The organism is Affinirhizobium straminoryzae (assembly GCF_007004135.1).
GTDB lineage: Bacteria > Pseudomonadota > Alphaproteobacteria > Rhizobiales > Rhizobiaceae > Neorhizobium > Neorhizobium straminoryzae.
Map to the genome: position 1 here is coordinate 55230 of NZ_VJMG01000021.1, position 55931 is coordinate 111160.

At 64.6% G+C, this 55931-nt stretch carries 51 protein-coding genes (2 of these 51 cut by a window edge); 31 read left to right on the plus strand and 20 right to left on the minus strand.

The window, feature by feature from the left end; all coding sequences use genetic code 11:
- Both FNA46_RS09220 and FNA46_RS09225 read left to right on the plus strand, forming a co-directional pair.
- On the plus strand, positions 1-221 hold the 3' portion of the coding sequence (locus tag FNA46_RS09220; protein WP_143124898.1) for a type II toxin-antitoxin system RelE/ParE family toxin. Its footprint begins 79 nt before the window's first position; 221 of the gene's 300 nt are visible here — the last part of the coding sequence; its start codon lies off the left edge, out of view; it ends in the stop codon at positions 219-221.
- Entirely contained in the window at positions 218-709 is a 492-nt protein-coding gene (locus tag FNA46_RS09225) for a 2-thiouracil desulfurase family protein (protein ID WP_425468696.1), read from the plus strand. The genes FNA46_RS09220 and FNA46_RS09225 overlap by 4 nt, the downstream gene beginning before the upstream one ends.
- Positions 710-772: 63 nt before the next feature.
- Here the strand turns inward: FNA46_RS09225 and FNA46_RS09230 are convergent, their stop codons facing one another.
- The 4 genes from FNA46_RS09230 to FNA46_RS09245 form a co-directional block, all read right to left on the minus strand.
- Entirely contained in the window at positions 773-2596 is a 1824-nt protein-coding gene (locus FNA46_RS09230) for a methyl-accepting chemotaxis protein (protein WP_143124900.1), read from the minus strand.
- A gap of 341 nt (positions 2597-2937) precedes the next feature.
- The gene (locus FNA46_RS09235) at positions 2938-3426 is read right to left on the minus strand and encodes a plant virulence effector HPE1-like domain-containing protein (protein WP_143124901.1); all 489 of its coding nucleotides are present in this window, start codon (positions 3424-3426) and stop codon (positions 2938-2940) included.
- 113 nt (positions 3427-3539) lie between these two features.
- A complete protein-coding gene (gene purD / locus FNA46_RS09240) occupies positions 3540-4808 on the minus strand; it encodes a phosphoribosylamine--glycine ligase (protein ID WP_143124902.1) in 1269 nt (422 codons plus the stop codon).
- 63 nt (positions 4809-4871) lie between these two features.
- Positions 4872-5369 carry a VOC family protein gene (locus FNA46_RS09245; protein ID WP_143124903.1) on the minus strand — a complete coding sequence of 166 codons (498 nt, stop codon included), beginning with the start codon at positions 5367-5369 and terminating at the stop codon, positions 4872-4874.
- Positions 5370-5564: 195 nt separating this feature from the next.
- Here FNA46_RS09245 and FNA46_RS09250 point away from each other — a divergent pair, with 195 nt between their 5' ends.
- From FNA46_RS09250 to ubiA, 4 genes are all read left to right on the plus strand, one after another.
- Positions 5565-7883: a Tex family protein gene (locus FNA46_RS09250; protein WP_143124904.1), complete on the plus strand. Its 2319-nt coding sequence runs from the start codon at positions 5565-5567 to the stop codon at positions 7881-7883.
- A 158-nt stretch (positions 7884-8041) separates the two neighbouring features.
- The gene (locus tag FNA46_RS09255; protein ID WP_143124905.1) at positions 8042-9316 is read left to right on the plus strand and encodes a cyclopropane fatty acid synthase; all 1275 of its coding nucleotides are present in this window, start codon (positions 8042-8044) and stop codon (positions 9314-9316) included.
- A gap of 81 nt (positions 9317-9397) precedes the next feature.
- The gene (locus tag FNA46_RS09260; protein WP_143124906.1) at positions 9398-10207 is read left to right on the plus strand and encodes a MipA/OmpV family protein; all 810 of its coding nucleotides are present in this window, start codon (positions 9398-9400) and stop codon (positions 10205-10207) included.
- 307 nt (positions 10208-10514) lie between these two features.
- Positions 10515-11477 carry a 4-hydroxybenzoate octaprenyltransferase gene (gene ubiA / locus FNA46_RS09265; RefSeq protein WP_143124907.1) on the plus strand — a complete coding sequence of 321 codons (963 nt, stop codon included), beginning with the start codon at positions 10515-10517 and terminating at the stop codon, positions 11475-11477.
- A 113-nt stretch (positions 11478-11590) separates the two neighbouring features.
- Here ubiA and FNA46_RS09270 read toward each other — a convergent pair whose 3' ends face one another.
- Entirely contained in the window at positions 11591-12157 is a 567-nt protein-coding gene (locus tag FNA46_RS09270; protein ID WP_143124908.1) for a DUF6101 family protein, read from the minus strand.
- A 338-nt stretch (positions 12158-12495) separates the two neighbouring features.
- On the opposite strand from FNA46_RS09270, the gene FNA46_RS09275 reads away from it, so the two are divergent.
- Positions 12496-14799 (plus strand): DUF1217 domain-containing protein, encoded by a 2304-nt coding sequence (locus tag FNA46_RS09275; RefSeq protein WP_143124909.1) that lies wholly within the window; start codon positions 12496-12498, stop codon positions 14797-14799.
- Between the two features lie 9 nt (positions 14800-14808).
- Here the strand turns inward: FNA46_RS09275 and FNA46_RS09280 are convergent, their stop codons facing one another.
- The 3 genes from FNA46_RS09280 to FNA46_RS09290 all read right to left on the minus strand — a co-directional run bounded on the left by FNA46_RS09280 (position 14809) and on the right by FNA46_RS09290 (position 17943).
- On the minus strand, positions 14809-16239 hold the full coding sequence (locus FNA46_RS09280; protein ID WP_143124910.1) for an FAD-binding oxidoreductase: 1431 nt from the start codon (positions 16237-16239) through the stop codon (positions 14809-14811).
- 68 nt (positions 16240-16307) lie between these two features.
- Positions 16308-17288 carry an L-threonylcarbamoyladenylate synthase gene (locus FNA46_RS09285; protein WP_143124911.1) on the minus strand — a complete coding sequence of 327 codons (981 nt, stop codon included), beginning with the start codon at positions 17286-17288 and terminating at the stop codon, positions 16308-16310.
- A gap of 43 nt (positions 17289-17331) precedes the next feature.
- Positions 17332-17943, minus strand: a complete 612-nt coding sequence (locus tag FNA46_RS09290; protein WP_425468697.1) for a DUF6656 family protein — start codon at positions 17941-17943, stop codon at positions 17332-17334.
- A gap of 453 nt (positions 17944-18396) precedes the next feature.
- Here FNA46_RS09290 and FNA46_RS09295 point away from each other — a divergent pair, with 453 nt between their 5' ends.
- The 4 genes from FNA46_RS09295 (at position 18397) to FNA46_RS09310 (ending at position 22077) form a co-directional block, all read left to right on the plus strand.
- Positions 18397-19641, plus strand: a complete 1245-nt coding sequence (locus tag FNA46_RS09295; protein ID WP_143124912.1) for an aromatic ring-hydroxylating oxygenase subunit alpha — start codon at positions 18397-18399, stop codon at positions 19639-19641.
- Positions 19642-19689: 48 nt separating this feature from the next.
- Positions 19690-20769 carry an FAD-binding oxidoreductase gene (locus FNA46_RS09300; protein WP_185969783.1) on the plus strand — a complete coding sequence of 360 codons (1080 nt, stop codon included), beginning with the start codon at positions 19690-19692 and terminating at the stop codon, positions 20767-20769.
- 124 nt (positions 20770-20893) lie between these two features.
- Positions 20894-21412 (plus strand): BA14K family protein, encoded by a 519-nt coding sequence (locus FNA46_RS09305; RefSeq protein WP_244617857.1) that lies wholly within the window; start codon positions 20894-20896, stop codon positions 21410-21412.
- 173 nt (positions 21413-21585) lie between these two features.
- Positions 21586-22077: a BA14K family protein gene (locus FNA46_RS09310; protein ID WP_143124913.1), complete on the plus strand. Its 492-nt coding sequence runs from the start codon at positions 21586-21588 to the stop codon at positions 22075-22077.
- Between the two features lie 73 nt (positions 22078-22150).
- On the opposite strand, the gene FNA46_RS09315 is transcribed toward FNA46_RS09310, so the two are convergent.
- Positions 22151-23149, minus strand: a complete 999-nt coding sequence (locus FNA46_RS09315; protein WP_143124914.1) for a transporter — start codon at positions 23147-23149, stop codon at positions 22151-22153.
- A 325-nt stretch (positions 23150-23474) separates the two neighbouring features.
- Here FNA46_RS09315 and FNA46_RS09320 point away from each other — a divergent pair, with 325 nt between their 5' ends.
- From FNA46_RS09320 to FNA46_RS09330, 3 genes are all read left to right on the plus strand, one after another.
- On the plus strand, positions 23475-25277 hold the full coding sequence (locus FNA46_RS09320) for an acyl-CoA dehydrogenase family protein (RefSeq protein ID WP_143124915.1): 1803 nt from the start codon (positions 23475-23477) through the stop codon (positions 25275-25277).
- Between the two features lie 192 nt (positions 25278-25469).
- Positions 25470-26225 carry a crotonase/enoyl-CoA hydratase family protein gene (locus FNA46_RS09325; protein WP_143124916.1) on the plus strand — a complete coding sequence of 252 codons (756 nt, stop codon included), beginning with the start codon at positions 25470-25472 and terminating at the stop codon, positions 26223-26225.
- 73 nt (positions 26226-26298) lie between these two features.
- Positions 26299-26556 (plus strand): hypothetical protein, encoded by a 258-nt coding sequence (locus FNA46_RS09330; protein ID WP_143124917.1) that lies wholly within the window; start codon positions 26299-26301, stop codon positions 26554-26556.
- A 143-nt stretch (positions 26557-26699) separates the two neighbouring features.
- On the opposite strand, the gene FNA46_RS09335 is transcribed toward FNA46_RS09330, so the two are convergent.
- On the minus strand, positions 26700-27944 hold the full coding sequence (locus FNA46_RS09335; RefSeq protein ID WP_143124918.1) for a class I SAM-dependent RNA methyltransferase: 1245 nt from the start codon (positions 27942-27944) through the stop codon (positions 26700-26702).
- On the minus strand, positions 27941-28690 hold the full coding sequence (locus FNA46_RS09340) for a TlyA family RNA methyltransferase (RefSeq protein WP_143124919.1): 750 nt from the start codon (positions 28688-28690) through the stop codon (positions 27941-27943). Before FNA46_RS09340 ends, FNA46_RS09335 begins: the two co-directional genes overlap by 4 nt.
- A gap of 197 nt (positions 28691-28887) precedes the next feature.
- On the opposite strand from FNA46_RS09340, the gene FNA46_RS09345 reads away from it, so the two are divergent.
- Positions 28888-30945 (plus strand): methyl-accepting chemotaxis protein, encoded by a 2058-nt coding sequence (locus FNA46_RS09345; protein WP_143124920.1) that lies wholly within the window; start codon positions 28888-28890, stop codon positions 30943-30945.
- 203 nt (positions 30946-31148) lie between these two features.
- Positions 31149-32279, plus strand: a complete 1131-nt coding sequence (locus FNA46_RS09350) for an esterase-like activity of phytase family protein (protein WP_143124921.1) — start codon at positions 31149-31151, stop codon at positions 32277-32279.
- 255 nt (positions 32280-32534) lie between these two features.
- Here the strand turns inward: FNA46_RS09350 and dxs are convergent, their stop codons facing one another.
- On the minus strand, positions 32535-34451 hold the full coding sequence (gene dxs / locus FNA46_RS09355) for a 1-deoxy-D-xylulose-5-phosphate synthase (RefSeq protein WP_143124922.1): 1917 nt from the start codon (positions 34449-34451) through the stop codon (positions 32535-32537).
- 109 nt (positions 34452-34560) lie between these two features.
- A complete protein-coding gene (locus FNA46_RS09360; protein WP_143124923.1) occupies positions 34561-35478 on the minus strand; it encodes a pirin family protein in 918 nt (305 codons plus the stop codon).
- Positions 35479-35714: 236 nt separating this feature from the next.
- Between FNA46_RS09360 and FNA46_RS09365 the strand changes: the two genes are divergently transcribed.
- The 7 genes from FNA46_RS09365 (at position 35715) to FNA46_RS09395 (ending at position 41732) form a co-directional block, all read left to right on the plus strand.
- Positions 35715-37829 carry a DEAD/DEAH box helicase gene (locus FNA46_RS09365; protein ID WP_143124924.1) on the plus strand — a complete coding sequence of 705 codons (2115 nt, stop codon included), beginning with the start codon at positions 35715-35717 and terminating at the stop codon, positions 37827-37829.
- A 197-nt stretch (positions 37830-38026) separates the two neighbouring features.
- Positions 38027-38935, plus strand: coding sequence for a homocysteine S-methyltransferase family protein (locus FNA46_RS09370; protein ID WP_143124925.1), 909 nt, complete (start codon positions 38027-38029; stop codon positions 38933-38935).
- Positions 38936-38967: 32 nt separating this feature from the next.
- Positions 38968-39648: an energy-coupling factor ABC transporter ATP-binding protein gene (locus FNA46_RS09375; RefSeq protein ID WP_143124926.1), complete on the plus strand. Its 681-nt coding sequence runs from the start codon at positions 38968-38970 to the stop codon at positions 39646-39648.
- Positions 39642-40247: a CbiQ family ECF transporter T component gene (locus tag FNA46_RS09380; protein WP_143124927.1), complete on the plus strand. Its 606-nt coding sequence runs from the start codon at positions 39642-39644 to the stop codon at positions 40245-40247. The genes FNA46_RS09375 and FNA46_RS09380 overlap by 7 nt, the downstream gene beginning before the upstream one ends.
- 125 nt (positions 40248-40372) lie before the next feature.
- Positions 40373-40936, plus strand: coding sequence for a biotin transporter BioY (locus FNA46_RS09385; protein ID WP_143124928.1), 564 nt, complete (start codon positions 40373-40375; stop codon positions 40934-40936).
- Between the two features lie 63 nt (positions 40937-40999).
- The gene (locus tag FNA46_RS09390; RefSeq protein ID WP_143124929.1) at positions 41000-41305 is read left to right on the plus strand and encodes a type II toxin-antitoxin system MqsR family toxin; all 306 of its coding nucleotides are present in this window, start codon (positions 41000-41002) and stop codon (positions 41303-41305) included.
- Between the two features lies 1 nt (position 41306).
- Complete coding sequence (locus FNA46_RS09395) at positions 41307-41732, plus strand: type II toxin-antitoxin system MqsA family antitoxin (RefSeq protein WP_244617856.1); 426 nt, start codon at positions 41307-41309, stop codon at positions 41730-41732.
- Positions 41733-41739: 7 nt separating this feature from the next.
- Here the strand turns inward: FNA46_RS09395 and FNA46_RS09400 are convergent, their stop codons facing one another.
- Positions 41740-42132: an acyl-CoA thioesterase gene (locus FNA46_RS09400; RefSeq protein WP_244617855.1), complete on the minus strand. Its 393-nt coding sequence runs from the start codon at positions 42130-42132 to the stop codon at positions 41740-41742.
- A 153-nt stretch (positions 42133-42285) separates the two neighbouring features.
- Between FNA46_RS09400 and FNA46_RS09405 the strand changes: the two genes are divergently transcribed.
- The 3 genes from FNA46_RS09405 to FNA46_RS26525 are packed head-to-tail and all read left to right on the plus strand — an operon-like array spanning position 42286 to position 43650.
- Positions 42286-43221, plus strand: coding sequence for a histone deacetylase family protein (locus tag FNA46_RS09405; RefSeq protein WP_143124930.1), 936 nt, complete (start codon positions 42286-42288; stop codon positions 43219-43221).
- A 2-nt stretch (positions 43222-43223) separates the two neighbouring features.
- The gene (locus FNA46_RS09410; protein WP_143124931.1) at positions 43224-43478 is read left to right on the plus strand and encodes an exodeoxyribonuclease VII small subunit; all 255 of its coding nucleotides are present in this window, start codon (positions 43224-43226) and stop codon (positions 43476-43478) included.
- 46 nt (positions 43479-43524) lie between these two features.
- A complete protein-coding gene (locus FNA46_RS26525; protein ID WP_280177821.1) occupies positions 43525-43650 on the plus strand; it encodes a hypothetical protein in 126 nt (41 codons plus the stop codon).
- Positions 43651-43717: 67 nt separating this feature from the next.
- Here the strand turns inward: FNA46_RS26525 and FNA46_RS09415 are convergent, their stop codons facing one another.
- From FNA46_RS09415 to xylF, 3 genes are all read right to left on the minus strand, one after another.
- Positions 43718-44503 (minus strand): ATP-binding cassette domain-containing protein, encoded by a 786-nt coding sequence (locus FNA46_RS09415; RefSeq protein ID WP_143124932.1) that lies wholly within the window; start codon positions 44501-44503, stop codon positions 43718-43720.
- Positions 44504-44517: 14 nt separating this feature from the next.
- Positions 44518-45843, minus strand: coding sequence for a sugar ABC transporter permease (locus FNA46_RS09420; protein ID WP_143124933.1), 1326 nt, complete (start codon positions 45841-45843; stop codon positions 44518-44520).
- A 213-nt stretch (positions 45844-46056) separates the two neighbouring features.
- On the minus strand, positions 46057-47097 hold the full coding sequence (gene xylF, locus FNA46_RS09425) for a D-xylose ABC transporter substrate-binding protein (protein WP_143124934.1): 1041 nt from the start codon (positions 47095-47097) through the stop codon (positions 46057-46059).
- 187 nt (positions 47098-47284) lie between these two features.
- Between xylF and FNA46_RS09430 the strand changes: the two genes are divergently transcribed.
- The 4 genes from FNA46_RS09430 (at position 47285) to FNA46_RS09445 (ending at position 50909) form a co-directional block, all read left to right on the plus strand.
- Positions 47285-48535 (plus strand): ROK family transcriptional regulator, encoded by a 1251-nt coding sequence (locus FNA46_RS09430; RefSeq protein WP_143124935.1) that lies wholly within the window; start codon positions 47285-47287, stop codon positions 48533-48535.
- A 69-nt stretch (positions 48536-48604) separates the two neighbouring features.
- On the plus strand, positions 48605-49792 hold the full coding sequence (locus FNA46_RS09435; RefSeq protein ID WP_143124936.1) for a winged helix-turn-helix domain-containing protein: 1188 nt from the start codon (positions 48605-48607) through the stop codon (positions 49790-49792).
- Positions 49793-49905: 113 nt separating this feature from the next.
- Entirely contained in the window at positions 49906-50325 is a 420-nt protein-coding gene (locus FNA46_RS09440) for a GNAT family N-acetyltransferase (RefSeq protein WP_143124937.1), read from the plus strand.
- A gap of 128 nt (positions 50326-50453) precedes the next feature.
- The gene (locus tag FNA46_RS09445; RefSeq protein WP_143124938.1) at positions 50454-50909 is read left to right on the plus strand and encodes a DUF5680 domain-containing protein; all 456 of its coding nucleotides are present in this window, start codon (positions 50454-50456) and stop codon (positions 50907-50909) included.
- A gap of 46 nt (positions 50910-50955) precedes the next feature.
- Here the strand turns inward: FNA46_RS09445 and aroC are convergent, their stop codons facing one another.
- A complete protein-coding gene (aroC, locus tag FNA46_RS09450) occupies positions 50956-52053 on the minus strand; it encodes a chorismate synthase (protein ID WP_143124939.1) in 1098 nt (365 codons plus the stop codon).
- Between the two features lie 104 nt (positions 52054-52157).
- Positions 52158-55337 carry a bifunctional diguanylate cyclase/phosphodiesterase gene (locus tag FNA46_RS09455; RefSeq protein ID WP_246102972.1) on the minus strand — a complete coding sequence of 1060 codons (3180 nt, stop codon included), beginning with the start codon at positions 55335-55337 and terminating at the stop codon, positions 52158-52160.
- A gap of 264 nt (positions 55338-55601) precedes the next feature.
- Between FNA46_RS09455 and FNA46_RS09460 the strand changes: the two genes are divergently transcribed.
- Entirely contained in the window at positions 55602-55862 is a 261-nt protein-coding gene (locus tag FNA46_RS09460; RefSeq protein WP_143124940.1) for a DUF1344 domain-containing protein, read from the plus strand.
- A 36-nt stretch (positions 55863-55898) separates the two neighbouring features.
- Here the strand turns inward: FNA46_RS09460 and FNA46_RS09465 are convergent, their stop codons facing one another.
- Positions 55899-55931: the end of a histidine phosphatase family protein gene (locus FNA46_RS09465; RefSeq protein ID WP_143124941.1), read on the minus strand. Its footprint extends 558 nt past the window's final position; 33 of the gene's 591 nt are visible here — the last part of the coding sequence; the start codon falls outside the window, past its right edge — the gene reads right to left on this strand; the stop codon is at positions 55899-55901.

Consider the following 55931-nt stretch of genomic DNA (forward strand, 5'->3'; position numbering starts at 1 on the left):
AAGCCCAGGCCGAGCGTTATCTGAACCAGATCCTGGAAACGATCGCGGAGATTGGCCGCCATCCCCTTGCAGGCGCAGAGGTCAGCTGGGTTCGTGCCGGTTACCGTCGGCGACGGACGGGCTCCCATCTGATCTTCTATGTCATCCGCGGGGACGACTTCATCGACGTGGTTCGTATCCTGCACGAACGCTCCGACGTGCCGCGCCAACTGGATGTGTGACCATCATGCGCGCCAACATCCTCATCAGCGCCTGCCTGCTCGGCCAGCCTGTCCGCTATGACGGGCGCGGTAAGCTTCTGTCGCATCCGGCGCTTGGCCGCTGGCAGGGGGAGGGGCGGCTGGTGTCCTTCTGCCCGGAACTGGCCGGCGGCATGGCCGTGCCGCGTCCGCCGGCGGAAATCGAGGCGGGCGGAACGGGCGAGGATGTGCTGGCCGGGCGTGCCCGCGTGCTGGAGGTGACCGGCGGCGACGTGACCGGGGTCTTCCTGGCGGGCGCCGAGAAGGCGCTCTCCTTTGCCCGCGAAAAAGAATGCGCCTATGCGCTGCTGATCGACGGCAGTCCGTCCTGCGGTTCGCTGGCGATCTATGATGGCAGCTTCTCCGGTGTGAAGCATGCGGGCCAGGGCGTTACCGCTGCTCTGTTGATGAGGGCCGGCATCGCCGTGTTTTCCGATCGGGAGATCGAGGCGCTGGCCGCCCTGACCTGACGATGTCGCAACAAAAAACGCCGGATTGCTCCGGCGTTTCTGATCCAAACGGAGAGGGCTTGTTTAGCCGGCCATCCGCATGCGCTGGCCCTGATGACCGCTCTGCTGGCTGGTGCGAAAACCGCGGATCAGCTCCAGCAGGTCGCCGGTGTCGTTGGCCAGCACTTCCGCCGAGGCGGTGGTTTCCTCCGCCATGGCGGCATTCTGCTGCGTCGCCTGATCCAGCTGGTTGAGGGAGGAGGAGATGGACCGCAGCGTCGTATCCTGCTCCTGCGCGCTGTGGGCGATGCGCGAGACTACCGTGTTGGCGCCCTCGATCTGGCTGGAGATCCGCTTCAGCGCCTCGCCGGCCTGGGCCACCAGCTGCACGCCCTGTTCCACCTGGCCGGAGGAGCGGGAGATCTGGTCCTTGATCTCCTTGGCGGCGGCGGCGGAGCGCTGGGCAAGTTCGCGCACTTCCTGCGCCACCACTGCAAAGCCCTTGCCGCTCTCGCCGGCACGTGCGGCCTCGACACCGGCATTCAGGGCCAGCAGGTTGGTCTGGAAGGCAATCTCGTCGATCACCCCGATGATCTTCGTGATCTCGGACGAAGACTGCTCGATGCCGCTCATGGCGCTGATGGCCTGCTCGACGATCGAGTCGCTCTGTCGGGCTTCCGAACTGATCGTCTGCACGCGCTGGGCTGCCTCTTTGGCCCCGTCGGCGGTCTGTCGCACTGCCACCGTCAGTTCGTCCAGCGCCGCGGAGGTTTCCTCCAGATTGGCCGCCTGGCGCTCGGTGCGCTGGGCAAGCTCGCTCGAGGCACGGCGGATCTCTTCCTTGGAAACGCCGATGTCATTGCCCTTCAGGTTGACGCGGGCCATGGCCTGCTCGAGGCGCGACAGCGCGTCGTCGAAATTGTGGCGCAGGCCTTCATACTTGGCTCCCAGGTCTCCGCAGCGCACCGTCAGGTCGCCCTGCGCCAGACGCTCGAGCGCCGAACCGATGGTGGCCACCACATGCGCCTGGGCGCGGGCTTCCTCGCGCTGCATGTCGATGCCGCGCTCGCGTTCGCTCTGCAACTCCTGCTCCTGCTGCTTCTGGCGTTCGGCCAGCGCATGGCGCTCGCGGATCTTTTCCTGAAGAGACTGCGTGGCCTTGGCCATCATGCCCACTTCATTGCTCATGTCGGTGTGAGGAATGGCGACCGAAACATTTTCGTCCGCAACCGCATTCAGCGCGTTGTGAATGGAGTTCAGCGGGCGGGTGATGCCGCGAATGATGTAATAGGCGCCTGCCAGTGCCATCAGGAACAGAACTGCGGATACGCCGACGATCCGGATGATCGTATCCCTGATATCGGCACGCAGGTCATCGGTATAAAGCCCGGTGATCAGCACGATCTGCCAGGGCTGGAATACCTTGGCATAGACGGCCTTCGGATAGCTGTAGTCATTGGGGTCCTTGCCGGGCTTCGGGCCGATGAACTCCACATAGCCGCCGCCAGCGCGACCCAGCTTGACGATTTCGTCACGATACATGAACCCGTTGGCATCCGGCTTTCCCTTGGCCGAGGTTCCGACGATCTTGGGGTTCGGGTGGAAAACGATGGTCACGTCGAAGTCATAGGCGGTGAAATAGCCATCCGGTTCGAAGCGCAGCGAGACCAGCTGTTCGTAGGCCCGCTTCTTTGCCTCTTCCAGCGTGAACTCGCCCTTGGTGGCCCGCTCGTTGTACCCCTGAAGGATGGAGAGCCCCGTCTCCACCTGGGTTCGCAGCATCTCGTAACGCTCATGATAGATGGCGTTGGTGGAGGAGCGAATCTGGACGAAGGTGATGACCGCGAAGGTCGCCAGCATGGCTCCGACCAGGATGAAGAGCTGATGCGAGATTCTGAGGTTTTTCATGAGTGTACCGTCGTTGATGCCACCCCGAAACAGTCACGGGTTCTGACGTCGTTGCAGGAAAGGGAAACGCGCGGCGCGTCCTGCGCCCGACGGATACTGCACCGTACCCCACGATATTATGGCCCGGAATGCTAAACGTTTTTATAATGGGCTAACCTGTTGTTTGTGATGGACTGACAGAACGACTGGCGTACGCACTTGGTATAAGTTCGTCTGCCTGTCGACAGAATGCCCAAGGCAGGTCGTGGTATTACACTTCAGCCTGTCAGCCCTTTTCCACGCAACGGGTTATCGAACGACGGTGGCGGTGCCTGTGTCTGCGCGGTGCAACAGGTCTTCGTTCACCGGCCGGGTCGCAGCCTGTAGGTGGAAAAATCCGGCGCGAGTTCTGTCGTCGTCGCTTTTGCGGGGTGAGCGCCCGCACCCCCGTCGCTGAGGGCGGCCGTGGTTCCGGCATCGACACCATCGCCGTTTACGGGGAGGGCTGGCGCCTTGCGCAGCGCCATCAGCCGTTCCTCCTCATGGATGAACAACGGGTTGAGGCTGACGAAGGTGACGGGCGAGCCGCCCATCCAGGCCTCGGTCCGCTCCAGCGCCTTTTGCCCCTGTCGATCGGTGATGCGCAGGATCTGCCCGTTTCGCGGCAGGCCGAGGCGTTCGATCGAGGGGCTCGGCGGGTTGGTCTCGACGGGTCCGGTGCAGCCGGTGCAGCCAAGCGCGACAAGGCTCGGCGGATTGCCGGGCGGTTTCGTGGCCAACCTCTCGATGGACGAGGCGAGCGCCGGTTCCGTGACGAGCACGGACAAAAACAGCAGGGCATTGCGAAGCATGGCAGCACCTCTCCTCGGATGAGGAGGGCAAGGCTAGCCGCCTTTCCTTTCCAGCCTGTCAGGAAAGGCGGTTAAGCGCGGGTTAACGCGCCGCCGCCTGAGCCCGCAGCGGCTTATGCCTCGCGCTCGATGGCACGCCAGCCGATGTCGCGACGGCAGAAGCCGTTCTCCCATGAGACCCGGTCCACCAGGCCATAAGCGCGCGCCTGCGCCTCTGCCACCGTCCGGCCCATGGCGGTCAGGTTCAGCACGCGGCCGCCGGTCGCGACCAGCTGGCCGTCCTTCAGCGCCGTGCCGGCATGGAACACCTTGGCGCCCTCTTCGGCCTCGGGCAGGGCAGTGATCGGTGTGCCCTTCTCGTAGGCGCCGGGATAGCCCTTCGAGGCCATCACCACCGTCAGTGCCGTCTCGTCGTGCCATTCGGCCGTCACCTGGTCCAGCGTGCCGGTGGCGGCGGCAAAGAGGATCGGCAGCAGATCGCTCTTCAGCCGCATCATCAGCACCTGGGTTTCCGGATCGCCGAAGCGCACATTGTATTCGATGAGTTCCGGCCCCTTGGCAGTGATCATCAGACCGGCGAAGAAGACGCCGGTGAACGGATGGCCGCTGTCGGCCATGCCGCGAATGGTCGGCTCGATGATCTCCGCCATCGTCCGCGCCACCATGGAAGACGTCATCACGGGGGCGGGGGAATAGGCGCCCATGCCGCCGGTGTTCGGGCCCGTATCACCATCGCCGACGCGCTTGTGGTCCTGCGCGGTGGCGAGCGCCAGCGCCGTTTTGCCGTCGGACAGGCAGAAGAAGCTCGCCTCCTCGCCGTCCAGATAGGCTTCGACAACCACCTCGGCACCGGCCGCACCAAAGGCGCCGGCAAAGCAGTCGTCGACGGCAAACAGCGCCTCGTCCAGCGTCATCGCCACCGTCACGCCCTTGCCGGCGGCAAGGCCGTCGGCCTTGACGACGATCGGTGCGCCCTGTTCTCGGATATAGGCCTTGGCGGGCTCGGCCTCGGTGAAGCGCTGGTAGGCGCCGGTCGGAATGCCGTAGCGGGCGCAGATGTCCTTGGTGAACCCCTTGGACCCTTCCAGCTGGGCGGCGGCCTTTGACGGACCGAACACCACGAAGCCTTCAGCCCGCAGATCGTCGGCAATGCCCGCCACCAGCGGCGCTTCCGGCCCGACGACCACGAAATCGATTGCCGTGTCGCGGCAGAAGGCGATGACGGCTGCATGATCCTCGACATTGAGGGCAACGCATTCTGCCACCTCTGCGATGCCGGGATTGCCGGGGGCGGCGTAGAACCTGGTCAGCTTGGGCGACTGCGCCAGCTTCCAGGCCAGAGCATGCTCGCGTCCCCCGGACCCAATCAGAAGAACCTTCACGTCTTTCCCCTTTTGCCATCGCCACCGGATGTCCTGCGCGGTTAAGGGGAGGAGGGCAAAAGGTCAAGCAGCCTTTCCGTCCGTATTGCGACGATGTGCCCTCCAGGCCGAAAGCGGGCCGATTCCGAAGCCCTTGTCGGGTGACTCGTCGAGCATGTGGATCAACTCCAGCGAATGCCCGTCCGGGTCCTTGAAGTAAACCGACAAAGAAGGTGCCCAGCCGATGACGACCGGCTCCTCGGCGGGATTGCCGTGGAAGTCGAGCGGTTCGATCCCGCTGCTTCGCAGTGTTTCGCATGCCGTCATCACGGCCTCTTGTTCCATGCGGAAGGCGAAGTGAAGTCGCATCTGTAAAGGACCGGTTCCAACCTGCCACAGCCCCAACATTCCCATCTCCCTTCGTCCGACCCAGAAGAAAGCAATCTGGCGTTCGGAGATCTCGGTTGCCAGCTCGAGGCCCAGCCGGTCGCGATAGAAGGCGATCGAGCGGCCGAGATCCCTCACCGGCAGATGGGTTTCATAGACGCCGGTGATGCTCGTGGCGATGGGTTCGGATTGCATGTCTGTCTCCCAGAATAATGTCTGCGAGCATCTTGATAGAACCTCAACCATGGTTGAGATCAACACCTTTTTTACATGTCCTCACGCTCCATCGACCCACCGCCGCAACGCGCAGATGTGGATGGCGGGTCGTGGCCATTGCCTTGACATCATCGATGAGTACAGTCGCGTACCCTTCAAGGACCAGGAATGAAAATGGCCGCCGACATCAAATCCATCGCCGCAACCATTGCCGCCGAGATCAATGCCCGCCCGGACCAGGCGGTCGCTGCCATCGGCCTTCTGGACGAGGGGGCCACGGTGCCCTTCATCGCCCGCTACCGCAAGGAAGTGACGGGCGGGCTGGACGATACGCAGCTGCGCAATCTTGCCGAGCGGCTCGTCTATCTGCGCGAACTGGAGGCGCGCCGGACCTCGATCGTCGAGAGCATCAACAGCCAGGGCAAGATGACCGACGAACTGGCGGTGAAGCTTCAGCGCGCCGCCACCAAGGCGGAGCTGGAAGACCTCTACCTGCCCTACAAGCCGAAGCGCCGGACCAAGGCGGAGATTGCCCGCGAGCGGGGGCTCGGGCCGCTCGCCGATGCGATCTGGGCTGACCGCGCCGCCGATCCGCAGGCGCTTGCCTCTGCCTATCTCTCGGCGGAGGTTGCCGATGTGAAGGCGGCGCTCGAGGGCGCACGCGACATCGTGGCCGAAACCATCACCGAGAATGCCGATCTTCTGGGCCGCCTGCGCCAGTACATGCGCGACACTTCCACACTTCGGGCCAGGGTGGTGGATGGCAAGCAGGACGCAGGCGCCAAGTTTGCCGACTATTTCGATCATTCCGAACGCTGGGCAACGACGCCCGGCCACCGCGCGCTTGCCATGCTGCGCGGCTGGAACGAGGAAGTGCTGACGCTGACCATCGAGGTGGATCAGGACGATCCGTCGCCGATCAAGCCGACCCAGCGCATGATCGCCGCCGCTTTCCAGATCGGCGACAAGGGACCGGCCGACCGCTGGCTGATGGAGGTCGCCGGCTGGACCTGGCGCGTCAAGCTCTCCATGTCGCTGTCGCTCGATCTGATGCGCGAATTGCGCGAACGCTCGGAGGAGGAGGCGATCCGGGTTTTTGCCCGCAATCTCAAGGATCTGCTGCTGGCGGCACCTGCCGGCTCGCGCGCCACCATGGGGCTCGATCCCGGCATCCGCACCGGCGTCAAGGTGGCGGTGGTCGATGGCACCGGCAAGCTGGTGGAGACGACGACCGTCTATCCCTTCCCGCCGAAGAACGACGTGCGCGGCACGCAGGCGGAACTTGCCAGCCTCATCCGCAAGCACAAGGTGGACCTGATCGCCATCGGCAACGGCACCGGCAGCCGCGAGACGGAAAAACTGGTGGCGGACATGCTGGCACAGCTGCCCGCAGGACCGAAGCCCACCAAGGTCATCGTGTCGGAAGCGGGCGCGTCCGTCTATTCCGCCTCCGAACTGGCGGCGGCGGAATTCCCGAATCTCGATGTCTCGCTGCGCGGCGCCGTCTCCATCGCGCGCCGCCTGCAGGACCCGCTGGCGGAACTCGTCAAGATCGAGCCGAAATCCATCGGCGTTGGCCAGTACCAGCACGATGTCGATCAGGGCAAACTGTCCCGCTCGCTGGATGCGGTGGTGGAAGATGCGGTGAACGCGGTCGGCGTCGATCTCAACACCGCCTCCTCGCCGCTTCTGGCGCGCGTTGCCGGCCTCAGCCGCTCGATTGCCGATGCCATCGTCATTCACCGCGACCAGAACGGCCCGTTCGAAAGCCGGAAAGAGCTGCTCAAGGTGTCCCGCCTCGGCGCCCGCACCTTCGAACAGTGCGCCGGTTTCCTGCGTATTCCGAACGGCAAGGAGCCGCTCGATGCCTCGGCCGTCCACCCGGAAGCCTATGGCGTGGCGAAGAAGATCGTGGCTGCCTGCGGCCGCGACCTGCGTTCCCTGATGGGCGACAGCGCCGCGCTGAAGAAGCTCGATCCGCGTCAGTTCGTTGATGAGCAGTTCGGCCTGCCGACGGTGAAGGATATTCTTTCCGAACTCGAAAAGCCGGGCCGCGACCCGCGCCCCAGCTTCAAGACGGCCACCTTTGCGGAGGGCGTCAACGAGATCGAGGATCTGAAGCCCGGCATGCTTTTGGAAGGCACAGTGACAAACGTCGCAGCCTTCGGCGCCTTCGTCGATATCGGCGTGCATCAGGATGGGCTTGTCCACGTCTCCCAGCTTGCCGACCGCTTCGTCAAGGACCCGCATGAGGTGGTCAAGGCCGGCGATGTGGTGAAGGTGCGCGTGGTCGAGGTGGATGTAAAGCGCAAGCGCATCGGGCTCACCATGCGCAAGGATGGCGGCGAGGCCGCGCCCGCGTCGATGCGCGAAAACCGGGCCCCGGGCGGCGGCAATCCCATGCGTCATGCGCAGGCAAAACCGCAAAAGAGCGAGGGCAGCCAGCTCGGCGGGCTCGGCGCGGCTCTGGCCGAGGCCATGAAGAAGCGCTGATCAATCCGGCCTCGTCACGGGAGAGGGAGGCTGCCGGCGTCGGTTCGGCAGCCTTTTTCAACGCGGCCATTCCGTGGCAAAATTGTGCTTGTCTCCTGCGCGCAAGGGACTAGTTTCTTCCGGAATAGTAAGGGTGCCTTAGTATCTCGGAGGTAATGATGGCCTCATCCTTGCGTCTTCTGGTGGCAAAAATCATCAAGATCGGAACGCTCACCGTCCGGGGACCGGCGGGCGAGCAACGGTTCGGAGGCGGAGGAGGGCGCAGCGTCACGCTGCGCTTCACCGATGATGCGGCCGAGGCGGAACTGGCCGCCGATCCAGCCCTGAAGCTCGGCGAGCTTTACATGGATGGCCGCCTGATCGTCGAAGAGGGCGACATCTACGATTTCCTGGCGCTTGTGAAGGAAAACACGCTGAGCGAAGGGCTGACCTTCGGCATGCTGTGGCGGGGGCTCGCGCGCATCGCCGTCTCGCTGTTCCGCAACCGGGTTCCCATCAACCACAATCGCCGCAACGTCGCCCATCACTATGATCTGGACGAGCACCTGTTCGCGCTCTTTCTCGATCCGGACTGGCAGTATTCCTGCGCCTATTTCCATCCGCCGGGCATCTCGCTCGAAGAGGCGCAGCTTGCCAAGAAGCGCCATATTGCCGCGAAACTGCTGCTTCGGCCCAGCCAGCGGGTGCTGGAAATCGGCTCTGGCTGGGGCGGCATGGCGATGTATCTGTCCGAGGCCGCCGGCGTCGATGTCACCGGTATCACGCTCAGTCAGGAGCAGCTGAAGATTTCGAGAGAGCGGGCGCAACAGCGCAATCTCGCCGAAAAGGTGCGCTTCCAGCTGCAGGATTATCGCACCTACCGGCCGGCGGAGCGTTTCGACCGCATCGTCTCGGTCGGCATGTTCGAGCATGTCGGGCGCACCAATTATCGCAACTTCTTCCGCAAGGTGAACCAGTTTCTGGCCGATGACGGGGTGATGGTGCTGCACTCGATCGGCCAGCCGAGCGTCAGCTACGTCACCAATCCCTTCATCGAGAAATATATCTTCCCCGGCGGCTACATTCCGGCCCTGTCGGAAGTGTTGCCGCACATCGAGCGCGCCGGCCTCCTGATCTCCGACATCGAGATCCTGCCGATGCATTATGCGCATACGCTGCACCACTGGCGGCAGCGGTTTCTGGCGCGCAAGGCGGATGCCGTAGCGCTTTATGATGAACGCTTCTTCCGCATGTGGGATTTCTATCTGGCGGGCTCCGAAATGGCCTTTACGCACGAGAATTTCTTCATTTTCCAGATCCAGCTGAAGAAATCGCGTGATGCCGTGCCGCATCAGCGTGATTATATTGCAATGCGAGAGGAAGAGCTGAAGAAGTTTGAGGCGAAAAGGCGCGCGCTGGAGCCTGTAGAGCTTATGCAGGGCTTAACAGTGTAGTTAACATTTCGGTAACGCGATCGAGTCTACTGTCCGGAATTGACTCATCCCGGTCAGTGTCTTGCGTTTCCGGAGTTTTTCATGTTCTTTTCCCGCGCGGCTTTCGTCGCTGTTTTTGCTTCTGTTTCCATGGCGGTGCCGGCGCGGGCCCAGGAGGGCCACTGGTGGAAGGACTGGTATCTGACGCTGGGCGGCATGGGGTTCCAGGCGCCAAAATATCAGGGCGACGACCGGAGGGGCCTCAGTTTCTCACCCGTGGTGGCGCTCGGGCGCGGCGAACGCCCGGCCTTCGTGTCGCGCAATGACAGTCCCTCGATGATGCTGCTCGGCGCCGGCGGTTTCCATGCGGGCGTCGTCGGGCGCTTCGTGCCCTCGCGGCGTGAAAGCCGCAGCGAGGATCTGCAGGGTCTCGGCTCGGTCAAGTGGGGGCTGGAAGCCGGTGGTTTTGCCGAGCTTTATCCGGTGGAGGGCGTCCGCGTGCGCGGCGAGGTGCGCCAGGGTATCCGCGCCCATGACGGCGTGGTGGCGGATCTGGCGCTCGACGGCTATTCGGATCTGGTGCCCGGCCTGCAGGTTTCCGGCGGTCCGCGGATCACCTTGGCGAGCAAGGGTTACCAGAAGACCTATTTCGGCGTCAGCGATGCCCAGTCGCTGGCCTCGGGCCTTGCGCCCGATGATCCGCAGGGCGGTCTGCATGCCATGGGGGTTGGCGCGGCCATATCGTGGAAAAGCACCGACCGGCTGACCATCGGTTCCTTTGCCGAATACCGGCGCCTGATGGGCGACGCGGCCGACAGCAGTCTGGTGCAGGAGCGTGGCTCGCGCAACCAGATCATGGTCGGCGTCTCCGCCACCTACACCTTCGGTTATGTGCCGGGGGCGGCCCCGTAAGGACCCGCCTGTCGGTTGCGGACCGTCCCGGACGTGGCGCTGATAAATGAAAGGGACGAAACCGCTCCCTGTTTTCTCGCCATAGAGCGGACGACAGCCTTTGCCCGCTTTCGCTGGACGTGCTCTGGCAGCACGACATAATCCGATCGTCGACATCTGTCATGGCTCATCGGAACGGGGGGAGGGGCATGACCTGCCATCACCTTCCGAAGGGCCGTGTGGCAAGGCCCAGCGCGGGCCGCCACTGGCGCCTGCTTGGTGCTTGCGACCGATTGCTTTTGACATCAAACCGCTTAGAACTTCGCCCATGAGCACATCGCACGATTTTCCGGGCCGCGTGGCCGACGCACCTTCCGACAACTTCGTCTACCGCGCCCTGCCGCGCGCGCTGTGGCCCTATGCACAGCTGGCGCGCTGGGACCGGCCGATCGGCTGGCAATTGCTGATGTGGCCGTGCTTCTGGTCCTCGGCGCTGGCGGCCAATGCCGATATGGGGCCGGATGGGGTCTTTTCGCTCAAGGTGAAGCTGTTTCACCTGTTCCTGTTCTTCCTCGGCGCGGTCGCCATGCGCGGCGCCGGCTGCACCTATAATGATATCGTCGATCACCGCATCGACATGGAAGTGGCGCGCACCCGATCGAGGCCGCTGCCCTCCGGCCGGGTCACGCGGCTGCAGGCGAAAATCTTCATGGTGCTGCAGGCGCTGGTCGGGCTTTTTGTGCTGCTGCAGTTCAACGGCTTCACCATCGGGCTTGGTCTTGCCTCGCTGCTCGTGGTCGCGATCTATCCCTTTGCCAAGCGCTTTACCGACTGGCCGCAGTTTTTTCTCGGTCTTGCCTTTTCCTGGGGGGCGCTGATGGGCTGGGCGGGCGTGTTCGGCAGCCTTTCCTTCGCACCGGTCTGGCTCTATGCCGCTGCGATCGCCTGGACCATCGGCTATGACACGATCTATGCGATGCAGGACCGCGAAGATGATGCGCTCGTCGGCGTGCGCTCTACCGCGCTTTTGTTCGGAGAGCATGCCAAGGCCTGGCTATCCGGCCTCTACGCGCTGACAGTGCTGTTCCTGCTGTTTGCCTTCATTGCCGGCCATGTTGCCTTCCTTGGCTATGTCGGCCTTCTCATCGTGGCGCTGATGCTCGCCTGGCAGGTACTGATCCTCGATATCGACAATCCGGACCAGTGTCTGAAGCTCTTCAAGTTCAATCACCCGGTTGGCGCGATGATCTTCCTTGTCCTCGTCGTGTCGCTCGTCACCCACAGCCGCTGACGGCCCCCCGTCTGAAACGCAAGAAGCCCGGGCAGGGATGCCGGGCTTCTTGGAATGGAGGTCGGTTCCCTTGGGGAGCCTCTCGGATGCGTGGCCAGTCGGCGGCCGGAGGATCAGCGACGCGCGATGATCTCCTTGCCTTCGATGCGCATCGCAACACCCAGGCTGCCGGTGGATCGGCGAACCAGGAAGCGCGGGCGGCGGGCTGCGAAATAGGAGTGGCGGCGGCGCGGCTTGGTGTCCTGCATGCGCACATCGCCGAGATGGTTTTCCAGCGGACGGGCAACGCCATCGGCTTCCACCATCAGCATGGGAATGTTGAAGGCATCGGACCAGCTGCGCCAGTCGGCTGCGATGTCGCACAGGTCGTGCGCCACCAGCAGCGGGATGCACAGGTCAGGATCGTCATGGTGCAGTTCGAGCGTCACGGTGACGTCGCCATTGCCATGGTCGATGGCGCGCGCCGCGACGCCCTTGAAGGCGCGGGCCGGAAGGGCAAAGGACAGCGGCAGGCCGCTGCCGGGGAGGATCTTGCGCAGGACTGCGCCCCGTTCGTCGATGGTGATGGTGACATCGCCGGCGGCGTCATGCAGCCCGTACGTGATCTGCTGGGGGAAACGCGTCGGGTCCAGTCGAAGCGTTGCACCTGCCCAAGAGGGTTTCAGAACCGTATTTGTCATCTCGAATGCTACCCTTGTTTTACCTGAGAGCCGTTTTCGATCTCTCGCGGGACTTTTGTCCTCTGATGGGCTGGAGCATAGGCGACCCCTTTCCAGAACCGCTTAAAAATTGCGGTTAAGAAATTCCTGCCTCCCCTGATGGTTAGCAAAGGTGAATCCGTCAGGGTTTCCTGAAGATGAACAAGGCTCGTTCTGGCCGGTCTCAGAACAGGTTTTCACCCCGCGACAGGCCCGCGCAAGCCCCGCGTGCCAAGCCCGGACAGCAATTCTTTAAGTTTCGTTGACGTATGCTGCGCACGGGTAAACACACGCGGCAGGAGAACGAGAGGCTTCGCGACATGGTATCCACCTATCTCAGCTATGACCTCGTCAGTCGGGATCTGCAGGCCAGCCTCAAGCGCGTTTCCAAGCAGACCGACGTCAGCCGGGAGGCCGATTATTACAAGGCCAACATCGCGAAGGTTACCAGCGTCGATGATTTCCTGAACAACACCCGTCTCTATAACTACGCGATGAAGGCCTACGGCCTCAGCGACATGGCCTATGCAAAGGCCTTCATGCGCAAGGTGCTGGAGAGCGACCTCTCCGACACCAACAGCTTCGCCAACAAGCTGACCGACAGCCGCTACCGCGATTTCGCCCGCGCCTTCAACTTTTCCAGCGACGAGAAGACCGCGCAGTCCTCGACCCAGATCGACGCCATGCTCGGTCTCTACAATTCCACGATGGTGAGCGAGGGGGATGCCGTCACCACCGAGACGAACTATTTCAACGCGATGATGGGCGAGATCGGCAATGTCGATGATCTCCTCAACAATGACCGTCTGCGCAGCTATCTCTTCACGTCCTACGGCATTTCGGAGAACTACTATTCCCGCACGCTGCTGCGCGGCGTGCTGTCCAGCGACACCAGCGATCCCGCAAGCTACATCAACCAGACACTCGGGCCGCAGCGCACCACCCTCAACACGCAGCTGACCGATGCCCAGACGCGGCTCGACGCGACGACCGATGCGACCGCGCGCGCCAAGATCGAGACGGAAATCACCGGCTACGAGGCGAAGCTCGCGACCCTGCAGAACTATTTCGACATGGCCGACGCCTTCCAGTTCAAGGCGGATGGCACCGTGCCCGCCGGCGGAGCGCAGACGAGCGCGCAGAAGGCGACCATCAACGACCTCTATCTCAGCAAGCAGGAGCGTGTTTCCACCGCCACCGCGCTGAACGATGCCAATTACTTCAAGCAGAAGATGGCAACGGTCGACAATGTGACGGATATCATCGGCGATACCCGCCTCTACAAGTTCATCAAGACGGCCTATGGCCTGACCGGCATCACGGTGGTCACCTCCACCATCGAGCAGATCCTGACCAGCGATCTCACGGATCCGAACAGCTATGCCAACCGGTTCGGCAAGAGCAATCCGGCCTATCTGCAACTGGCGAAGGACTTCAACTTCAAGACGGACGGCACGGTGACCGCCGGATCCGCGCAGACCACGACGCAGCAGGATTCCACCGTCAATCGCTACTACAGCACCTATAACGATGCCCAGGATGCTGCGGACGAGAAGGCGGCGACCGCCTATCAGAAGGCGATCGGCAACATCAAGACCGTGTCGGATTTCATGAACAACAAGGATGTCTACACCTTCGCCCTGAAGGCCGTCGGCATCGATCCCTCGGAAGTCTCGGTCAACACCATGAAGCGGGCGCTGACCAGTGATCTCAACGATTCCAAGAGCTACATCTACACCCTGAAGGATGACCGCTTCGTCCAGCTTGCCAAGTCGTTCAACTTCGACACCAAGGGCAATGTCAAGGCGCCGCTGACGGCCCAGCCACAGGGCACGATCACGTCGATCGGCTCCGAATACACGATCAAGATGACCCGCTTCCTGACCGATACGGCCAAGGACAAGGCGAAGACCGATGCCGCCGCCGAGGTGAAGTATTACTCCACCAAGATGATGACCATGCAGTCGCCCTCGGAATTCATCAATGACAGCCGGCTGGTGAAGGTGCTGCTGACGGCCTATGACATCGATCCGTCGAGCGTCAGCAAGGATTTCCTCAAGCAGGTCTTCTCGTCCGACCTCAACGATCCCAAGAGCTTCGTCAACACGCAGAAGAACACGGCCTGGGCGGAAATCCTCGGCACCTTCAACTTCGACACCAAGGGCAAGCTGGCGGAGCGCCCCGCAACCGGTATCCAGAGCCAGGGCAAGGTGCTGGAAACGGAGCACAAATATACCCGCCAGACGCTCGAGGAGGAGCAGGGCGAAAGCAACAACGGCGTGCGCCTGGCGCTCTATTTCGAACGCATGTCGCATTCGATCACAAGCGCCTACGACATCCTCGGCGATACCGCGCTGCTGGAGTTCTTCCGCGTGACCTACCAGCTGCCGGAAAATTTCAGCAATCTCGACGTCGACAAGCAGGCTGCCCTCGTCAAGAAATACATGAAGCTTGAAGACCTGAAGGACCCTTCCAAGGTGGCCAAGATGGTGAACAAGTTCACCGTCATGTATGACGTCCAGAATTCCGACGCCAGCTCGTCGGCGCTTTCCATTCTCACCGGCAACGGCAACACCGTCGGCATCAGTGCCGACCTGCTCTACTCGCTCTCGCAGAACCGCTGATCGAAGCCCTCAACTGCTGATCACCTTGCCGGGGTTCATGATCCCGGCCGGGTCGAAGGCATGCTTGATGCGCCGCATCAGGTCGATCTCGATCTCCGGCCTGATCGCCGCCAGCTCGTCACGCTTCAGCTGGCCGATGCCGTGCTCGGCGGAAATCGACCCGCCGGCTTCCAGCACGATGGCGTGCACGATGGCATTCATCTCCCGCCAGCGGGCGAGGAAGGCCGTCTTGTCGGCACCGACAGGCTGGGAGATGTTGTAGTGGATGTTGCCGTCGCCGAGATGGCCGAAGGCGCAGATGCGCGCGCCGGGCATCGCCGCCAGTACGCCTTCTTCCGCCGCGGCCATGAAGGCCGGGATCTTCGAGACCGGTACCGAGACATCGTGCTTGATCGAGCCGCCTTCCGGCTTCTGCGCATCCGACATGCTTTCGCGCATGTGCCACAGGGCTTTCGCCTGGGCGACCGAGGCGGCGATCACCGCGTTTTCGACAAGGCCCGCCTCCAGCCCCTGTTCCAGAAGCGCATGCACCAGCCGTTCCGCCGTCTCGGCCGAATCGCTGGTGGAGATGTCGACCAGCACGTACCAGTCATGCACCGTCGGCAGCGGATCGCGCACGCCGGCAATGTGGCGGGTGGTGAACTCGATGCCGATGCGCGGCATCAGCTCGAAGCCGGTCAGCGCCGTGCCGCAGAGATTGGACGCCTTTTCGAACAGGGCAAGCGCGTGCTGAGGCGAAGCGAGCCCGACAAAGGCCACCTGATGGCCGACCGGCTGCGGGAAGAGCTTCAGCACGGCCGCCGTGATGACGCCGAGCGTGCCTTCCGCGCCGATGAAGAGATCACGCAGGTCATAGCCGGTATTGTCCTTCTTCAGGCGCCGCAGGCCGTTCCAGATCTCGCCGGTCGGCAGGACCACTTCCAGGCCGAGGCAGAGCTGGCGCATGTTGCCATAGGCGAGGACCGCCGTGCCGCCGGCATTGGTGGAAAGGTTTCCGCCGATGCGGCAGGAGCCTTCCGAGCCGAGCGACAGCGGAAACAGCCGGCCGACCGATTCCGCCGCCTTCTGCACATCGGCCAGAATGCAGCCGCCTTCGGCGACCAGCAGGTTGGCAAGCGGATCGATGTCGCGGATGCGGTTCATCCGCTCCAGCGAGAGGATCAGCTGCGTGCCGTCGGCGCTCGGCGTCTGGCCGCCGACAAGGCCGGTATTGCCGGTCTGCGGTACGATTGCCGTGCCGGTCTCGCTTGCAAGTCTGAGGATGGCGGAGACCTCTTGCGTCGAACCGGGCTTCAGCACCAGCGGCGACGCACCCTTGTAGAGCCCGCGATTTTCGACGAGGCGCGGGGCGATCTCCTGGGGGTCGCTGACCACGTTTGCCGGGCCGACAAGGGCCGTGAAGCGGGAGATGATGTCGGAAGAGGGCAGGCGGGCATCCATGGCATGTCTCCTCGGTCTTGTCTCGGCGCCGCCGGGCGTCCGCTTTGGCGGGACGTCCCGTCCGGGCGTCAGGTATCGCGCGGGGCGGCCGCACGGGCCAGCCGGTCGTTGATCGCCTCGCCGAGCCCTTCATCCGGAATGGCTGCCACGGCGATGCGGGCAGCCCCCGTCGCATCGGCCTGCTTCAGATAGTCGAAGAGGTGCGCGGCCGCCTCGGCAAGGTCGCCGGCAGGGCTGAGATCGAACACGGCCTTCGCCGCCTCGCTGCCCGCCACCGGCTGACCGGCAAAACGGATGAGGGCCTCCCCCGGTTCAGCGGCTGCGGCAAAAAGCCGGACGGCAGCGCCTGGCGCATAATGCGAGGCGAGCATGCCGGGCGCCTCGATGGCGCCGGAAAGGCCTTCCTGCCGCTCGACCTTGCGGCCCGTCAGCCGCTCGATGGCTTCCGCCGAAATACCGCCGGGACGCAATAGCCGCACCCGGTCGCCCTCGACCTTGACGATGGTGGATTCCACACCGACCGGTGCGCGACCGCCATCGATGATGAGGCTGAGCTTCTCACCCAGATCTTCCGCCACGTGGCGGGCGCTGGTGGGGCTGACCTTGCCGGAGGTGTTGGCGCTGGGCGCTGCAAGTGGCCGGCCGAAGGCGGCGATGAGGTCGCTGGTAAAGCCGCGCGGCACCCGCACGCCGACGGTATCGAGGCCGGCGGTCGCGAGATCGTGGATGCCGCTTTCGGCGCGGCGCGGCAGCACCAGCGTCAGCGGCCCCGGCCAGAAGGCTTCGGCAAGGAGGCGCGATACCGGATCGAAGATCGCGTGACGCTCGGCCATCGCCAGATCCGCCATGTGGCAGATCAGCGGGTTGAAGCGTGGCCGTCCCTTGGTCTCGTAGATGCGGGTGACGGCGGCCGGATTGGTGGCATCGGCCGCCAGCCCGTAGACGGTTTCGGTCGGGATGGCGATCGGCAAGCCTTCGCCAAGACGTGCCGAGGCCTCGGTCAGTGCAAGGGCGCGATCTGTCGCGATATCGATGATGCGTGCTGCCATGACGGCTGCAATAGCGCCAAACGCCCGTTCTCTGCAAACGCTTTCAGAGCTTGCGCAGAATGGCGCGCAACGCCTCGTCCGGTGCGCCGAGGATCAGTACGTTCTTCAGCGCCTCCTGCGGATCGCTGGTGCGGAACAGGATGCCGTTGTCGCGCACCGTGCGGTTGATGCGCGCCTCGCCGGTCGGCTGCAGATCGAGGGCGACGGCGAAATACATGCGGTCGTAATCGGTGCGGATGCGTTCGAAGAACTGCTCGGCCTCGCCGATCTCGGCGAGAAAATTGCAGATGTAGAAGGACCAGTGGATCGGCGGGGTGCGTTCGAAGACGGTGCGGGCCGCGGTGACGTGGCAGTAGCCGAGATGCGGGCTTTCGGAAAGCGCCCGGCTGAAGACGATCTTCGGGAAGCGGATGGCGCGGTGCACCGCATTGATCCGCTCATGCGTCTTCTCGCCGGCCGCGGACAGCCGTCTTTCGGTACGCTCGGCCACCTCCTCATAGGTGAGATAGCGACGCTCTTCCGGCAGCCAGTCGCGCCGGTTGCGCGAAATGCGGCCGGTGCGCAGGAATTCCGAATGGGTGGCGGCCTTCGGCGGCTGGCCTGCGCCAGGCGTCGGGCGGATGTCGAAATATCTACGCTTTGCCTTGGCATCCACGGTTCTTCACTCCCTCGAGACGGGGAGAAGGATAAAGGCGGATGCTTGACGCAGGCTTGCGGTTGCGCAAGCGGGTGGCTGTTCCATTTGCGCCGCAAACGGGTCGCTTCCGCCGCCGGTTTCCCTCGCCAATCACCTGCTTTTGCAGGGAGAATGCCCGTGTGACCGGCTTGCGACATGTCGCGTTTTTGTCGTCAATGCGGAAAAGCATGTCGCATTGCACCCTGTAGGTCGGCGAAGGCCTCCGCTATAGATGAAACACTCGAGGCTTCGCCCCTTCCCACGGCGGAGACCTGGGAGGTCGCACAGGCAAAATGCCGGCACCTTCCGCCTCAGACCAGCCCGAGTGACAGTGTGACCCATCGCGGTGGGTGACAGTAGCGGACCGCAGGGCTCGGTGGCCGGCGGCCTGTCCGCGTGCCGTCGCATCGCCGCCATCGACAGGAACCGAAGATGGACATTCGCAATACGGTGCTGCGGCAACTGAAGAACCAGCGTCCCGGCTACAGCCTGGAGCAGCCCTTCTACATCGACGCCGATTATTTCAAGCTGGACCTCGAAATGATCTGGTATCGCGACTGGCTGTTCATCGGTCATGATTGCGAAATCCCGCGCGCCGGCAATTACGTCACGGTGCAGATCGGCGACTACCCTGTTGTCATCGTGCGCGGCCGCGACAAGCTGATCCGCGCCTTCCACAACACCTGCCGGCATCGCGGCCACCGCGTCTGCACGCAGGAGAAGGGCGCGTCGGCCAAGCTCGTCTGTCCCTACCACCAGTGGACCTATGACCTCGACGGCTCGCTGGTCTTTGCCCGCCAGATGGGCGAGGACTTCGACAAGTCCGAATTCGGCATGAAACCCGTCCATTGCGAAACCGTCGGCGGCTATATCTTCATCTGCCTTGCCAACGAGGCGCCGGACTTTGCGCCGGTGCGGGCCACGATCGAGCCCTACATGGCGCCGCATCGCCTGTGGGAGGCCAAGGTCGCCCATAAGAACACCATCATCGAGAAGGGCAACTGGAAGCTCGTCTGGGAAAACAACCGCGAATGCTACCACTGCGCCGGCAACCATCCGGAACTCTGCCGCACCTATCCGGAAGCGCCGACGGCGACCGGCGTGCAGGGGGCTGCCGATGATCCGTTCATTTCCGAGCACTGGGAGCGCTGCGAGGGCGCCGGCCTGCCGAGCAGTTTCAACATGCACCAGAGCGGCCAGTTCCGTGTCGCGCGCATGCCGCTGATCCAGGATGCCGAAAGCTACACCATGTCCGGCCAGCGCGCCGTCAAGCGGCCGCTCTCGGACGACGTGAAGATCAGCCATATCGGCACCATGCTGTTGTTCCACTATCCCACCACCTGGAACCACATGCTGGGCGACCATGCGATCTCCTTCCGCGTGCTGCCGATCTCGGCGGAGGAAACCGCTGTCACCACCACCTGGCTGGTGCACAAGGATGCGGTCGAGGGCGTCGATTACGACCTCGAGGAACTGACGCATGTGTGGAACATGACCAACGACCAGGACCGCTCGATCGTCGAGGAAAATGCCTTCGGCATCCGCTCGCCCGCCTATGAGCCCGGCCCCTATTCGCCCGATCACGAAGGCGGTGTCATGCAGTTCGTGGAGTGGTACACCAACTTCATGCTGAACCGCCTGCAGGGCGATCAGGCGCGGCTTCACGCCGTCGCCTGATCCGGGTGAGAGGGCAAGAGGGGACTTGAGCGGGGAATTGAGAGCGCAATGAGCATGGCCGTGACCTACCAGCATGTCGACCAGTTGCAGCCGTGGAGCGACCGGCTGCACCGGCTCGAATGCACCTCCGTGACGCTGGAGGCACCCGACGTGATGACCTTCACGTTCAAGGCGGAGAAGCCGGCCTGGTTCCGCTATCTGCCCGGCCAGTTCGTCACGCTGGAAATCCCGGTCGGCCCGGAGCCGGTGATGCGCACCTATACGCTCTCCTCCAGCCCCTCGCGCCCTTACGCGCTCGCGGTCACGGTGAAGGCGCAGAAGGACAGCATCGGCACCCGCTGGCTGTTCGAGAACTTCAAGCCCGGCATGTCGATCCGCGCCTATGGCCCGCTCGGCGACTTCTCCTATGTGAAACATCCGGGCGAGAAGTACCTGTTCATTTCGGCCGGATCCGGCATCACGCCGATGATGTCGATGACGCGTGACATGGCCGATCGCGCGCCGCTCTCCGACATCGTCTTCATCAACTGCGCCCGCTCGCCCTCGGAGATCATCTTCCGCCACGAGCTGGAAAACCTGTCGCGGCTGATGCCGAAACTGAACCTCGGCTTCGTCGTCGAACATTGCGGCCGCGCCGAGCCCTGGCATGGCCTGCGCGGGTTTGTCGACCGGGCGAAGATCTCGCTGCTCGCGCCGGATTTCCTCGACCGCACCATCTTCTGCTGCGGGCCGGAGCCCTTCATGGCGGCGGTGCGCTCGGCGCTGGAAGGCGCCGGTTTCGACATGAGGCGCTATCACCAGGAAAGCTTCCAGCCGGCGGTGCAGACCGTGGAGCCGGAGGCGGCCGCCCTTGCCGAGGGCGAGGCGCCGGCGATCATCTCCTTTGCGCTGGCCGGCAAGCAGGCGGCCTGCAAACCGGGCGAGACGGTGCTGATGACGGCGCGTGCCAACGGCATCCGCATTGGCGCCGCGTGCGAATCCGGCCTCTGCGGCACCTGCCGCGTGATGATGCTGTCCGGTGCCGTGGATATGAACCACAATGGCGGCATTCTCGACGAGGAGATCGAGGAGGGCTATATTCTGGCCTGCTGCTCGCGGCCGAAGGGCGATATCGAGATCGAGGTCTGACGGCATCAGGCGTGAGATTGCCTGACATGTGTTTCGCTCTTGTACCACACGGGGTTGTGACGGAACCACGGGCCGCTGTCCTGCGTTTCCCGGTTCACAAACGACAAGAGGAAACACATCCGAGATGAGGAAGAAATTCGCCATCCTGGCAACGGCCTTCACCGTTGCCGTTGCAGCCCTCTCGCCGGCGGGCGCGATGCCGCTTCCGCCCGTGGCTGCGCCGGCTCATGCCGAACTGCCGGTGGTGCAGGCCCAGGTCCTGTTCCGTGACCGCGAGGATCCGCGCTATCGGCTGCATCGCTGGGGCAATGACCGTCCGAACCTTCGCCAGTTGCCGCCACGCGTGTATCGTGCGGAACGCCCGGGCTATATGAACGGCTATCGCGGCTATCGCGAACGTCGCCCGGGCTATCGCTATCAGGATGGCTTCTGGTTCCCGCTCGCCGCCTTTGCGGCCGGGGCCATTACCGGGGGTGCCCTCCAGCAGATGCGGCCGATCACGCCGGATCGCGTGCGGCCGGGTCGCTATTCGCAGAGTCATTATGCCTGGTGCGAGCAGCGCTACAAGACATACCGCGCGTTCGACAACACCTATGTCGCCAACAGCTATGGTGAACGTCGCCTCTGCAATTCGCCCTATTGATGTGTTTGCCGGAGGCCTGCCTGCGGGCCTCCGGTACCTGTTGCCGGATGAACGGGTCGTTAATGACCGGTTCAGGTGACTAATCCTAGATTGCCTTCATCGTCTGCGCTGCACGAGCCGGTTTCATTCCGGCCGAGGCTCAGACCCCCAACTGTCGGGAATGGAGATTGATCATGAACAGTCTGATGAAAAAGCTGACCATTGCCGGCCTCTCCGTATCGATGATGGCCGTGTCCGTCTTGCCGTCGCAGGCCATGCCGCTGGTGCCGGCGCCTGCCGCCTCCACCGGGACGGTGGAAGGCCAGCCGATCCAGGTGCAGTACCGCGACGACTATCGCTACTGGCGCCACGACGATCGTCGCTGGGACCGCCGCTGGGATCGCCGCGATTATCGGGATGATCGCTATGGCCGCTATGAGCGCCGCCATCACCGCTCCAGCAATGCCTGGGTGCCGTTGGCAGCCTTTGCCGCCGGTGCACTGATTGCCGGCGCCGCCGCCTCGCAGCCGCGCCATGTGGCGCCTGCAGCCCCCGGCATTCCGTCCGGCGTCAATCCGCGCCATTTCGAATGGTGCTCGGCGCGCTACCGCTCCTATGACGCCTATTCGAACACGTTCCAGCCCTATGAAGGGCCGCGCCAGGCCTGCTACTCACCTTACTACTGAGCAGCTGGCCGACAATCGATCGACAGGAAGGGCCGTCCGGAAACTCCGGGCGGCCTTTTCCTTCAAGGCAATGTCAGAGAATGCCGGCGCGTCGCAGCAGCCACCAGGCGCCGCCGACCGACAGCGTCATCAGGCCGAAGGCGTAGAAGGTGCCGTGCTCGGCATGCGCGAAGGGCAGGGCTTCCGTGTTCATGCCGAAGAAGCCGGTCACCAGCGAAGGCGGCAGCAGGAAGGCCGTCATCAGCGAGAGAATGTAGAGGTGGCGGTTCGTCTCCGAGGAGAGCTTGGAGTCGATTTCTTCATGCAGCAGGCGGGCCCGGTCCTGCAGGGCATAGACATCGTGGTCGACGGCCTCGAGCCGGCTGGTCAGGCGGCCGGAGACATCGTGAAAGCCCTCCGGCATCTCGTCCTCGTCGGCGGCGGCGGCACGGCGGAACAGGGTCAGCACCGTGCGCAGATGGCGATGCAGGCGCACCACCGTGCGGCGCATCGGTGCCAGCCGCCGCCGCTCGTCCTGCGTGGTGGCGCCATAGACCACATCCTCGATCTGGTTCAGCTCGTCGGTCAGCTCGATGACGAGCGAGATCAGCGTGCGCTGGAATTCGGCGACGATCAGTTCGAAGATGTCGATCGGCTGGCGATAGCGGGACGGGTTCTTTTCCACCGCCGCACGCACCCGGTCGATGGAGCGCAGCGGCTGCAGCCGGGTGGTGACCAGGATATTGTCGCAGACGGCGAAATGCAGCCAGCCGATGTCGCGCGTTTCCTCATCGAACTCGCGCTGGAAATCCACCAGCGTGCCGTAGATCATGCCGTCTTCCAGCGTGATCGAGGCATGCGTTTCATGCGTCGTCAGCGCGGTGATGACCTGCGGCGGCAGCTGCGAGAATTCCTCGAGAAAGGCGCCCACCCGCTGGTCGGCAAGGTTGAGGTGCAGCCAGCGGAAGCCCGTCTGCAAGTCGCCCAGATCCTCGCGCGTCGCATCCGGGGGAAGGCGCCGGCAGGACCGGTTGTCACTGTCGAAATCATAGGCCCAGACGAGGCCCGGAATGGACTGGACGATGGATAGCATGTCAGGCTCCTTCGCGGCTGCGGCGTCTCTTTCCGATGCCGGGCGCTCAAGGCCTCCCGTACGCGCCGGGCCGTTGCCGCGCCGGCGCGGACAGGCAAGCGGTAGCGATCTTTGCCGTTCCGACGCATCAGAATTCGTTTCTACCGGCACTCTGCCACACCAACATGATGGCGCACGTTGCAAGGCTGCGACAGGAGGGCGCGCGCATGCAAAACATTTGACGTTTACGTAAAAATCAATTAGCCGAAAAGGGAAGCATCAGGGCAGGAGCGGCGCCACGAGGAGGTGGTGTTTCTGTCCGTCACGACCTTTTGGAGGAGATCGGATGTACAAGGCGCCCGTCGAGGAAATCGCGTTTACCCTGAGACATGTCGCGGGCCTGTCGGCCGCGCTGGCGAATGGCCGTCTTGGCGATCTGAGCGAGGATCTGGTCGATGCGATTCTCTCCGAAGCCGGGCGGTTTGCCGGCGAGGAAGTGGCGCCGCTGAGCCCCATCGGCGATACGCAGGGCGCGCGTCTGGTGGAGGGCAAGGTGATCTCGCCGGATGGCTGGGTCGATCTCTACAAGGCCTGGTGCGCCGGCGGCTGGAACGGGCTGACGGGTCCGGAGGAATTCGGCGGGCAGGGCCTGCCGCACATGCTGAACGTCGCGACGCTGGAAATGTGGAATTCCGCCTCGATCGGCTTCACGCTCGGGCCGACGCTGACGATCGGCGCCATCGAGGCGCTGATGGCGCATGGCAGCCGCAGCCTGCAGGAACGCTACGTCGAAAAGCTCGTCTCCGGAGAATGGACGGGCACCATGAACCTGACCGAGCCGCAGGCCGGCTCCGATGTCGGTGCGCTGAAGACGCGCGCCGAGCGCCGGGCTGACGGCACCTATCGCATCTTCGGCCAGAAGATCTACATCACCTGGGGCGATCACGATGCGGCCGACAACATCATCCATCTGGTGCTGGCCCGCCTGCCGGACGCGCCGGCCGGCACGCGCGGCATCTCGCTGTTCCTCGTTCCGAAATTCCTCGTCAACGAGGATGGCTCGCTTGGACCCCGCAACGATCTGTTCTGCCATTCGCTGGAGCACAAGCTCGGCATCCATGGCTCGCCCACCTGCACGATGATCTATGGCGACGGCCGTTTCGGCGAGGAGCCGGGCGCCATCGGCTGGCTGGTCGGGGAGGAGAACAAGGGCCTCGCCTGCATGTTCACCATGATGAACAATGCACGCCTCGCCGTCGGCATGCAGGGGGTTGCGACCGCCGAGGCCGCCACGCAGAAGGCGATCGCCTATGCCCGCGAGCGCACGCAGGGGCGTGCCCCGGCCTGGGGTGGCGCGGCCTCCTCTGCTCAGGCGGCGTCCGGCATGAGCCCGATCATCGAGCATCCGGATGTCGCGCGCATGCTGGTGACGATGAAGGCGCTGACGCAGGGCGCGCGCGCCATCTGCTATGCCTGCGCGCATGCCATCGATCTCTCCCACCGGGCGGACGGCGAGGAGGCGCGCCATTTCCAGGAGCGTGCGGCTTTGCTGACCCCGATCGCCAAGGCCTTCGCCACCGATGTCGGTGTCGACGTCGCCTCGCTCGGCATCCAGGTGCATGGCGGCATGGGCTTCATCGAGGAAACGGGTGCCGCCCGCCTGCTGCGCGATGCCCGCATCGCTCCGATTTACGAGGGCACCAACGGCATCCAGGCGATCGATCTCGTCGTGCGCAAGCTGCCGCTCTCCACTGGTGCGCAGGTGCGCGGCTTCATCGCCGAACTGCGGCAGGTGGCTGAGGCCGTCGCCGCCTCGAACCGCGACGGCTTTGGCGAGACGGCGTCCCGTCTGAGCGCCAGCCTCGACGATCTCGAAGCTGCGACCGACTGGCTGCTCACCCGTCAGGCGGAGGGCGCGCTGGCCGAGGCGCTGTCGGGCGCCACGCCTTACCTGCGCCTGTTCGGCCTTGCGCTCACCGGCGCCTATCTCGCCAAGGGCGCGCTGGCGGACGCCGCGCATGGGGCGGAACAGCGCATCGCGCTCTGCCGCTTTGCCGCGGAAAACCTGATCGCCGAAACGGCCGCGCTGAAGGACCGCGTCATCCATGGCGCGGCAAGCCTTGCCGCCGCGCGCGTGTTGCTGGCCTAAACCCCTCCCCATAAGGGGGAGGGCTTCTGCTGCCTCGCTCCGACCTCCGTCGTGAGGAGAGGCCGCGCCTCTCGTGATCTCCCCCCTTGTGGGGGAGATGGCCGGCAGGCCAGAGGGGGATTATTCTCGTTCGTCTGCATGCTGGGATTTGAACACCGCGTGCGCCAACTGTTCGCCCCAGGAGACCCAGCCGTGACCGACCACATCCTGATCGAATGCTCCGACGTCCATCCCGGCGTGCTGGTGATCCGCCTCAACCGGCCGGAGAAGAAGAACGCCATCACCGCAGAAATGTATCGCAAGATGGTCGGCGGCCTCACGCAGGCGGCAGCGGACGAGGCGATCCGCGCTGTTACCTTTCTCGGGACGGAAGGCTGCTTCTCCGCCGGCAACGACATGGGCGATTTCCTGAGCTATGCCCTGTCCGGCAGCAGCGAGCCGCCAGCCGCGGTGGATTTCCTGAAGGCGCTCGCCACGTTCGAAAAGCCGCTGGTCTCGGGCGTCGACGGGCTGGCGATCGGCATCGGCACCACGCTGCACCTGCATTGCGACCTGACCGTCGCCTCCGCCCGCAGCCTGTTCCGGACGCCCTTCGTGGATCTGGCGCTGGTGCCGGAAGCCGCCTCCAGCCTGCTGGCGCCGGCGGTGATGGGTCAGCAGCGGGCCTTTGCACTGCTCGCCGCCGGCGAGGGCTTTTCGGGCGAGGAGGCGCGTGCCGCCGGCCTCGTCTGGAAGGTTGTCAGCCCGCAGGAGGTCGAGGCCGAGACGCTCGCCATCGCCGCCAAGCTCGCGGCAAAGCCGGCGGGCGCGCTGAAGATCGCCCGCGATCTCGTGCGCCCGAGCCCCGCCGCGGTGCTGGCCCGCATCGATGCCGAGATGGTGCATTTTTCCGCGCAGCTGAAGAGCGCCGAGGCGCGCGCGGCTTTCGAGGCCTTTCTCAAGCGCTGAGGTTTCGCCGTTGACGCGGCGTTAAGGCGAAGGGCCGAAGCTTGGGCTGTTCACTCTCCCGTGGAGGCTTCTCATGAACAGGCTGCTGGCCGGTTCCCTTCTTCTTCTGCTGGCGGCTCCGGATGTCTGGGCCGCCGGCAGCGGACCCAATACCCGCGTCTACAACGACAAGGATTTCCAGCCACGGCAGCGCTATTACTGCGTGATTGATCCGCCGAAGAGCGCCGGCACGAAGCGCCCCTCGGTCTGTCGGGCGGAGCCCGGCCGGGTGGGCGGGCGCTGCCGCTGCGACACTGTCACCGGCAGCGGAACGCTGCAGATTGGCGGCTAGAGTTTCCGGTGAAAACCGGATCCCCTGACATGCTCTGTCTCTTTGTTTTCCCGCAGTCCGGACGCAAAACCGCTGACGCGCTTTTGGCTCGGACGTCCTCCAGGGTTTGCAGCCTGCGCGGCGCAGCCCGAACGGGGCCCTCTTTATTTCTCCAGCAGTGCCACCGCTTCCACATGCGTTGACCACAGGAACTGGTCGATCGGCGCAACATGTGCGATCCGGTAGCCGGCAGCGGTCAGGAGGGCAAGGTCGCGGGCGAGCGTCAGCGGATTGCAGCTGACGGCGGCGATCTTTTTGACGCCGGAGCGTGCCAGTTCCTTCACCTGCTCCTCGGCGCCGGCGCGCGGCGGATCGAACACCACCGCGTCATAGACCTTCAGCTCCTGCGCAGTCAGCGGGCGGCGGAACAGGTCGCGCCGCTCCACCGTCACCGGCTTCAGCCCCTGCGCGCGGCGTGCGGCCTGATCCAGCGCCTCGATTGCCTTCGGATCGCTTTCCACCGCATGCACCTTGGCCTGCCGGGCGATCCTGAGCGCAAAGGTGCCGGCGCCGGCAAACAGGTCCGCCACGCGCTTTGCCTTGCCGAGATGGGCAAGAACCAGCGCCGCCATCGCCTCTTCCGCCTCGCGCGTTGCCTGGGTGAAGCCACCGGGCGGCAGGACCACCGGCACGCCGCCGAAATCGAGCAACGGCTTTTGCGGTTCCACCAGAATGTCGCCGGCAATCGAGACGCGCGCGATGCCCTTCAGCTGCAGCACGCAATCCACCACCGCCCGCCGTTCGGCGTCGGACAGGGCTTTCAGACCCTCGGCGGCGAGATCGAGACCGGTCAGCGTCTCCGTCACCGTCAGCCGCCAGGGCTGCGCGGTGACGCTGAGGGCCGCTGCCAGCCGGCGGATCGTCTGTAGCCGGCTGACGATGCCATCGGACGCGATGGGACATTCGGCAATCGAGATGATGGTGTGGCTCTCGCCCCGGTTGAAGCCGAGCAGCAGCTCCTTTTCGGTGCGGCGCACGGAAAAGGTCACGCGGCGGCGCTGGTGGGGTTTCGCCTGCAGGAGATCACCGATCTCGGGCTCAAGCCCCCTGGATTTCAGCGCATCCACCACCAGCTGCCGCTTGAAGGCGTGATAGGGCGCATCCGCCAGATGCTGCAGCGAACAGCCGCCGCAGGCATCGCTGTCCGGCCCGAAATGGCGACAGAGCGGCGCGATGCGGTCGGGCGAGGTGGTGGTGGTCGACATGACGGTACCGTGGTTGCCGTTGCGGGCAATCGCCACGGTTTCGCCGGGCAGCGCGAAGGGCACGTAGATCGGGCCGTCCGTGCCGTGGACGATGCCGTGGCCCTGAGCGCCGAGGCGCTGGATGGTGACGGTCTCGGTGCTCATGGTTTGCGTCCTGCCAGAAGATATTCCTGATTGCCGTCGCCGCCGGCGATCGGGGACGGGATCAGGCCGAGGCTCGTCCAGCCCATCTCCTCCACCAGCCAGCGTTCCAGCTCCGCCGCCACATCCGGTGCGGTTTCCGGCGCCTTCAGCAGGCCGCCCTTGCCGATCGCCTCGCGGCCCGCCTCGAACTGTGGTTTCACGAGCAGGGCACACAGGGCCTGCGGCTCGGCAAGCTTCAGCGCCGGCGGCAGCGCGAGCTTCAGCGAAATGAAGGAGACATCCGAGACGACGAGCGAGAAGGAGAGACCCCCCACATCCGCGCGGGTGAGGGCGCGGGCGTTCAGCCCTTCCAGATTGGTGACGCGCGGATCTTCTGCGATGCGCGGATGCATCTGCCCATGGCCGACATCGACGGCCACCACATGCGCTGCGCCCCGCTCCAGCAGTACCTCGGTAAAGCCGCCGGTGGAGGCGCCGATATCCAGGCAGGACCGGCCTTTCGGATCAAGCCCGAAATGGTCCAGCGCCGCGACGAGCTTCAGCGCCGCGCGCGACACGTAGTCGCGGGCGGGATCGTCGATCGACAGCCGCACATCGGCTGCCAGCACCTGGCCGGGTTTCAGCACGGTTTCGCCGTTCACCTTGACGGTGCCGCGCAGAATAGCGTCGCGGGCGCGCGAACGGCTGGAAAACAGGCCGCGGGCCACGAGAAGCTGGTCCAGTCTCAAATCGTCGGAAGAGGTCATGGCCAGTCCAATGACGGTGATGCGCCGGCAAGGCAAGCGCTTTGTGCCGGAAGGCCTCCGCCAAACCTTAAGCAGATGTGAGGATAGCGCGACATTCTGCATAGTTTCTCAATCCCATATTAAGTGAATCGCGCTCTTTATGCGGGTCATCATCGGTGCGCTCGCGCCGGACGAAGTGAAGAAGTCGCAGAAAGCCAATGTCCTTGAAGAACCTCTCCCTGAACAAGAAGCTGATCAGCACCTTTCTGGCCCTCATGTCCGTCTGCCTGCTGGCTTCGGCCATGGTCTACTGGCAGGGGCTCAAGTCGAGCCAGGCCAGCCGCGATCAGGCCCAGGCGCAGGCGATTGCCGCAGCCGTCAGCCTGGCGCTGGAAGGCCAGCTCGAAGAAGGCATGTCGCAGCGCGGTTACCTGATGTCCGGCAGCGATGACATGCTGCGCAGCGTGCGCACCGCCCGCGACAGCGTGGTGACAGCCCTGACCGAAGCCCGCAAGCAGGCCAGCGATTTCCCGGCGCTGGTCTCGACCATCGACGACATGCGCCGTGCGTCCGATGCCTTCCACCAGGAGGTAGTCGAGCCGCAGATCAAGGCGCGCCAGGACAAGGGGGGCGATGCCGTTGCAGCCCTCACCAGCGCTGCCGGCAACAGCGCCAGCCAGATGGCTGCCTTCCGCGCCGCTGCCACCCGTCTCAAGGCGCAGGTGGCCGAGTTGATGCAGCAGACGCTTGCCCGCCAGGAGGCCGCCCATACCAGCCTGCTTCTGACGCTGCTCGTCGGCGGCGCGGTCGCCGGCGTGATTTCCGTCGGCCTGATTGCGCTTCTGTCCCGCGCCATCGTCAGCCCGATCGTCGGCATGACGGAGGCCATGTCGGAGCTTGCCGCCGGCAAGCATGACATCACGGTGCCGGCCCTCGACCGCGGCGACGAAGTGGGCAAGATGGCCAAGGCGGTGGCCGTGTTCAAGGATGCCGCGATCGAGAAGCTGCGCCTCTCGCGCGAGACCGACGAGATGCGCCAGACCAGCGATCGCGAGCGCCAGACGAATGATGCGCGCAAGGCGCATGAGGCGGCCGAAATCGAGTTTGCGATGAACGGGCTGGCAGGCGGCCTGTCGAACCTCGCCGAAGGCAATGTGGCCTATCGCATCGACAAGCCCTTCGCCCCGCATCTCGACCGCCTACGGGTGGATTTCAACCAGGCGCTCGAAAAGCTGCAGGACGCCATGCAGGGCGTGGGCCGCAATGCCTCGGCCATCAATGCCGGTGCGGCCGAAATCCGCGCCGCGACCGATGACCTGGCCAAGCGCACCGAGCGGCAGGCGGCTTCCGTCGAGCAGACGGCGGCGGCGGTGGAACAGGTCACCACCACCGTGCGCGATTCCGCCAAGCGGGCCGAGGATGTCGGCCAGCGGGTGGAGCGCGCCCGCCAGAGCGCCGAACGCTCCGGCAATGTGGTGCGCCGGGCGGTGGCGGCCATGGAAGGCATTTCCAAGTCCTCGCACGAAATCATCAACATCATCAGCGTGATCGATGACATCGCCTTCCAGACCAACCTTCTCGCGCTGAATGCCGGCGTGGAAGCGGCGCGTGCCGGGGAAGCCGGCAAGGGCTTTGCGGTCGTCGCGCAGGAAGTCCGCGAACTCGCCCAGCGCTCTGCCAATGCGGCCAAGGAGATCAAGGGTCTCATCACCAATTCCAGCCAGCAGGTGGATGCCGGCGTGGCGCTGGTCGGCGAAACCGGCGAGGCGCTGCAGGCGATCGTCACCGAGGTTCTGGAAATCAACGAGAACATCCAGGCAATCGTGGTGTCCTCGCGCGAACAGTCCACCGGCCTGCAGGAGATCAACACGGCGATCAGCGCCATGGACCAGAACACCCAGCAGAATGCCGCCATGGTGGAAGAACAGACGGCGGCAAGCCATGCGCTGGCCCGCGAGGCCGGTGAACTCGATACGCTGCTGCGCCAGTTCCGCCTTGGCAGCGGGGCAGGGGCGCCCCTCGAACGCCCGGCCTTCTCCAGCCCCAGGACAACCCCGGCGGCTGGCCTTGCCGCGCGCGGCACAGCACCGCAGACGGCGGCGCGGCCCGTCTCACCGCCAGCCGCCCGGCCGGCGACGGCCCGCGGGCCGGTCGCCGCGCCCGCCTCTGCCCGCCCGGTCGCCTCGCCGGCAGGCGCGCTGCGCAACAAGCTGTCCCAGGCCTTTGGCACCAGCGCGCCTGCCAGCCGCCCGGCGGAAAACTGGGAAGAGTTCTGAGCGCGGTCCATGACCGTTGACCGATGATCGGGGCCGGCATCGTCCGGCCCCTTTTCATGCGCAGCATGGGTGGCACGGAGCGACGGAAAGGCAGGCGGGCGTTATATCCCTGCAAAGATCGGGGTCTAGGGAGAGGGCGCGAGGCGACCTGCCGTGACGCCCGCCGCTTGCGCCCCCACGGCCTTTTTCAAGGACGCGACATCATGATCAGGTCATTGTTCGCCGGTACTGCCCTTACCCTTCTCTCCTGCGGCTTCGCGCTTGCCACCGAGATCGGCACCACGGTTTCGACGCCGTGCCCGTTTGGCGATTGCGCCGCCACGATCAGCCTTGCCTATGCGGGCGAATTCGACATCGCGACCGGCACCGTGGTCGACGGCGTGGAGCTTGGCGGCCTCTCCGGCCTCGATTTCGACCTCGCGAGCGGCCATTACATCGCGATCTCCGACGACCGGTCCGAAAAGGCGCCGGCCCGCTTCCATGAACTTGCCATCGACGCGTCCGCCGCCGGCATCAGGGATGTAAAGGTTCTGCGCACCGTGACCCTGAAGACGGAAAAGGGCGAGGCCTTTGCGGCAAAGGCCGTCGATCCGGAAGCGATCCGCCTCGGCCAGGACGGGATCTACTGGACGAGCGAGGGCGATGCCAAGCAGCTGCTGCCGCCCTTCGTGCGCGTGGCCCGGCCGGACGGATCGTTCCTGCGCGAGCTCACCCTGCCGCAGGGCTTTGCCCCGACCGCCGACAATGCGAGCGGCATCCGCAACAACCTCGCCTTCGAGGGCCTTGCCTTCCTGCCGAACGGCGACCTGATGGTTCAGACCGAATCCGCCCTCAACCAGGATGGCCCGATCTCCAGCCTCACCACCGGCGCGCTTGCCCGCATGATCCGCTATGATGCGGCAAGCGGGGAGCCGAAGGCGCAGTATGTCTATCCCGTCGAGCCGATCAGCCAGGCGCCGAAGAAGGAAAAGGGCTGGAACGACAACGGCGTTCCGGAAATCCTGGCGCTCGACGACCACCGCCTGCTCGTCATCGAACGCGGCTTTGCGGAAGGCTTTGGCACCTCGATCAAGCTCTTCATGATCGACACTGAGGGCGCGACCGACGTTTCCGCCATCGCCTCTCTGGTGAAGACCGACCAGCCCATCGTGCCGGTGCGCAAGAGCCAGGTCCTCGACATGCGCGCAATCGGCCTTGAGCCCGACAATATCGAGGGCATGACCTTCGCCAAGGGCGCGGACGGCAGCGACCTTCTCGTCTTCGTCGCCGACAACAATTTTTCGGCCCAGCAGAAGACGCAGTTCTATGCGTTCAAGGTGCTGAAGCGGCCTTGAGGGCGTTCAGCGGCGCGGTCGCGGGGCCGCGCCGGCTTTTTGGGGGGGCAGGAGAGGGCGGTGCGGGGGTATCCTCTTCCGTCCTGCCGGACATCGCCCACGAGGAGTACGCCCCATCGACCGCGTCCGCGCTATCGTCCTGGCCGTCGGTGCTCTTCTTCCGGCAACGCTCACCACGCCGTCATCCTCGGGCTTGACCCGAGGATCCATGCCATCCGCACCCGGCCACAGCCTGTTACAGCCCCGGCCCTTAGGTCATCCAGCCGCGCCCACCTGAACCCCACGCCCAAGCGCGCTGAACACCGTCTTCACGATGCCGGCGCGGTCCAGCCCGGCCTTGGCATACATCACCTCGGGCTTGGCCTGGTCCATCCAGAGGTCGGGCAGCACCAGCGAGCGGATCTTGAGGCCGGTGTCGAGCAGGCCCTCGTTGGCGAGGAAGTGCATGACCTGTGAACCGAAACCGCCAACGGCGCCTTCCTCCACGGTTACCACGATCTCGTGGTGGCGGGCGAGCTGGCGGATGAGGTCGTGGTCGAGCGGTTTTGCGAAGCGGGAATCGGCAACAGTGGTGGAAAGGCCTGCGGCATCGAGATCTTCGGCGGCGAGCAGACAGTCGGCGAGCCGCGTGCCGAAGGAGAGGAGCGCCACCTTGGCGCCCTGCTTCATCACCCGGCCCTTGCCGATCGCAAGGATTTCGCCGCGTTCCGGCAGTTCGACGCCCACGCCTTCACCGCGCGGATAACGGAAGGAGATCGGGCCGTCGTCGTAAGCGGCGGCGGTGCGCACCATGTGCTTCAGCTCCGCCTCGTCGGCGGCGGCCATCACCACGAAGCCGGGCAGCGAGGCGAGGAAGCCGGTGTCGAAGGAGCCGGCATGGGTCGGGCCGTCGGCGCCGACAAAACCGGCGCGGTCGATGGGGAAGCGCACGGGCAGGCCCTGGATCGCCACGTCATGCACCACCTGGTCGTAACCGCGCTGCAGGAAGGTGGAATAGAGCGCGCAGAAAGGCCTGTAGCCTTCGGCGGCAAGACCGGCGGCAAAGGTCACCGCATGCTGTTCGGCAATGCCCACATCGAAGGTGCGGGCGGGATAGAGGTTTTGCAGCTTGTCGAGCCCGGTGCCGGAGGGCATGGCGGCGGTGATGCCGACGATCTTCTCGTCAAGCGCCGCTTCCTGCACCAGCGCATCGGCAAACACGGATGTATAGCTCGGCGCATTCGGCTTGGCCTTCGCCTGCGCGCCGGTGATCACATCGAACTTGTTGACGCCATGATACTTGTCTGCGGCCGCTTCTGCGGGGGCATAGCCCTTGCCCTTCTGCGTCACCACATGGATCAGCACCGGGCCCTTGGCATTGTCGCGGACATTGCGCAGCACCGGCAGAAGATGCTCGAAGGAATGCCCGTCGATCGGGCCGATGTGGTAAAAGCCCATCTCCTCGAACATGGTGCCGCCGGTCACATAGCCGCGCGCATGTTCCACGGCCCGCGTAATGGCGCGGTCGACATTCTTGCCGAGATAGGCGGTCAGCTTCTTGCCGAACTCGCGGAAACCCATGTAGCTGCGGCCCGACGCCAGACGCGCCAGATAGGCGCTCATGGCTCCCGTCGGCGGGGCAATCGACATGTCGTTGTCGTTCAGGATGACGATCAGGCGGGCATCCAGCGCGCCGGCATTGTTCAGCGCTTCGTACGCCATGCCGGCCGACATCGCGCCGTCGCCGATTACGGCAATCACGTTGCGCGGCTTTCCGGAAAGATCCGCCGCCACCGCCATGCCGAGGCCGGCGGAAATAGAGGTGGAGGAGTGGGCGGCGCCGAACGGATCGTATTCGCTCTCGGCGCGCTTGGTGAAGCCGGAGAGCCCGCTTTCCTGGCGCAGTGTGCGGATGCGCTCGCGCCGGCCGGTCAGGATCTTGTGCGGATAGCACTGGTGGCCCACATCGAAGATCAGCCGGTCGTCCGGCGTGTTGAACACCTTGTGGATGGCAATCGTCAGTTCCACCACGCCAAGGCCCGCACCCAGATGTCCGCCGGTCTTGGAGACCGCATCGATCATCTCGTCGCGCAGTTCGCGCGCCAGTTGCGGCAGGTCGCGGTCTTCGAGGTTGCGCAGGTCGGCGGGCCAGCTTACCTGGTCCAGAAGCGGCGTCTGGGGCATGGAGGTCACGAGTTTGATGCCTTTTCTGCTCTCGTCGGAGCCTTTGTCTCCCTCAAGATGAGCAGAAACGCGGCCATTTCAAGTGTCACGAAGCCGCGCTTCTATAGCAATTCCCCCCTCAAGGCAAAGGCACGAACTCGTCTTCATCGCCCGGCACGATGTCGAAACGGGCGGTGCGCCACTCTTCCTTGGCCTGCTCGATGCGCTCCTTCGAGGAGGAGACGAAATTCCACCAGATGTAGCGCTTCGAATTCAGTGCCGCGCCCCCGAACAGCATCAAGTGGCAGCCCTCCGGCCCGCCTTCCAGCGTGATCTCGTCGCCCGGCCGGAATGCCAGCAGCTGGTCGGCCGCAAAGCGGTCGCCGGCCACGATCAGCGAGCCGGAGAGAATGTAGATCGCGCGTTCCTCATGCAGGGCGGAAAAGGGAAACCGCCGGCCGGCGGCAAGCGCGAGATCGGCATAGAGCGTGTCGGTGAAGGTTGCCACCGGCGAGGTGACACCATCGAGCGAGCCCATCACCACGCGCCCGGAAATGCCGGCGAGATCGATGACCGGCATGGCCTCCTTGGCCGTGTGGGCAAAGGCCGGATCGATTTCCTCCTTGTCATCAGGCAGCGCCAGCCAGGTCTGCAGGCCGGACATGGAGAGCGGGTGGCCGCGCAGGTTTTCCGGCGTGCGTTCCGAATGCACGATGCCGCGCCCGGCCGTCATCAGGTTCACGTCGCCGGGGCGGATGACGAGTTCGGTGCCCAGGCTGTCGCGGTGCTTGATCTCGCCATCGAACAGGTAGGTCACGGTGGAGAGCCCGATATGCGGATGCGGCTTCACGTCCAGCGCCTCGCCGGCTTTCAGGATGGCCGGTCCCATGCGGTCGAAGAAGATGAAGGGGCCGACCAGGCGCCGCTGCCGGGTCGGCAGTGCGCGGCGCACGGCAAAGCCGCCGATATCGCTGGAACGCGGAATGATCAGGTTCTCGATGGCGTCACAGGCAAAGGCATCACCCGCCTCCGGATCGTTGCCGGGAAAGAAGGACATTGCGCGTTTCTCCTGTTGGTGGGGCCACACTGTCTGTTGTGTGGAGATGTGTGCAGGCAGCATTCCAAGGTCAACCCGCCCTGTCTTGTCCATTTACCCTGTGCCGCACCGGCTGAGCCGCACAAGGCTTCCGCTTTGACATTTGCGCCGCAAATCGCTACAGCACGCACCATATCCGCCGCGTTCCGCCGCGGCCCCCCGCGCGAAAATGCGCCATACTCCGAAAGACCTTATGTATGTCCGAACTGAATAACGCCGTTCCGGCGATTGCCAAGGCGTTGTCGAAACGCGGCTATGAGACCCTGACGCCGGTGCAGCAGGCAATGCTCGACCCGAAGCTTGCCGATGCCGATGCGCTGGTTTCTGCCAAGACCGGCTCCGGCAAGACCGTTGCCTTCGGGATGACGATGGCCTCCACGCTGCTGCCGGATGGCGCCGAGCGCTTTGGCCGCGCCGAGGCGCCGCTGGCGCTGGTGATCGCGCCGACCCGCGAGCTTGCCCTTCAGGTGAAGCGCGAATTCGAATGGCTTTACGAGATGACGGGCGCGGTGATTGCCAGCTGCGTCGGCGGCATGGATATCCGCACCGAACGACGCATGCTGGAGCGCGGGGCCCATATCGTCGTAGGCACGCCCGGCCGCATCTGCGACCATATCCGCCGCAACGCGCTCGACATGTCGCAAGTGCGCGTCGCTGTTCTGGACGAGGCCGACGAGATGCTTGATCTCGGCTTCCGCGAGGATCTCGAATACATCCTCGAGCAGGCGCCGGATGATCGTCGCACGCTGATGTTCTCCGCCACCGTTCCCGCCGGCATTGCCAAGCTTGCCAGGCAGTATCAGCGCGATGCCGTGCGCATCGAGGTGGCATCGGAAGAAAAGCAGCATGCTGATATCGAATATCGCGCCCTGCTGGTGGCGCCGTCGGATCGCGAGAACGCCATCGTCAACGTGCTGCGCTACTACGAGGCGAAGAATGCCATCGTGTTCTGCTCCACGCGCGCCAATGTGAACCACCTGACGGCGCGCCTCAGCAACCGCAATTTCTCCGTGGTGGCGCTGTCGGGCGAATTGACGCAGAACGAGCGCACCCATGCGCTGCAGGCCATGCGCGATGGCCGCGCCCGCGTCTGCATCGCCACCGACGTCGCCGCCCGCGGCATCGATCTTCCGGGCCTCGAACTCGTCATCCATGCCGATCTGCCGACCAATCCTGAAACCCTGCTGCACCGTTCGGGCCGCACCGGCCGCGCCGGCAACAAGGGCATCAGCGCCTTCATCGTGCCGGTCAACCAGCGCCGCAAGGCCGAACGCCTGCTCGGCGGCGCCAATGTGACGCCCGCCTGGGTGCGTCCGCCTTCGGCCGAAGAGGTGATCGCCCGCGATCAGGAGCGCCTTCTCTCCGATCCCGTGTTTGCCGAGGAGGTGCGCGAGGAGGAGCAGGATCTGGTCGCGCGTCTGGTGGAAAGCTACGGTGCCGAAAAGCTGGCCGCCGCCTTCGTCAACCTGCACCGCAACAACAATGCCGCGCCGGAAGATCTGCTCGAGGTGTTCGTCGATCAGCCCCGCAAGCCGCGCGAGCGGGCCAATGACCGTGCCGATTTCCGCGGCGAGGCCGTCGAAAGCTTCCCCTCCACCCCGCGCACGCCGCGCGGCGATTTCGGCCCGGCCATCTGGCTGTCGCTGTCCGTCGGCCGCAAGCAGAATGCCGAGCCGCGCTGGCTGATTCCCATGCTTTGCCGCAATGGCAGCATCACCAAGGCCGGTATTGGCGCGATCAAGATGCAGCAGACGGAAACCTATGTGGAACTGTCCGCCGACGTGGCCGATACCTTCCTTGGCGCGATCGGCCCCAACCGCATGCTGGAACGCGGCGTGCGGGTGACGGTGCTGGATGGCGTGCCGGATCTGACCCGTCAGGCCGAGCCGCGCAGCTTTGAAAAGCGCAGCTTCGAGGACCGTCCGCCGCGCCGCGAGTTCAACGATGCCCCGCGCGAAGGCGGTCGCGAGGACCGTGCCCGTGACGACTGGGGCAAGGGCAAGCCGAAGGCGAAGGCCGCCTATGCGGGCGATGATGCCCGCCCGGCAAAAAGCTTCGACAAGCCCTTCCGCGACAAGCCGGCCCGCAGCGATCGGCCCCAGGGCGAGAAAAGCTACGGCGAGAAGTCCTACGGCGACAGGCCGTATGGCGAAAAAGCTTACGGCGACAAGCCGGCCGGCGAGCGACCGTTCCGCGACAAGCCCTTCAAGAAGGATGGCAAGCCGTCCTTCAAGGATGGCGCCAAGCCCGCCAAATCCCCTGCCGGCAAGGGCAAGCCGAAAAAGGCCAATGGCAAGGACCGCTGGAACTGATCATTGATCGACAGGGGTGCGTCCATTGAGATTGCTGGGGCCGGCAGCGGATATGCGCTGCCGGCCCTTGTCGTTTCAGGCCATCGAACGACAATCGGCAAACCGGTCCGTAACCGGCATCTGCCCCAAAAACCTGTTCCGCTTGCCGCGCCGATGCGCTATCGCCACCGGAGCGACCGGAGGAAAGGACGTTGGACATGGGCGATCTTGTCATTCTCGATGGCGGCATGAGCCGTGAACTGGTGCGGCTGGGGGCCGAGCTGAAGCAGCCGGAATGGTCGGCGCTGGCGCTGATCAACGCGCCGGAGATCGTGCGCCAGGTGCACGCGGAATTTATCGCGGCCGGTGCCGATGTCATCACCACCAATTCCTATGCGCTGGTGCCCTTCCATATCGGCGAGGAACGGTTTGCGACAGACGGCGCCTCCCTCATTGCGCTCTCCGGCCGGCTGGCGCGCGAGGCGGCCGATGCGGCGGGGCGGCCGGTGACGGTGGCGGGCGGCCTGCCGCCGATCTTCGGATCCTACGAGCCGGAAAATTTCGATCCCGCCCGCGTGCAGGATTATCTTTCGTTGCTGGTCGACAATCTGGGTCCCTTCGTCGATGTATGGCTTGGCGAAACGCTGTCGCTGATCGCCGAGGGCGAGGCCGTGCGCATTGCCGTGGCGAAAACCGGAAAACCCTTCTGGATCTCCTTCACGCTGGCCGACGATGCGGCGCAGGTGGCGGGAGCCACGCCGAAACTGCGCTCCGGCGAACAGGTGGCGGATGCCGCTGCCTGGGCGGCGACCTCCGGCGCATCGGCGCTGATGTTCAACTGCGCCCGTCCGGAAGTGATGGAGGCAGCGGTGCGCGTGGCCTCCGCTGTCTTCCGCGACACGGGCGTGTCGCTGCCGATCGGCGTCTATGCGAATGCCTTCGAGAGCGATACGGACGAGAGTGCCGCCAATGAAGGGCTGCACGATACCCGCAAGGACCTGACCAGCGATGTCTATTCCCGCTTCGCCTGCACCTGGGCAGAGGCCGGCGCCTCGATGATCGGCGGCTGCTGCGGCATCGGTGCCGAGCATATCCACCGTCTGGCCGGCACGCTCCGGGCGCGGTAACAAGGCTCACGACGGAACCGGAACGGCAGCACGTGCACATCCTCTTCGATCAGGCGGAACTCAGCTACGGGCCGGTGGTGGCGCTGAAGCCGCTGTCGCTGTCGCTCCACGAGCCCCGCATCGGCGTGATCGGCCTCAACGGGTCGGGCAAGACAAGCTTTGCCCGCCTCGTCAACGGACTTGCCAAACCGACACGCGGGCGCGTGACGCTGGACGGGCTCGATACCGTGGCCGACGAGAAGGCGGTGATTGCTGTGACCGGTTTCATCTTCCAGAATCCCGGCCATCAGATCATCCTGCCGATCATCCGCGATGATATCGCGCTCGGGCCGCTGAGCCGCGGTCTGAAGGGCAGGGACCTGGAGGAGAGGGTGGAGGCGGCGCTGGCCCGCTTCGGCCTTACGGATCTGGCGTCGCGTCGCCCGCATGAACTGTCCGGCGGCCAGTTGCAACTGGCCGCGCTCGCCGCCGTCGTGGTGAACCGCCCGAAACTCATCCTGTTCGACGAACCGACCAACCAGCTCGATCTCAGAAACCGCGCGCGGGTCAAGGCGGCGATCGAGGCTCTGGAGGAGCAGGCGATTGTCATCAGTCACGATCTCGATCTGGTCCGCGATTTTTCCCGGGTGCTGGTGTTTCACGAGGGCGCGCTTGCCTTCGATGGTGCGGGTGTCGATGCCATAGCCCGCTATCGAGAGATTGCCGCATGCTGAACAGCCTGCATGTGGCGGGAAACACGTTGATGCACCGCCTGCCGGCAGGCCTGAAGCTTGCGGCGCTGGCGCTGGCAAGTTTGGCGCTGTTCTTCGTGCAAAGCGCCCTGCCGCTGGCCCTGGCGGCCATCCTCACGGGCACGCTCTATCTTCGGCTCGGGCTTTCGGCTGGTGAAGCGCTGCGGCGGGTGCGGCCGGTGCTGATCACCATCGGCCTGTTCGGTCTTTTGAATGTCGTGCTGGTTTCGCCGGAGGAGGCACTTTCCTCGACGCTGCGGCTGCTCGCCATCCTGTTTCTGGCGGCGAGCGTGACGGCCAGCACGGCGCTGGCGGATGTGATGGCCGTTCTGACCCGCCTGTGCCTGCCGCTGGAAGGTCTCGGTCTCCTGAAAGCCAGCGATGTCGGGCTGGCGGTCGGCCTCGTGCTGCGCTTCGTGCCGGAGATCGCTGCCCGCCACGCGGCCCTGAAGGAGGCGCATCGTGCCCGCGGGCTTCCGGTGAAACTGCACCGCATGCTCGCGCCGCTGATCATTTCCACCTTGCGCGATGCCGACAGCATTGCCGAGGCGATTGACGCGCGCGGCATTCGCGGCCAGTAAGGCAGGATGCAAACGCAAAGCGCGGCTTGCAGGCATGAGGGGGCACCGGCATGCGTCGTCTGCGAGCGGCAGGATCGCGACGGATCGAGGGGTCTCACAGGCTGTCTCTTTTGGGGAGAAATTCCATGACCACCAGGGATCTGGTTCTTGCGGCGCTGTTTACCGCCATCATCATCGTGCTCGGCCTCATTCCGCCGGTCACGCTCGGCTTCATTCCGGTGCCGATCACCGCGCAGTCCATGGGCGTCATGCTGGCCGGCTGCATCATCGGCGCGCGCCGCGGCGCGGTTGCCTATGCGCTGCTGGTGGTTCTGGTGGCGATCGGCCTGCCGGTTCTGTCTGGCGGGCGCGGCGGCCTCGGCGTGCTGATGGGCCCGACCGCAGGCTATATTGTCGGCTGGGTGCTGGGCGCCTTCGTCACCGGCCTGCTTGCCGAGCGCTTCGTGCGTGAGGGCCAGTCCGGCCTCGTGCAGATGGCCGGCTTCTTCCTCGCCAGCGTCATCGGCGGCATCGCTGTGGTCTATGCGATCGGCATGCCGGTCGTCTCACTGGTGGCCGGCACGCCCTTTGCCAAGGTCGCCGCCGGCTCGCTCGCCTTCCTGCCTGCCGATCTTCTGAAGGCCGCCATCGCCACGCTTGCCGCACGCGCCGTGATGGTCGGCTATCCGCTTCTGCCGCAGCGGGCGTGAGCGGACGGGATTGCTGCTCAAAGCTCTCTTGAAATGCCACCTTTAAGGTGGCATTTTACTGTCGTGGAGAAGAAAAAGCCGACTTACGCGCTGTCACGCATCAAGGCTGCCATCGGCTCGGTCGAGACGTTGGCAATGACCGGTTCCGCGCTGCGGGATGCGCTCGCGCTGGGGTTTGATCGTCACGCCATCGTCGAGACGATCAACGGCATCGAGGCTTCGATGTTCTACAAATCGATGACCACCTACCGGGATCATCGCCAGTGGCAGGATGTCTACCATGTGCCAGCGCGCGACCTCGTCCTCTATGTGAAGTTTCAGGATGACGTGGTCACCGAATTCAAGGTGATGTCCTTCAAGGAGACATGACATGACTGCATCGGACACGCACAGACGCGACGTCATGATCGCCCCGGACACGGGCGAGACACTGCGGCGAGACGTGCGTCCTTTCACCGTTCGTTACAAGGGCGAGAGCCTGACCGTCGATCTGCCGGGCTATTATCCGGAAGGAAACGGCGAGGGCGTTCATGTCGGAGACGACATGAAGGTGACGGACGATGCCCTGCGGCTGCTGAAGGAGCGGGTGGACGGCATTCCGGCGCCCGCAACCATTCGCAATTTTCGGCTGAAGCTGAAGCTCTCCCAGCGGGAGGCCGGCCTGCTGCTGAAGGTGGGCGAGAGCGCCTTCGACAAGTACGAACGCGGTATCGCGGAACCGAGCGGGCCGACCGTGCAACTCATGAAGCTTCTGGACCGGCATCCAGAGCTTGTGCTGGACCTTCAGTCGGCCTGATGCCTCGTCACTCGAGATACTTGTAGAGCCAGTCGCGCAGGTCTTCGGGAAGCGGGATCGGCTCGCCTGTGTCCGGGTTGCAGGCGGCCCAGACGATTTCGGCTTCGGCGACCAGTTCGGTGCCGCGTTCCATCAGGATCGAGAAGCCGGCGGTCTTGCCGCCGATCTTGCTGACACGCACGGCGGTCGTCACCGTCTCGCCCACCTGCAGCGCCCTGTGCAGCTGGCAGCCGACCCGGGAAACGCCGAAGGCGGGCAGGGGCATGTCCGGCGCATGCGCGGCCCAGAAATCGGCGAGCGCCTCCTCCGCATAGGAGATATAGGCGAAACTGTGCATTTCGCCGCGCATGCCCACGTCGCGGAAGCCCACGCGGAACCTGTGGATCGTCTCGTCGCTCACATCGTCTCCCATGCCTGTTGCGCTCGCCTCGCATTTAAGACGAGCGGGGCGTCCCGAACAAGCCGCGCCCTGGTGAAGTGCCTTGAAAAGTGCCGGTTTTTGCGCCATTTCCGCAGGGCAGTGTGCGTGTGACCGTGGCAGGAGCCCTGAGGAATGACCACCCGTCTTTACGAGCATAAGATCTTCCTCGAACACAACACGCCGGAGGGCCATCCGGAACGCGCCGACCGGCTGCGTTCGCTGGCGCTCGCACTGGAGCATCCGAATTTCGACCGGCTGGACCGCAGGGAGGCCCCGCAGGCCAACGAGGATGCGGTGACGCTTGCCCATCCCGAAAGCCATCTGTTCTCCGTGATGCGCGAAATCCCCGAGGAGGAGGATCTGATCCGCCAGATCGAGGCCGATACGCATGTGAGCCAGAAGAGCCTGCAGGCGGCGCTGACGGCCGTCGGCGGCGCGATGGCCGCCGTGGACGACGTGTTTGCCGGCGCGGCCGACAATGTGTTCGTCGCCTCGCGGCCGCCCGGCCACCACGCGGAAAAGGCCAAGGCCATGGGCTTCTGCCTGTTCAACAATGTGGCGATTGCCGCCCGCCACGCCCAGAAGACCTATGGCGTGGAGCGCATTGCCATCGTCGACTGGGACGTCCACCACGGCAACGGCACCCAGGATATCTTCTGGGACGATCCCTCGGTGCTGTTTTGCTCCACGCACCAGATGCCGCTCTATCCCGGCACCGGCGCTCTGTCGGAAACCGGGGCGCATGACAATGTGGTCAACGCGCCGCTTTCGCCGCATGCGGCCGGCGATCATTTCCGCGAGGCCTTTTCCAGCCGCGTGCTGCCGGCGCTCAACAATTTCCGTCCCGACCTGCTGCTGATTTCCGCCGGCTTCGATGCCCATCACCGCGATCCGCTGGCGCAGATCAACCTCGTCGGCGATGATTTCGACTGGGCCACCGGCCGGCTGATGGAAATCGCCGGGAAATACGCCGGCAACCGGGTCGTCAGCCTGCTGGAAGGCGGCTATGATCTCGAAGGCCTCGCCGAATCGGCGGGCCTGCATATCCTCAGACTGATGAAAGGCTAAGCATGTCGGAGAGCGCTACCGCCCACGACGTCAGCGGCTACACTTTTGAAAAGGCCGTGGCGGAACTGGAAAGCATCGTGGCCCGCCTGGAACGCGGCGACGTTGCACTCGACGAATCGATTGCCATCTACGAACGCGGCGAGGCGCTGAAGAAGCACTGCGAAAAGCTGCTGTCCGCCGCCGAAAACCGCATCGAAAAGATCCGCCTCGACCGGGCAGGCCAGCCGCAGGGCGTCGAGCCACTGGACGGTGCGTAAACGTCAACCGGCGGAACCAAGGGCGGCCGGCGAACGTTCTGCCGCCATGACACAGGATACCGGACCCAAGGCCCGCGGCGGCATGATCACCTTCGTTCTCACCATCTTCGCCATCGCCATCGTGGTGGCGGGGATCTACATGCTGGGGTTCACCCCCGGTGAACCCTCGTGAGGAACGATCTTCTGGCATGAGACGAGGAAGGAGCGACAGCGATGCCGCTCCTTTTTACGTTCTGGCGTCAGGCCGTCTGCATGGCGCCGGGGCCGGGCACGGCGCCCGGCGGCACCTTGCCGAGAATGATCATGCCGAGCACTTCATCCTTGGTCACATCCTCGGTGCGGGCATGGCCCACCACGCGGCCGTTCTTCATCACGAAGACGCGGTCGGCGAGATCGAAGACGTCGTGGATGTCGTGGCTGATCAGGAAGATGCCGATGCCCTCCCGCTTCAGCTGGGTGATCAGTTCGCCCACCTGCGCGGTTTCCTGCGGCCCGAGTGCCGCCGTCGGCTCGTCCATGATCAGGATGCGGGCATCGAACAGGATCGCGCGAGCGATCGCCACAGATTGCCGCTGACCGCCGGAGAGCGCCTTCACCGGCTCCTTGAAGCGCTGGAAGTTGGGGTTGAGCCGCCCCATCACCTCGCGTGCCTTGGCTTCCATCGCCACGTCGTCCAGCGTGCCCCAGGGGGTGCGCAGCTCGCGGCCGAGATAGAGGTTGGCGGCGGCATCGACGTTATCGGCGACGGCCAATGTCTGGTAGATCGTCTCGATGCCGTATTTCTTGGCGTCGCGCGGATTGTTGATCTCGGCCTGTTCGCCATTGATCAGAATATCGCCGGAATCCCGCCGATAGGCGCCGGAGAGGATCTTGATCAGCGTCGACTTGCCCGCACCGTTATGGCCGAGCAGGGCGACGACTTCGCCGGCGAACAGATCGACCGAGGCACCGTCGACGGCATGAATCCCGCCGAAGGAGATGGAAACGTCACGCATTTCCACCAGAGGAGTCTTGTTGTTGGTCATCTTTCCTACTCCTTCTAGCGAGCGCGGGCGCGATAGATGGTGTCGAGCCAGACTGCCAGCACCAGCACCATGCCGATCACGATGCTCTGCAGCGGCGCATCCATGCCGAGCAGCACCATGCCGGAATTGAGGGATTGCATGACGAGCGCGCCGAGAACCGCGCCCGCGATGGTGCCGACACCGCCGGCGAGCGACGTGCCGCCGATGACGGCTGCCGCAATCGTATAGAGTTCGTCGAGCGTGCCCTGGGCATTGGTCGCCGCATTGAGGCGCGCGGTGGAGATGGCCGCCGCAATGGCGCAGAGCGCGCCCATCAGCGCGAACAGCCGCACCGTGACCCAGCGGGTCTTGATGCCGGCAAGTTCAGCCGCTTCCGGATTGCCGCCGATCGCAAAGACATAGCGGCCAAAGCGCGTGCGGTTGGTGAGGAAGGTCATCACGATTGCGATGCCAAGCGCGATCAGCACCGGAATGGCGATGCCGAGCGGAATGTCGAGCCCGTTTTCCGGCCAGGCGATGCCGTGGTCCTCGGCATATTTGCGCGCCAGATTGACCGGCATGTAATAGCTGTTCAGCACGTTGACGGCGCCCAAGACGACACCGCAGCTGACGATGCCGACGACAAATTCGGCCCAGACCGGCTTCAGCGGGAAGCCGAAACGCTTGCGCTGCTTGCGCGAATGCAGGATCGACAGGACGATGAAGAGGCAGGCGATCACGCCGACGATCCAGCTGGCCGTCGCGCCGATCGAGCCGTCGGCACCGCCGCCCATCAGGCGGAAGGTGGTGTCCATCGGCGCAACCGTCGCGCCGCTCGTCACCATCCAGGCCGCACCGCGCCAGACGAGCAGGCCGCCGAGCGTGACGATGAAGGAGGGAACGTTCAGGAAGGCGATGATCATGCCCTGGAAGGCGCCGATCGCCGAGCCCAGCACGATGCCGACGGCAAGCGCCAGGAACCAGTTGGCCGGATGGTCATAGCCGAGCCAGGCCGGCAGGAATTTCGTCTGGGTCACCGCCATGATCATGCCGACGAAGCCGAGGATCGAGCCGACGGACAGGTCGATATTGCGCGTCACGATGACCAGAACCATGCCGGTGGCCATGACGGAGACGGAGGCGGCCTGCACGGACAGGTTCCACAGGTTGCGCGACGTCAGGAACAGGCCGCCGGACATGATGTGGAAGCCGATCCAGATCGCCAGCATTGCCACCACCATGCCGAGCAGGCGGGTATCGATTTCGGTGGCTTGAAAAAAGCGCTTCAGCGGATTGCCCGGCGCCGCGCGCGCACCGGTCGTGGTGCGGGTCGCGGGGACCGCGATGGTATGATCCGTCATGAGCCTTGAACTCCCCTCGTTACTCGGCAGCGGCCGTCAGAGAAGAACGCCGCAGCAAGGCTGCGACGTCCGGAACTGTCGGTCAGTTTGCCGTTTATGGTCTTTTCCAATCAGGCGAGAGAACCCCTGCCGCGCCCTTCTGCGGGAGGGATCCGTCCGGAGGGTCCTCCCGAGGGGGAGCGACGTCCGGACGTGTGCTCGCCTGGAATTGCGTCAGCCGCAGACCTTGACGGAACCGGCCTTCACGCCCTGGCAAAGCTCCTTCTTGGAGATCCAGCCGGCGTCGAGAACCACGTTCAGATTGTCCTTGGTGATGGCGATCGGCGTCAGGAAGACGGAGTTCATCTCGATGCCCTTGGCACCGCCCTTGAACTTGACGGTGCCCGGCAGGGCTTCCATCTTGGTGCCCTTGGCAAGCGCCACGGCCACTTCACCGGCCTTCTTGCCAAGCTCGCGGCTGTCCTTCCAGACGGAGACCGTCTGCGTGCCAAGCGCGATGCGGTTCAGAGCGGCCTTGTCGCCGTCCTGACCCGAGACCGGAACGGAGCCGGCCATGCCCTGGGCTTCGAGAGCCGCCACAACGCCGCCGGCCATGCCGTCGTTCGAGGAAACGACCGCATCGACCTTGTTGTTGTTCTTGGTCAGGAACTGCTCCATGTTCTTCTGGGCAATTTCCGGCTTCCAGCCATCCGTGTAGGATTCGCCCACATTCTTCACCTTGCCGGAAGCGATCGCTTCCTTCAGCACTTCCTGCTGGCCGGAGAAGACGAAATCGGCGTTCGGGTCGGTGGAGCCACCCTTGATGAACACGTAGTTGCCCGACGGCTTGACCTTGAAGACTTCCTTGGCCTGCAGGCGACCGACTTCCTTGTTGTCGAAGGTGATGTAGTAGGTCTTCGGATTTTCGATCAGGCGGTCATAACCGATGACCGGAATGCCTTCGGCAGTGGCTTTTTCGATGGCCGGGCCAATGGCGCCGGAATCCTGGGCGAGAACGATGAGCGCGTTGGCGCCCTGCGAGATCAGGCTTTCGATGTCGGTCAGCTGCTTGGCGGCAGAGGTCTGTGCGTCAGCGGAAATGTACTTGGCGCCGGCGGCTTCGAGAGCCTTCTTGATCGCGGCTTCGTCGGTCTTCCAGCGCTCTTCCTGGAAGTTCGACCAGGATACGCCGACCACCAGATCCTTGGCGAAAGCCGGAGCGTGAACGGATGCGATGACAGCCGCGCAGGCCATCAGCTTGAGAACTGATTTCATAATTACCTCCCGAGTGAATGCGGGTCGCTGCAGACCTCCTTGTCCGCCCGGCCCCCCGCCGATTACCGTCGAAACCCCCGTCATCCCAACTGAGAATTGTTTTTCTCGACAGTCGAGAAAATAACTGGCAGATGATTTACACCCTGTCAACACTCTGTTCAGCACGAAGCGCTAACTGTTCGAGACCATGCCTGCCGCGTCCTATTCCTCTCTGCCGGCCAGTCCTGCCGCCGCCCAGCGCGCGGGCACCGAACAGCTGCGCCGGCACAGCCTTGCGCTGGTGCTTTCGGCGCTGAGGGAGGAAGCTGTACTGTCACATACGGCGCTTTCGGAGCGTACAGGCCTTGCGTCGGCCACGGTGACGGCGGTGACCGGCGATCTGGAGCGGCTGGGTGCCATCGAGCGGCAGGATCAGCCGGCCTCCGGCGGGCGCGGGCGGCCCCGCGTGCTGTTTGCCCGCAGGCGTCGCTTTTCCCATGCAGTGGCGGTGCAGATTTCGTCCGATGCCCTGCATTACGGCCTTGCCGATTATGGTGGCACCATGATCGACCGCTTCAGCCGCCCGCGCGACATTGCTGCAGGCACGCCGGACAGCCTGCTGTCCGACATGGGCGAGGCGATCGCGCGTCTGATCCAGCGCTCCCGGCTGGAGCCGGCGGAAGTGGGGGCGATCTCGCTGTCGTCCAAGGGCATCGTCGATGCAGACGGGGGGCGGCTCGTCTGGTCACCGGTGTTTGGCGAGCGCAGCGTCGAGTTTTCCGCACTGCTGGAACACTGGCCGGCCGCCACCCTGTTCGTCAGCAACGAGACGCTGCTGGTGGCGCACGCCGCCGCCCGCAAGCGGATGGCCGAATCGCCGGCGGAGGGCGGGGCAGGACTGATTGCGCTCTCCCTCGGTCACAGCATCGGCCTTGGCATCGCGCGGATCGAGGAGGGCCAGTTCAGCGTCAGCGCGCCGAACTTCGGTCACATGCTGAATGCGGTGGACGACCGCCTGTGCCGTTGCGGCCTCAGGGGGTGCATCGAGGCGACCGCCGGCTTCTATGGCATCCTGCGGATTGCCTTCCAGGTGCCGCCCAACACCATTCCGGCGCGCTTCGTGCCATTGACCGAAATCGAGAAGATCGCGCTCTCGGCGCGCCAGGGCACCCGCATGGCCCAGCACGCCTTCCGCCAGGCGGGGCTCGCGCTGGGGCAGGGCCTGTCGCGGGTGCTGAGCCTGCACGAGAACCTGCCGGTCATCGTCACCGGTCCCGGCACGCGCTTCTACGACCTGATGCAGCCCGGCATCGAGGAGGGCTTGCGCCAGTCGCTGCATGTGCGCCTCAACGGGCTGCCGAAAATGACGGTGGTGACCGACGAATCCTCCCTCGTCTTTGCCGGGCATGTGGACCGGGCGCTGACGGCCGTGGACCAGCGGGTGGTCGGCCTGCGGTGAGGCGCGGGAAAGCGTGAGGGGGCGCGAATGTCGGTTGAACAAAAGATGAACATGACCTAGCCTCGGATCATGGCGATTCTGATCGAAAACCGGCAGGCCCGGCACATGTTTCTGGAGCGGCAGGGGCTTTCCCGGCCGCCAAACCGGCAGCTTGGTCGTGACGGCCTGCTGGGCCTGATCCATGATCTCGGCTTCGTACAGGTCGACAGCATCCAGATCGTGGAACGGGCCCATCACCAGATCCTGTTTTCGCGCAACCAGACCTATCGCCGGGAGCATCTGACGGCGCTTCTGGAACAGGATCGCAGCCTGTTCGAACACTGGACGCATGATGCCTCCGTCATCCCCTCGGCCTTCTTTCCCTACTGGAAGCATCGTTTCGTGCGGCGCGAGGCAAAGATCCGCGAGAACTGGGCGAAGTGGCAGGGCAGGGATTTCGATTCGGCCTTTGCCGAGACCTATGATCGTATCCGCCATCAGGGCCCGGTGATGGCCCGCGATGTGAAGGCGGACGATCACAAGTCCGGCGGCTGGTGGAACTGGCACCCGTCCAAGACGGCGCTGGAATTTCTCTGGCACACCGGCAAGCTGGCGATTGCCCGGCGGGAAAATTTCCAGAAGGTCTACGATCTTTCCGAACGGGTCATCCCGCCCGATCATTTTGCGGCAGAGGTCAGCCACGAGGATTTCGTCGACTGGGCCTGCCGGCAGGCGCTGCAGCGGCTCGGCTTTGCAACCTCGGGCGAAATTTCCGCCTTCTTCGATCTGGTCACGCCGCCGGAAGCGAAGGCCTGGGTCAGCCGGCACCGCGCAGAACTGGAAGAGGTGGAGGTGGTGACGGTGGATGGCCGTCGCCGACCGTCGTTTGCCTTTGTCGAGGGGCTTGCCGACCTGCTCTCGCCACCCGAACCGCCGGCGAGGCTTCGGGTGTTGAGCCCCTTCGATCCGCTGCTGCGCGACCGCGACCGCGCCGAGCGCCTGTTCGGCTTCAACTACCGGATCGAGGTCTTCGTGCCGGAGGCGAAGCGGCAATACGGCTATTACGTCTTCCCGCTCATCGAGGGCGAGCGTCTGGTTGGCCGCATCGACATGAAGGCGGATCGAAGGGCCGGGACGCTTGCGGTGAGGCGCCTCTGGTGGGAGCCCGGCCTTCGCGCTTCCGCCAGCCGGCTGGAGCGTCTGGAGGCGGAGCTTGTGCGCCTGGCCCGTTTCACCGGAGTGGAGCGGGTCGAATACCTGCCGGGCTGGGAGGGTTGAGCCTGTTCCACGGCCGGCAAACCAGCGTTTTCGACAAGACAGGGGCGGGGGATGTCGTGGCAAAGGCCGGACGATTGCCCTTTTCCCAGAAACCAACGACAGAAGGAAACACCATGTCCAGCAGCGAATACCGCGTCGAAGCCCGCATTCCCGCCGTGGAGACCTATCTCGGCCTGCGCAAGGCCGCCGGCCTCTCGCCCTTTTCCGAGGCGGCGGCCGAGCGCGGGCTGAAGGGCAGCGTCTTCGGCGTCAGCGTGATGCTGGGTGAGGAAACGGTCGGCATGGGGCGCATCATCGGCGATGGCGGCTGCTTCTTCCAGATCACCGATATCGCCGTCAAGCCCGCTCACCAGGGGCGCGGACTCGGCAAGCGCATCGTGGCAGCGCTTGTCGATCACCTGCGCGAGGTGGCGCCGGCCAGCGCCTATGTCAGCCTGATCGCCGACGTGCCGGCCAACCGGCTCTATGCCCAGTTCGGCTTTCGCGAAACCGCGCCGCGCTCCGTCGGCATGTCGATGGTGATCGGGAAGTAGAGGCGCGTCTTGGTCGGGCGAGGGGCCGCGAGGTCGTCTGATCGTGTCGCGCCGGGGCCCGGCAGGACCGGGGGTGGCCCCAAAACGCGCTGTCTTGAGCATCGCTGTCCAGCAACGGGAGGAAAGCCATGGACGACCTGAATGCCTTCATCGTCGAGGCCAAGGCGGCGGCCTATGTGGGCGGTCGGGCGGCGGGGCCGTCGTGCCGGCCGGGATCGCATGATGTCGGCCATGCGCGGGACGAGTGGTCCTATCTCGACAGCTATTTCGGCGGCACGGATTTTCTCGGGCAGGAGGTTGTCTGGAGGAAGGGCGAGCCGGTCTGGGCGATGAACTATTACGGTCGCATCCTCGATCCCCTGGAGATCGACGGCGAAAGGGCCGGAATGGTCATCCGCGCCAGCCTGCCGCAGATGTATGCGCAAGGGCGCTTTCTGGGCGGCTTCGTGCATGAGGTGGCAGGTTACCGCTATGCCGATGAGAGCACCGGCGATCCGGCAAGCTTCATCGGCATCGAACGCATCTTTCGCGGCGACCGCGAGGTCTATCGCCTCGATTACCACGGTGGCATGATCGTTCCCTGACGGACGGCCCCGTCAGGGTTTTGACGGGAGCCTTCCCGGACAGGCGTCAGCGGGCCTTGCCGGTCTGCCCGCGATCGCGCAGGAAGTGGTCGGCCAGCGCGCAGGCCACCATGGCTTCGCCGATCGGCGCGGCGCGGATGCCGACGCAGGGGTCGTGGCGGCCCTTGGTGCGCACATCCACATTGTTGCCGTCCGCATCGATCGACTGGCGCTCGGTCAGGATCGAGGAGGTGGGCTTCACGGCAAAGCGGGCAGTGATCGGCTGGCCGGTGGAAATGCCGCCCAGAATGCCGCCGGCATGGTTGGAGAGAAACAGTGGCTGGCCGTCATTGCCCATGCGCATTTCGTCGGCATTCTCCTCGCCGGAGAGTTCGGCCGCGGCGAAGCCTTCGCCGACCTCCACGCCTTTCACGGCATTGATCGACATCAGCAGGGAGGCGATGTCCTGGTCGAGCTTGGCATAGATCGGCGCGCCGAGGCCGGCCGGCACGTTTTCCGCCACCACCTCGATCACGGCGCCGATGGAGGAGCCGGCCTTGCGGATGCCGTCGAGATAGTCTTCCCATACGGGCACCATCGCGGCATCCGGGCAGAAGAACGGGTTCTGCTCCACCTGCGCCCAATCCCAATTGCCGCGGTTGATCTTGTGCTTGCCGATCTGCACCAGCGCGGCGCGGATGGTGACGCCGGGGATGACCTTGCGGGCAAGCGCGCCGGCGGCCACACGCGCCGCCGTTTCGCGCGCCGAGGAACGGCCGCCGCCGCGATAGTCGCGGATCCCGTATTTCAGGTCATAGGCATAATCCGCATGGCCCGGCCGGTAGCGGCGGGCGATTTCGCCGTAATCCTTGGAGCGCTGGTCGGTGTTTTCGATCAGCATGGAAATCGGCGTGCCGGTGGTGGTCATCACCGTTTCGTCTTCCGACAGCATGACGCCGGACAGAACCTTGACGATATCGTCCTCGCGCCGCTGCGTCACGAAACGCGACTGGCCGGGCTTGCGCTTGTCCATATAGGCCTGGATCTCGTCCAGCGTGAAGCGGATGCCGGGGGGGCAGCCATCCACGACGCAGCCGAGCGCCGGGCCATGGCTTTCGCCCCAGGTGGTAACGCGGAAAAGGTGACCGAAGGTGTTATGCGACATGAGACCTGACCGATGGGCGACGCCTGGCCGCCGGGACGTTGAGCGGCCTTGTCATAGTGGAAAAGGCGGGGGAGGGGAAAGCCCTTTTTGTCCGGATGCCGGCCTCAGGCGATCCGGCTGAAGCCGTTGCGGGCCGCTTCGGTGAAGTCCGCATAGGGCAGCGCCTTGGCGAAAGCAAAGCCCTGCAGAAGGTCGCAGCCCATTTCGCGCAGCAAGGTGGCATGTTCCAGCGTTTCCACACCCTCGGCCACCGTATCGACGCCGAGCGAGCGGGCGATCTCGATGATCGAGCGCACCAGCGCACGCTCCTGCGGCGCCGTCAGGATCGGCATCACCAGCTGGCGGTCGATCTTCAGCCGCCGGGGTTTGAGCTTCAGCAGGCTGACGATGGAGGTATGGCCCGTTCCGAAATCGTCGATCTCGATGTCGACACCGAGCGCCTTGATGCGCTCCAGGTTCTCCGTCACCAGATCCTCGCGGTCATCGAGGAAGATCGATTCCACCAGTTCGAAGGCGATCTGTCCGGGCGAGATCGGCAGGGTCTGCAGTGTGTCGATCAGCGTCCGGTCACTCAGCCGCCGCGAGGAGACATTGACGGAGACACGCGGGATGCGGATGCCGGCGGCGGCCCAGCGCATCTGGTCCTTCAGCACGTTTTCCAGCACGATCTGGTCCAGCGTGGCCGCCACGTTCAGGTCTTCGGCGATGGCCAGGAAGGCATCCGGCGGCAGTACGCCGCGCTGCGGGTGGTTCCAGCGGATCAGCGCCTCCACGCCGGCCAGCTGGCGCGTGATGGCGCAGAATTGCGGCTGGTACCAGGCGGTGAACTGGTGATCCTCGATGCCGGCAAGGATCTCGTCGGCCGTCTGCTTGTGGCGGATGATTTCGGCCTGCAGGTTCTGGGTGAAGAATTCGAAGCGGTTGCGGCCCTGTCCCTTGGCGCGGTAGAGCGCGATATCGGCATTGATCAGCATCTTGCGGGCATCGATCCGGACGCCGCGCTCCTGGGCGATGCCGATCGAGACGCCGCAGCGGCAGGAAAAGCCCTCGAAATCGATGGGCTGGCGCAGCTCGGTGACGATGCGTCCGGCCAGCGTCGCCATGTCCTTGGGATCGGCATTGTCGTTCACGAGAATGACGAATTCGTCGCCGCCGATGCGGGCGACCAGATCGCGAGGGCCGACATTGCGCGTGAGGATCTGCGCGGCATGCACCAGCATCGCATCGCCCGCCGCATGGCCCAGCGTGTCGTTGATCTGCTTGAAGCGGTCGAGATCGAGATGCAGCAGCGAAACCTGCCGGCGCTTCTGGCGGCTTTCGAGCGACAGCGCATCGAGTTCCAGATCCAGCTTGCGGCGGTTCGCGAGCCCGGTCAACGGGTCGTGCAGGGCATTGTGCTCGATGCGGCGACGCGCCAGTTCCAGCTCGACGTTCTTGGCGTCCGCCTCCAGCTTGGCGGTTTTCAGCCGCTCCTGCATCAGCATGTCTTCGGTCACGTCGAAGGCGATGCCGACGAGCTTCTGGCTGCCGTCGCGCTGGGTATAGGGCTTGCCGATGGACCGCACGAAGCGGATGCTGCCATCGGGCTGCGGCACGCGCACCACCAGCGGCTGGCCGGAGGGTTTTGCCGGGAAATGGGAGGACATCCGCCGGGCCAGCTTGCGGTCGTCGGGATGAATGAGGTTCATCCACTGTTCGGCTGTGATGTGCCCATCGGTATAGGGCAGCCCGTAAAGCTGGCACATGCGCCGGTCCCAGATCTCGGTCCGCGTGTGCGGATTGGATTCCCAGATGCCGCAATTGTAGGAGCCGAGTGCCAGATCCAGCCGGGTCGACAGTTCTTCCAGCTGGTGTTCGCGATTGGACAGCTCGTCCAGCGCCAGTTCCAGCTCGGCATTCTTGATGTCGCTGTTTTCCTTGGCGCTCACCAGCGTCTGGTTCATCAGGATGTCGGACGTGACATCCCAGACGATGCCGGTTGTGCGCGTGCTGCCATCGGCGTGGCGATAGCTGGCGCCGGCCGAGCGCAGATGGCGCAGCGAGCCGTCGGCCAGCCGGATGCGGTAGACCTGCGTGCAGGGCGTGGTGGAGCAGATGCAGGTGAAGAAATGGGCTTCGGCCGCATCGACATCATCCGGGTGGATGGTGCGCAGCCATTCCTCCAGCCGGCTGCGATCCTGGGCGTCCGGCCGTTCGTGGAGCGCGGCGGCGCGCTGGTCCCAGGTCAGATGGTTGTCGCCGGTCACCTCCCAGATGCCGATGCTGGAGGTTTCCATGGCCAGGTTGAAACGCTGCGACAGTTCCACCAGATTGGCCTCGCGGCTTTTCAGGATGGCGATGTGGCGGTTGCGCTCGCCGATCAGCAGGCTGGCGAAGAAGACCGGCAGGATCATGCCGAGGCCGGCCGCGGCGAGCAGCCAGCGGAAGGAGACCTGGTCGGCCGGGCTTGCGTCCCAGCCCTGTCGCGGTGCCGCCATCACCTCCCAGCGCCCGCCGTTGACGGGAAGGGCTGACGCAACGGGCTCCAGGCCGGCAATGTCAGGCTGTCCGGTCAGCAGGGTTTCGCCGCCGGGATCCACATGGCGCACGGCCACATGCAACCAGTCATCGGCGAGCATGTCCCGGAAGGACACCGACGAGGTTTCGGCATCGATGCCGGCCTCGGCGAAGAACTGCCGCTGGTCGATGATGAGCGCCAGCGCGCCCCAGGGCTGACCGTTGCGCTCGACCGGGACGACCAGTGTCAGGGTCTGGTCGCCGGCGCCTGACACGGCGAGCATCTGCCCGCCAGCACCGGGATCCTTCAGCCGCGCGGCAAGTGTGGACAGGTCAAGGCGTGTAAAGCTGCCGGCGGGATCGGTGCGTGCGCCCTCGCGCAGGATCACGCGACCGAGCTTGCGGTCCGGGGCCAGAGCGACCGCCAGCGTGTGCGGGTTGTCTGCCAGGACGCGGCGGACATCCTCATCGAGCTGGCCGGGGGTCACGTTTGGCGCGTGCGCGAGAAGATTGGCCAGGTGATCGGCGATCAGCCGGTCGCCCTGCAGCCGGCTCTTCATCCGCTGGATCAGGATGTTGACGGTGCGCTCCGTCGCCACCCGCAGGTCCGCCTGGTAGACGTCACTGCGGTAGCGATCAAAGACGACGCCTGCCGTGGTCAGAACAAGCGTGATGGCCGCCGCAATGAGGGCGGGCCTGCGCCAGCGCATCGGCGTCTCGTCCGTTTGCCAGTTCGACAGGAGCCAGGAAAACAAGCGGACGGGCCTTTTCTGGAAGCTTTCAGACATCAACCCCATCCTTACGGCCGGCAAGTTAATTTCCGATTGCGCTGATGGACATGAACTTGCCGACGATTTTCTGTGGGGATAACAGCCTGACGTTGCTTGCGCCTGGGTGCTGTGCGCACGCCTCTTGCGGTTGGTTGCAATTCGTAAAAATTGTCTTCATCAATAAGACGCCGGATGCCACGCGGGCGGGCAAATTTCGCCATAATCGGAAGGCAAAACATGTTTCGAAACAAAACATTCGCTGATGTGCCCAGGGCTTACACCATGCGCCTCCTGATCGCTGCACTGCTTTCTACCGCAAGCATCCTGTCCCCGCTCTCGACGGTTGCCCAGAGCATGGATGTCGAAGCCACCATCAAGTCGGTCGACAAGAAGAAGCTGAGCTTCACGCTTGATGACGGCAAGACCTACAAGGTGCCCGAGGAATTCAACTTCGACGGGTTGACGTCCGGCGTGAAGGTAGTGGTGTTCTACACCATCGTTGACGGCAGCCGCGTGGTGGACGACCTGCAGATCGTCCAGTAAGTCCATCCCATTCCAAAGGAATTTCGTTCGGCCGTGTCAGAGCCACTCGACGCGGCCATGATCGCGCTC

What these genes read in the sequence shown, in the direction of transcription:
- ubiA (WP_143124907.1), top strand. Translation starts at nt 10,515, where the DNA reads ATGAGCACATCGCACGATTTTCCGGGCCGCGTGGCCGACGCACCTTCC.
- FNA46_RS09305 (WP_244617857.1), top strand. Translation starts at nt 20,894, where the DNA reads ATGAGGAAGAAATTCGCCATCCTGGCAACGGCCTTCACCGTTGCCGTT.
- FNA46_RS09330 (WP_143124917.1), top strand. Translation starts at nt 26,299, where the DNA reads ATGAACAGGCTGCTGGCCGGTTCCCTTCTTCTTCTGCTGGCGGCTCCG.
- FNA46_RS09260 (WP_143124906.1), top strand. Translation starts at nt 9,398, where the DNA reads ATGTTCTTTTCCCGCGCGGCTTTCGTCGCTGTTTTTGCTTCTGTTTCC.
- FNA46_RS09230 (WP_143124900.1), bottom strand. Translation starts at nt 2,596, where the DNA reads ATGAAAAACCTCAGAATCTCGCATCAGCTCTTCATCCTGGTCGGAGCC.
- FNA46_RS09455 (WP_246102972.1), bottom strand. Translation starts at nt 55,337, where the DNA reads ATGTCTGAAAGCTTCCAGAAAAGGCCCGTCCGCTTGTTTTCCTGGCTC.
- FNA46_RS09350 (WP_143124921.1), top strand. Translation starts at nt 31,149, where the DNA reads ATGATCAGGTCATTGTTCGCCGGTACTGCCCTTACCCTTCTCTCCTGC.
- FNA46_RS09380 (WP_143124927.1), top strand. Translation starts at nt 39,642, where the DNA reads ATGCTGAACAGCCTGCATGTGGCGGGAAACACGTTGATGCACCGCCTG.
- FNA46_RS09285 (WP_143124911.1), bottom strand. Translation starts at nt 17,288, where the DNA reads ATGGCAGCACGCATCATCGATATCGCGACAGATCGCGCCCTTGCACTG.
- FNA46_RS09370 (WP_143124925.1), top strand. Translation starts at nt 38,027, where the DNA reads ATGGGCGATCTTGTCATTCTCGATGGCGGCATGAGCCGTGAACTGGTG.
- FNA46_RS09365 (WP_143124924.1), top strand. Translation starts at nt 35,715, where the DNA reads ATGTCCGAACTGAATAACGCCGTTCCGGCGATTGCCAAGGCGTTGTCG.
- FNA46_RS26525 (WP_280177821.1), top strand. Translation starts at nt 43,525, where the DNA reads ATGACACAGGATACCGGACCCAAGGCCCGCGGCGGCATGATCACCTTC.
- FNA46_RS09235 (WP_143124901.1), bottom strand. Translation starts at nt 3,426, where the DNA reads ATGCTTCGCAATGCCCTGCTGTTTTTGTCCGTGCTCGTCACGGAACCG.
- FNA46_RS09280 (WP_143124910.1), bottom strand. Translation starts at nt 16,239, where the DNA reads ATGGATGCCCGCCTGCCCTCTTCCGACATCATCTCCCGCTTCACGGCC.
- FNA46_RS09410 (WP_143124931.1), top strand. Translation starts at nt 43,224, where the DNA reads ATGTCGGAGAGCGCTACCGCCCACGACGTCAGCGGCTACACTTTTGAA.
- FNA46_RS09460 (WP_143124940.1), top strand. Translation starts at nt 55,602, where the DNA reads ATGCGCCTCCTGATCGCTGCACTGCTTTCTACCGCAAGCATCCTGTCC.
- FNA46_RS09430 (WP_143124935.1), top strand. Translation starts at nt 47,285, where the DNA reads ATGCCTGCCGCGTCCTATTCCTCTCTGCCGGCCAGTCCTGCCGCCGCC.
- aroC (WP_143124939.1), bottom strand. Translation starts at nt 52,053, where the DNA reads ATGTCGCATAACACCTTCGGTCACCTTTTCCGCGTTACCACCTGGGGC.
- FNA46_RS09445 (WP_143124938.1), top strand. Translation starts at nt 50,454, where the DNA reads ATGGACGACCTGAATGCCTTCATCGTCGAGGCCAAGGCGGCGGCCTAT.
- FNA46_RS09245 (WP_143124903.1), bottom strand. Translation starts at nt 5,369, where the DNA reads ATGCAATCCGAACCCATCGCCACGAGCATCACCGGCGTCTATGAAACC.
- FNA46_RS09435 (WP_143124936.1), top strand. Translation starts at nt 48,605, where the DNA reads ATGGCGATTCTGATCGAAAACCGGCAGGCCCGGCACATGTTTCTGGAG.
- FNA46_RS09335 (WP_143124918.1), bottom strand. Translation starts at nt 27,944, where the DNA reads ATGAGCACCGAGACCGTCACCATCCAGCGCCTCGGCGCTCAGGGCCAC.
- FNA46_RS09270 (WP_143124908.1), bottom strand. Translation starts at nt 12,157, where the DNA reads ATGACAAATACGGTTCTGAAACCCTCTTGGGCAGGTGCAACGCTTCGA.
- FNA46_RS09255 (WP_143124905.1), top strand. Translation starts at nt 8,042, where the DNA reads ATGGCCTCATCCTTGCGTCTTCTGGTGGCAAAAATCATCAAGATCGGA.
- FNA46_RS09275 (WP_143124909.1), top strand. Translation starts at nt 12,496, where the DNA reads ATGGTATCCACCTATCTCAGCTATGACCTCGTCAGTCGGGATCTGCAG.
- FNA46_RS09440 (WP_143124937.1), top strand. Translation starts at nt 49,906, where the DNA reads ATGTCCAGCAGCGAATACCGCGTCGAAGCCCGCATTCCCGCCGTGGAG.
- FNA46_RS09385 (WP_143124928.1), top strand. Translation starts at nt 40,373, where the DNA reads ATGACCACCAGGGATCTGGTTCTTGCGGCGCTGTTTACCGCCATCATC.
- FNA46_RS09395 (WP_244617856.1), top strand. Translation starts at nt 41,307, where the DNA reads ATGACTGCATCGGACACGCACAGACGCGACGTCATGATCGCCCCGGAC.
- xylF (WP_143124934.1), bottom strand. Translation starts at nt 47,097, where the DNA reads ATGAAATCAGTTCTCAAGCTGATGGCCTGCGCGGCTGTCATCGCATCC.
- FNA46_RS09315 (WP_143124914.1), bottom strand. Translation starts at nt 23,149, where the DNA reads ATGCTATCCATCGTCCAGTCCATTCCGGGCCTCGTCTGGGCCTATGAT.
- FNA46_RS09405 (WP_143124930.1), top strand. Translation starts at nt 42,286, where the DNA reads ATGACCACCCGTCTTTACGAGCATAAGATCTTCCTCGAACACAACACG.
- FNA46_RS09420 (WP_143124933.1), bottom strand. Translation starts at nt 45,843, where the DNA reads ATGACGGATCATACCATCGCGGTCCCCGCGACCCGCACCACGACCGGT.
- FNA46_RS09250 (WP_143124904.1), top strand. Translation starts at nt 5,565, where the DNA reads ATGGCCGCCGACATCAAATCCATCGCCGCAACCATTGCCGCCGAGATC.
- FNA46_RS09295 (WP_143124912.1), top strand. Translation starts at nt 18,397, where the DNA reads ATGGACATTCGCAATACGGTGCTGCGGCAACTGAAGAACCAGCGTCCC.
- FNA46_RS09320 (WP_143124915.1), top strand. Translation starts at nt 23,475, where the DNA reads ATGTACAAGGCGCCCGTCGAGGAAATCGCGTTTACCCTGAGACATGTC.
- FNA46_RS09360 (WP_143124923.1), bottom strand. Translation starts at nt 35,478, where the DNA reads ATGTCCTTCTTTCCCGGCAACGATCCGGAGGCGGGTGATGCCTTTGCC.
- FNA46_RS09310 (WP_143124913.1), top strand. Translation starts at nt 21,586, where the DNA reads ATGAACAGTCTGATGAAAAAGCTGACCATTGCCGGCCTCTCCGTATCG.
- FNA46_RS09340 (WP_143124919.1), bottom strand. Translation starts at nt 28,690, where the DNA reads ATGACCTCTTCCGACGATTTGAGACTGGACCAGCTTCTCGTGGCCCGC.
- FNA46_RS09300 (WP_185969783.1), top strand. Translation starts at nt 19,690, where the DNA reads ATGAGCATGGCCGTGACCTACCAGCATGTCGACCAGTTGCAGCCGTGG.
- FNA46_RS09345 (WP_143124920.1), top strand. Translation starts at nt 28,888, where the DNA reads ATGTCCTTGAAGAACCTCTCCCTGAACAAGAAGCTGATCAGCACCTTT.
- FNA46_RS09415 (WP_143124932.1), bottom strand. Translation starts at nt 44,503, where the DNA reads ATGACCAACAACAAGACTCCTCTGGTGGAAATGCGTGACGTTTCCATC.